This window comes from Bradyrhizobium ferriligni (assembly GCF_056837965.1).
In genome coordinates this window covers 109,958-155,342 of sequence record NZ_JBXEJO010000008.1, presented here as the reverse complement: position 1 = coordinate 155,342, position 45,385 = coordinate 109,958, and the positions used below count along the sequence as shown (strand labels likewise).

The following is a 45,385-nucleotide window of genomic DNA, read 5'->3' as shown; positions in this document are numbered from 1 at the left end:
CAATATGACCGTGCCGGCGCCTGGCTGCGCCGGCAGCATGCCAGCGGCCGCTTGATCGGCGCGTTCTGCAGCGGCGTGCTGCTGCTCGCCAATGCCGGCCTGCTCGACGGCCGCCGCGCCACCATCACCTGGTGGCTGCAGAGTGAGCTTCGCCGCCGCCATCCCAAGGTCGATCTCGCCGGCGATGCCGTGATCACGCAGGCCGATCGCCTGGTCTGCGCCGCCGGCCCGATGTCGTGGGTCGATCTGTTGCTGCGGCTGATCGAGCTTGTCGAAGGCGCGGAGGTCGCAAAGGTTTGCGCCGACTATGCGGTGATCGACACCGCGCAGCGCACCCAGGCGATCTTCATGCCGCTCGGCTACATGCTCGGCCAGGATCCGCTGCTGATCAAGGCGGACATGCTGGTACGCCGCACCGGCAAGACCCCGATCACGGTGCGCGGCCTCGCACACGCGCTCGACCTCAGCGAACGCACGCTGAACCGCCGCTTCCGCGAACTGACCCACGAGCCGCCGCAGGCCTTCATCATGCGCCGCCGCGTCGAGCACGCCCGCACGCTGCTGGAGACCACGGCGCAGCCGATCAAGGCGATCGCCCGCGCCACCGGCTATGAGGACGAGAGCAGCTTTCGAAAGGCTTTCCGCAAGCTCACGCTGACATCGCCGCAGGCCTATCGCGCGCAGCGATCGATGCGCGCGGCCTGATCCCAGAAAGCCCGGAAGACTACGGTCAGCAACGCTGACGAACCTGATGACGTGATGCGAACCGCACACAAGGTTGTGTTTCCGGGATCGACAACGCCTGGGCTCGGGTGTTCACTGCCGGCAAGGGCCCGAAAGCGGCTTCCGATAAAACACGCATTCATTTTTCCGCATGGGGAGAAACGAGATGTCTTTCGTCGCTCGACGAATGGCGGCGCTTTCGACCGCCATCACCATTCTCGCTGTCTGTGCTGGCAGCGCATTTGCCCAGAAGAAATACGACACCGGCGCAACCGATACTGAAATCAAGATCGGCAACATCATGCCCTATAGCGGGCCGGCATCGGCCTATGGCACCAGCGGACGGGCCCAGGCGGCCTATTTCCGCAAGATCAACGCCGAGGGCGGCATCAACGGCCGCAAGATCAACTTCATCTCCTACGACGACAGCTACAGTCCGCCGAAGACGGTCGAGCAGGCGCGCAAGCTGGTCGAAGGCGACGAGGTCCTGCTGATCTTCGCCTCTCTCGGCACGGCATCCAACGGCGCGATTCAGAAATACATGAACGTGAAGAAAGTACCGCAGCTGTTCATTCAAACCGGTGCCACCAAGTGGAACGATCCGCAGAACTTCCCGTGGACCATGGGCTGGCAGCCCAGCTATCAGAGCGAGGGACGGATCTACGCCAAGCACATATTGAAGGAAAAGCCGAACGGCAGGATCGCGGTCCTCTACCAGAACGACGATTATGGAAAGGACTATCTCAAGGGCCTGAAGGACGGCCTCGGCGACAAGGCGGCGTCGATGATCGTCATCGAGGATGCCTATGAGGTGGCCGAGCCGACCATCGACACGCACATCGTCAAGATGAAATCGATGAATGCCGATGTATTCGTCGACATAGCCACACCGAAATTCGCGGCGCAGGCCATCAAGAAGACGGCGGAGATCGGCTGGAAACCTCTGCACATCCTCAACTCGGTCGGTTCCTCGCTCGGTGCCGTGATCCAGCCTGCCGGCTTCGAGAACGCACAAGGCATCATCTCGGTAGCCTACCTGATGGATCCGCTCGATCCGCAATGGAAGGACGACCCCGGCATGAAGGCGTTCGACGAATATCTCTCCAAATATTTCCCCGAAGGCAATCGGGCCGACAGCCTGATTATGACAGGGTACAATGCCGCCCAGACGCTGGTTCAGGTGTTGAAGCAGTGCGGCGACGATCTCACGCGCGCCAACGTGATGAAACAGGCCGCCAGCCTGAAGGCCTTCCGGACCACCAACCTGCTTCCCGGCATCACGATGAACACCAGCCCGATCGATTTCGCGCCGATCAAGCAGATGCAGCTCAGACGACTCAAGGGCGAGCGATGGGAGCTGTTCGGGCCGATGCTCAGCGCGGAAGTGGGAGGTTAGCGCGATCTGTAGGATGGGTAGAGCACAGCGAAACCCATCACCTCGCCCTTGCACAGGCGATGGGTTTCGCTTCGCTCTACCCATTCTACGGGGGACCGAACTACACCCGGAACAGTTTCGCGTACTTCGCCTTGATCTCCTCGGACTGCACCTGCACCTGGGCAGGATCGGCCTTGAGCATTTTCAGTTTGTCGAGCGGCACGTGCCCGGCCTTCTCCTTCACCTTGGCGTGGAACGAGCGGTGCGCGAATTCGTCGGCCAGCATCTGCTGGGTCTCGGCGCTGAAGAAATAGCTCTGGAACAGCCGCGCGGCATTCGGGTTCGGCGCGTTCTTGAAGATGCCGCTGGGGACGATGATCAGTGGCGCGCCTTCGGTTGGATAGACCACCTCGACCGGCTTGCCCTGATCCTTGGCCAGCACGAGGTTATAGTCGTTGCCGTCGGCCATCACCGCGCGCTCGCCGAGCAGGATCTTTTTCGGTGGATCGGCCGCCGACTGCACCTGCATCACCCGCTGCTGCGAAAGCTTCTCCAGATACGGCCAGCCGAGATCGCGCGCCAGCACGAAGGTCGCGGTCATGATCGCGCCGGAATAGCTCGGGTGGCCCTTGACGATCTTGCCGCGCCACTTGGGATCGAGCAAATCGGCGTAGCTCTTCGGCGCCTCCTCGCGCTTCACCTGCTCGGTGTTGTAGCCGATCACCTCGAACCAGGCGCAGGATGTCGCCGAGGTGCCGTCGGGATCGATCTGGTCGGCCGGAAAATGCCTGGCGACGTCTTCCGGGACATAGGCCGCGAGCCAGTCGTTCTTCTTCCAGTCGAGGTAATGCGCGGGATCGGTGGAATTGGCGACGTCGACGGCATTGATGCCGCTGCCCTGCTCCTGCGCGATGCGCTGGAAAATGCGCTCCGCGCCGGAGCGCTCGACGCGGACGCTGATCCCGGGATATCTCTGCTCGAAGTCACGCGCGAGACGCTCGGCCGTGTTCAGTTCCAGCGCGCTGTAGAACGAGATCTTGCCTTCCTTCTTCGCTGCTGCGATCAGCTCCGGCGTCACCGCTTCCGCCGGCGGCGGCGCCGCGCGCAGCGGCTCCGCGAATACCATGCCGGCGGCGGTGGCCGCCGTCGCCTTGAGCCAGTCGCGCCTCGACCATTTGCGGTCCTGCATTCCATACTCCCTGAAATCGGGCCGTTGACCGGCCGCGCCTTGTCGCGGGAGCTTAGCGCGTAGGTTGGGTCGAGCGAAGCGAAACCCAGCGGCCGCATCAAGGATGACGGATTTCGTGCAGTTTATCATCGGGCCGTGCGTTGCGGACCCGGTGGCATCCAGGCCACGCCGCGGTCTACGTCTTCCCCGGCGGATTCTCGCGCAGGAAGCGCTCGAGATCGGGCTGTACCGAGTAAGGCTGTGGAACCGGATCGCCCTGAAAGTCGACCTGAAGATCAAGGCAGCGCCGCAGCATCCGCGCCAGCTCGCCGCGCCGATAGGGCTTGGTGAGCAGCGGAATGCCGTGGCCGCCGCGCCCCTGTTGTGCGGGCAGCACGCCGTCGCTGTAGCCCGAGGTGAACAGCACCCGCAGTGCCGGGCGCCCCGCCATCAGTGTCTCCGCCAATTGCCGGCCGTTCATGCTGCCGGGCATCACGATATCGGTGAACAGAAGGTCGAACGCGGTGCCGCGTTTGACGATTTCGAGCGCGGCGTCCGCGTTCGCCGCGACAAGCACGTGGTAGCCGAGGCTTTCGAGCTGGCTCGTGACATAGTCCCGGATCGTAGGGTCGTCCTCGACGCACAGGATCGTCTCGTCGCCGCCCCTGACGGGCAGATCGTCCTCCTCCGTCGCGCGCTGTGCGGTGCCGTCGGCCTTCGGCAGATAGATCCTGAAGATGGTGCCGCGCCCCTGCTCGCTCTTGACCTCGATGCCGCCGCCGCTTTGCTTGACGAAGCCGAACACCATGCTGAGCCCGAGCCCGGCGCCCTGCCCGACCTCCTTGGTGGAAAAGAAGGGATCGAAGATCTTCTCCAGATGCGTCGGCGAAATGCCGGTGCCGGTATCGGTCACCTCGATCACGAGATGATCGCCGGCGCGCTCGACGCCGCACGCCACGGCGTCGGGAATCCCGAGCTGGATGTTGCGGGTCGCAAAGCTCAACGTGCCGCCGTCAGGCATGGCATCGCGCGCATTGATGGCGAGATTGACCAGCGCGGCACCAAGCTGGCTGCGGTCGACGAAGGCGAGCCAGGCGTTGCGGCCGAGCTCCGTCCTGATCTCGGTCTGCGAGCCCAACGTCTGCGACAGCAGCCGGACCACCTCGCCGATCAGGTCGTTGACGTCGGTCTCGGCGGGCTGCAGCGGTTGCTTGCGCGCGAATGCCAGGAGGCTCGAGGTGAGCTGCGCGCCGCGATCGGCGGCATCGCTGATCAGCTTGGCGATCGCGGCAAGTTGCGGGTTGTCCTTGACGCCGTCGGCGAGGATCTCGATCGTGCCGGTGATCACGGTCAGCATGTTGTTGAAGTCGTGCGCGATGCCGCCAGTCAGCCGCCCCAGCGATTCCGACTTCTGCGCCTGGATCAACTGCTCCTCGGCGATCCGGCGCTGGCTGACGTCCCTGACAAAGGAATTGATGATCCAGCCATCGCCGCGGCGCAGCGCGTTGAGCGACACCTCGACATAGAACCGGTGACCGTCGCGGTGCAGGCACGCCGTTTCATAGCGCATGCCCATGCCGCCGGCTGCGGTTTCCTGCAGGAAGCGGATGATCCGCTGCCGGTGCGCAAGGCGCAGCTCCTCCGGAAACACCAGTTCGACCACCCGATAACCGACCGCCTCGGACCGCGTCCAGCCGGTCAGCGCCTCGGCCTGCGGGCTCCAGTCGAGAATGAAGCCGTCCTGGTCGGTCTGGACGAAGGCGTCGAGCGCGGTCCTGACGATGGCCTGCGCCATCTGCTCGCTCTCGACCAGCGCCTGGTGTGCCCGCCGCTGCGCGGTGACGTCGTGCAGCACGGCGACCGCACCCCGCAGATTGCCGGTATCGTCGCGCAGCGGCCGCGCGTTAACGACAAGACAGACGGCCGGTTGCGGCGGTTGCGGTTTGACGATCAGCTCGAAATCGTCGACGTCATCGCCGCGCAGCGCACGCGCCATCGGCGTGTCCGGGATCGGCATCACGGTGGCGCCGTCGGCATAATAGTTCTGGAAGGTGCGAACGCCGGTCAGGGTATCAAAACCGGGTTCGACACTGTACAGCCGCCGCGCCGCGGCGTTGACGATCACGATCATCCCGTGCTCGTCGGCGACCACCACCGGATCGCGGATGCTCTCGACGGTCTTCTCCAGCAGGTGCTGCCTGCTGCCCAATTGGGCCGACAATTCGGCAAGCGTCGCCGCGAGCTGAGCGGTCTCGCCGTCATCGCTTGAGCCGAGCGAGACCTGCTGGCCTCGCGACAGCGCCTCCGCGGCCCGCACCAGTTGGGCGGGCGTCCTGGACAGCGATCTCGCAATCACCTCAGCCGTCATCAATACCACCGCAACCGCGCCACCCGCGAGCAGAATGCCCGGACAGGTCACGCCATGGATGAAGCCCAGCGCGAGCAGGAGCGCGGCGACGGGAAACATCATCCCCATCGCCAGACGGCCCGACAAATTCATCCCGACCAACCCCTCGTGTCGGCTGCACCGAAAATGGAAAAGGAAAAGCAGTATTCGGAAAGGGTCGTCGGCGCCGGAGCAAATATCCCTGTTGCTTAGCCGAGTCCGGCGCTGCAATCCGCCACTTTCGTATCCGTATTAGTACGGAGAAAGACCGATTCCGGCGCGCGCTCGATACCGGAAGAACAGCTGCGACCTGTCGACCAGCGGGACTTTCTCGCCAGCAGCGCAACTCAACATACCGAGAATGCGCGTGAGGGCCCCGGGGTACATGTCTGGCGCCACAGTCGGGCACCGGCCGAAGGCGCCTTGCAGGATGCCGACATGGTCGCTTGCCGAACATGGAACGCTCCGCATCCCCGCGTTTCAGGGTCCAGCCCGCCCTCTCCGGCGCTTGGTGACGCTCTCAACGCCGACCAACGATACCTCGACGCAATTTGCCTCAGCTCCGAGAGGCATCCGATGTTCGCGCTCGATAGCGTGAGGCGGCCGAACAGCACCCCGGTCCACGAGCTCGAGCGCTCCATGGCAAGCGGTGTTCCCGATTGCGGACGAACGATATCTCGGTCAAAATCGCCAGGACAGTTCAGGAAGGGTGAGCTGATAAAAGAAAGACGATGTGACGTACAGGCCGCATCCTCATCCCTGGGAAGCTTAAGCTGCAAATACCCATCCGGGTCCCGTTGAATGTTAGCGCGCCGAGGAGCGGATCTGCTCTCAAGGCGGGTGACCTTGCATTTGATACGGAGCACACAATGCATTCCATGCTGGATGACAGGGGCGCGGAAGGGCGGCTCGCGAGCTTGGAAGAGCAGCTTTCGAACCTCGCGCGCGAAGCGGGAGTCACTCCTTCCGACCCGCCGACCACCATGAAGGCGTTTCGCGCGCCGCTAGCAACGATTCATCGATTGGCGGATTGGCGCCACCTGGCTCTTGTCGGTACGGTGTTGGCAGCATGCATTGGTGGCGCTGTTTGGTGGTGGTCGTCACCCGTTGATAAGGCGATGGTGGCCCCCTCCGGGCACTCCTCACCTCCTGCGCAAACCCCACCGAAAGACGCCGCGCCGAAAGACGTTGCGCCGACTGCCGCCGCGCTTTCTTCCGACTTGGCGCAGCAGCTTCAACCGATGGCGCGCGATCTCGCTGCCTTAAGGCAAGCGGTCGAACAGCTTGAGGTGAGGCAGGACCAATTGGTCCGCGACCACAAAAACGTCGTAAGCCAACTCGAGGCGAGCCAAGCAGAAATGGCGCGCAGCAAAGATATCATCGACCAGATCAAGGCGACCCAGAATCAGCTGGCGCGCGAAAGCGAGACGGTCACCGAGCGGCTCAACGCAAGCCAGGAACAGCTGGCCGGTGTCATCGCCAACGCCGCCGAGCCAAAGGTGAGCCCCGAACAGCCAACGGTAACCCCGGAAATACCACTGCCGCGCCCGCGGCCGTCGGCCAATGTTGCCCAAACGCGCAAGCCGGCGCCACCCCCGGCGCGGCCGCACGCCACCGCCAAACCGCAACCGTCGGCATGGCCATGGTCAGTGCGCTAATGCCATAACGTGCTGCTTCCTGCGCGCCATCGACGCGGCGACGGCCCCTACCTGCATTTGCGATCAATGAAGCAACACGAAGAGGCCGCTGGCGCTGGTCAGCGGCCTCCTGAACCTGATCTCAAATGAACGTCTTGGTGGTAAAATCTTTGCCTCAGGTCCGCCATTATTAGACTGGGAATTCGCAGCACAGTGAAGTCCCAACAGGTGCGATGCTCAACGGAACTCTTGCGACGTTGCGGGGACAACACACTTTGCGTTCGTGACGCCCTGATTTGGGGACGATCTACTCGCCTGCCGCTCGGCTCGCGCGGATTGGCCAAGGAACGCCCCGCGTCTCTCATGGCTTCCCAAACCGGCGAGACTGGGCTTGTTTGTCACCGTCTTCACAGACGACGCCACACATTCGGTGTCGTCCCTGCCTAGTGCGCAATTGCGCACGGGAGCAGGGACCCATAACCACCGATGGCCATTGTTGAGCAGTGCTGCAATGACGAGTCCCGTTCACAACAACCGCCGCGGAGTATGGGTCCCTGCTTTCGCAGGGACGACAGGGCATTTTCCGGAGACGACGTCGTGATTAGACGCGCAGGGACGACAGCGCGCTTTTTGAAGACGACGTCGCGACTAGACGCGCAGGGACGATGGCGGTGAAGCCGTCCTACGCCGCCCGCCGCCGCTCACGCAGCGCGTCGCCGAAGGCCTCGAACAGGGCGCGGTTGATCGGATTGCGCTGCGGATCGTATTCGGCGTGCCACTGCACACCCAGCGCAAAACCCGGCGCATCGGCGATGCGGATCGCCTCGATGGTGCCGTCCTCGGCGATGCCCTCGATCACGACGCGCTTGCCGGGCTCGAGGATGCCCTGGCCATGCAGCGAATTGACCCGAATGGTCTCCCGGCCGAGGATTCTTGCGAACGCGCCGCCCGGCGTCAGTGCGACGTCGTGACGGTCGGCGAACACAACGGTCGGGTCAGGATGGATTTCGCCGTTCTCCAGCCGCGGCATCCGGTGGTTCATGCGGCCCGGAATCTCACGGATCTCCGGATGCAGCGAGCCGCCGAAGGCGACGTTCATCTCCTGCAGGCCGCGGCAGATGCCGAAGATCGGCACGCCGCGCGCGACGCACGCTTCCGACAGCGCCAGCGCGACGTCGTCGCGATGGATGTCGTAAGGCTCGTGCGCGGCACACGGTTCGGTGTTGAAGCGCGTCGGATGAACATTGGCGCGGGCTCCGGTCAGCACCACGCCGTCAACCACGTCGAGCAAGGCGCCGACCTCGGTGATTTCGGGGCTGCCCGCGAACATCAGCGGCACCGCGCCCGACACCTCGGCAACCGCGCGAAGGTTGCGCTCCCCGACCATCTGGACTGTGAAACGATTTTCGATGCGATGGGCGTTTCCGATCACGCCGACCACGGGCCGTCTCATTATTGAAGTCTCGCGCAATGATTCTTCTAAGTTTGCGACGTTGCGGAGACGATCATGCCTTCGAGTTCCCGCCGGATCAACTGTCTATATCTGCACAGGGGGCCTTGCAGTCCTGCACAGATTCGCGCCCCTCGGGACCCAGAGCCGGCCAGATGCCCACCAATCGCGCCCGGCGCCGCGGCGCGTCAGCGGCAAACCGGCACGCTCACGCCAGCTTGATCCCGGCGGGGTTTTCGCCAAAGACTGCTTCGGACCGTCGCGAAGGGGGAATCACCCGTGACAGACTCGGCTGACAATCGCCTGCAGGCCCGCAACGACTTGGCATGGGCGATCGCCGTCGGCGGCATCGGCGTGGTGCTGTTCGCAGCCCTGCTGACCTTCGCCTGGCATTTCGCCGCGACCCTGTTCCTGCTGTTCGCGGGCATGCTGCTCGGGGTCGCCCTCAATGCCATGACCACCCTGCTCGGCCGGCTGACCAAGCTGCCCCACGCGTTGCGGCTCGCGATCGTCTGCCTGGCGATGGCCGGGCTGCTGTCCGGCATCGTGTTCCTTGGCGGCACCACGATCGCGCAGCAGGCCACGGTGCTGAGCAACACGATCAAATCACAGCTCGGCAGCGTCAAGGACTTCCTCGAGCAGCACGGGGTCGACACCAGCTATCTCGATTTCACCAATGCCGCCGGCGAGGCGAAGGGCGAAGGCAGCGCCCTGACGACAACGACGACGACACCCGCGCCGTCCCAGTCCCACGGCATCCCCGGCGCCGGCGCGCTGGCCTCCAGCGGCGGCGCCATCATCAGCCAGACGCTGAAGGTGCTGCTCGGCACCGTCAGCGTCGTCGGCAACTTCTTCATCGTGCTGTTTCTCGGGCTCGCCTTTGCGGCTCAGCCAAGCATCTACCGCGCCGGACTGTTGTTCATCGCGCCGGCGAAGTACCGCGCGCAGGCGACCGTCATCGTCGACCGCATCGGCGAGACGCTGGAGCGCTGGCTGATCGCTCAGATCATCACGATGACGGCGGTGTTCCTCGTCACTTGGATCGGGCTTGCCATCATCGGCATTCCGAGCTCGTTCATCCTCGGCATCCAGGCCGGCCTGCTCGCCTTCATTCCGACGGTCGGCGCGATCCTCGGCGGGCTGATCGTGGTGCTGGCGAGCCTGGCGACCGGGTGGATCGCGGCGCTGTCGGCCTTCATCCTGTTCCTCGGCGTCCACGCGCTGGAAAGCTACGTGTTGACGCCGATCATCCAGCGCCAGGCGCTCGACATCCCGCCGGCCACGCTGTTCGCGTTCCAGATCCTGCTCGGCGTCGTGTTCGGCATCTGGGGGCTGGCGCTGGCGCTGCCGCTGATGGCGATCGCCAAGGTGATGATCGACCACTTCAAGACGGAGGATGCGGCCCGGGCCGCGTGACCGTACGTCAGGAGAGCAGCAGCACCGTTCCCGCGACCATCAGCATCACGCCGGCCAGCATCACCACCGGCCAGCGACTCTTCGGCGGCTGGTATCGCTCCTGGGCGCGCCGTTCGGCGATCAGCGCGGTCTCGTATTCATTGGAGTCCGAGAACAGGCAGGCGAAACCGCTGCGCGCCGAAACCGCGTCGGCTTCGAGCGACATCAGGGCTGACTGCGGATTACGGGTGCGGATCGACTCCATGCCCGAAAGCATGGGATTGAATGGTTAACCGCTCGTTACCGCGCTCATGCCCGGACGCTCGCCGGCTTTTGTCGCGCCGAAGCCGGCAGGCCCGCGGTCTTGCGCCGCCAGTTCTCCAGCGAGAGCGGCAATTCCTCCGCCGCCTCGACGCGGTTGCGGCCGCCGCGCTTGGCCTGGTAGAGCGCGGTGTCGGCCGAGGCCAACAGCACCTCGAGCTCGGTCCCGGCGGGGCCGCCGGCGACGCCGATGCTGACCGTGGTGTCGACCGCGCCTTCCTCGCAGGTGATGTTGCTGTTCTCGAAGGCTTCGCGCACGCGCTCGGCGACCAGCACACCCTCCTCCAGCGAGCACGGCAGCAGCGCCGCGAATTCCTCGCCGCCGATCCGGCCCGACAGATCGCTGATCCTGAGACTGTTGACCACGACAGCGGAGAACAGCTTCAGGATCTCGTCACCGGCGGGATGGCCGAAGCGGTCGTTGATCGACTTGAAGTGATCGATGTCGAAGATCATCACGGTGACCGGCCGGCCGGCAATGGACTCGCGCTCGATCACCCGGGCGCAGGCCTCGGTGAAGCCGCGGCGGTTGAGCATGCCGCTCAGGGGATCGATCGACGCAGCCGTCTTGTGCACGGCCACCGCGCGGTCCGACACCATCATGAAGATCACGAACACCGTGCCGATCGCGTACAGCACGAGTTCGATCGAAAACAGCGTGACCCAAAAGCTGGAGACGAAATTCTGGCCGTTCAATCGCAGCAGGTCGCCGACCAGGATCGGCAGCATCAGGACGCAACCGTGCGCGACCGGGATGACGATCGCAAGCCAGCGCCGCTGCATCGCGCGGCGGCGCTCGCTCCACAGTTCGGAGGCGGTCAGCGCGGCGTAGATCGCGACGATCCCGGCGCCGATCGTCAGGCGCATCGCGGGATCCTCAACCGTCGTCACCGCCCCGATCCATGCGATCGGGCCGAGCACGAGACCCAGCAGGTTGGCCTTGCGGCCGTGGAAAATGCGCGCGGCATTCCAGACCAGGCCGCAGGCGGCAAAGCCGATCGCATTAAGGCCTAGCAGAACCATCGGATCGAGCGTCGAACTGCCGACCGTCCAGACCGCGACCGAGGCCGCGCCGAGCAGATAGGCGGTGCCCCACCATTTCAGCGCGGAAATGTTCTCCTGCCTGCCGAACAACCACAGCATGGCGCCGAGCATGCCCGCGACCATGGTGGCGAACAAATAAAGTGTCGATGGATCGAACGACATAAACTCACCCCAGCCCGGTGTGATGCAACGTTCGCAGGCGCAAATAAATACGGTGATGCAGCGCCACTGCGAGCCCGCAAGCTAGAAGGTGCGAGTTCCAATTTCGTTTGCACGCACACGCAAGTTTTCATGAAAAACTGCGCTAATTCGCGCCGAAGCACGGCCGGTCGGACGCAGCAAAAAGGGCGCCTCGCGGCGCCCTCTGCAACTCGATGCTTGCGGCAATTGCCGCGAATTTTAGAACTCGAATTAGCGCTTCGAGAACTGGAAGGACTTGCGGGCCTTCGCCTTGCCGTACTTCTTGCGCTCGACCGAGCGGCTGTCGCGGGTCAGGAAGCCGCCCTTCTTGAGGACGCCGCGCAGCTCGGGCTCGAAGTTGGTCAGCGCCTTCGAGATGCCGTGCCGAACAGCACCGGCCTGGCCGGAGAGACCGCCGCCGGCGACGGTGCAGATCACGTCGTACTGGCCGTTACGGGCCGCAGCGACCAGCGGCTGCTGGATCATCATACGCAGCACCGGGCGGGCGAAGTAGACTTCGAACTCGCGGGTGTTGACCGAGATCTTGCCGGAGCCGGGCTTGACCCAGACGCGGGCGACCGCGTCCTTGCGCTTGCCGGTGGCGTAAGCGCGGTTGTACTTGTCGACCTTCTTGACGTATTTCGGCGCGTCGGGCGCGGCCGGCTTGACCTGCGAGAGCTGGTCGAGGGACTGCAACGTATCGGACATTATGCGGCCCTCGTGTTCTTGCGATTCAGGGAAGCGATATCGACCTTCTCGGGGCTCTGCGCTTCATGCGGATGATCGGCACCCGGATAGACGCGCAGATTGCCCATCTGCATGCGGCCGAGCGGACCGCGCGGGATCATGCGCTCGATCGCCTTCTCGACGACGCGCTCGGGGAAGCGACCCTCGAGGATCTGCTTCGCGGTGCGCTCCTTGATGCCACCGATGAAGCCGGTGTGCTTGTAGTAGGTCTTCTGGTCGCGCTTGCGACCGGTCAGCACCACATGCGCGGCGTTGACGATGATGACGTTGTCGCCGCAATCGACGTGCGGCGTGTAGGTGGGCAGGTGTTTGCCGCGCAGGCGCATCGCGACGAGCGTGGCGAGACGACCGACGACCAGACCCTTGGCGTCGATCACGACCCACTTCTTCGTCACTTCGGCGGGCTTGGCCGAGAACGTGCTCATGTGTGAAATCCGTGAAAAGGAAATCGGCGCCGTATGCGCCGAACTGGGCGGCTTTCTAGAGAAGCCGCGATCGCGCGTCAACGCCCACGCGATCAAATTACACCAGCGAAAACAATGGCTTGTAAATATGGTGCAATAATACCGCAGAAAAGCCTATTGATTCGGAATGGAATAGGTCGCCGTGACATGGGCAATGGGATCGGGAGACGAGCCGGACAGCAGGTTGACCTCGCCGACCGCGAGCCGCTTGCCGAGCTTGAGCAGCCTCGCCACCGCGAGCACGTCCTGCCCCGGCTGGCCCTTGCGCAGGAAGTTGATGTTGAGGTTGGTGGTCACGGCAAGGCCAACCGGCCCGATTGCCGACAGCAGCACCACGTACATCGCGAAATCCGCCAGGCCCATCAGGGTCGGCCCGGACACCGTACCGCCCGGCCGCAGCATGCGCTCGCTGAAACGCTGGCGCAGCAGGGCCGTCTCGCCGTCGGCGCTTTCGATCCGGACATCGTCGTGGACGAACGCCTGCGGGAATTCCCTCCGCAGGAACTCCTCCACGTCAGCCACGCTCATTTTCGCAGTCGCCATGCCGTCCCTGCCCTCGCTTCAGCCTGCCTGTTACATTAAGTTGTCACAGAGACCAAAGTGGAATTTCACCATGTCCGCCCAAGCCGCCCGCGCCGAAGCGCCGCAACACCAGCCGATCCTGCTGCGCGAGACCGTCGGCAGTATCGCGCTACTGACGCTCAATCGCCCCGGAGCGCGCAACAGCCTCTCCGAGGGCCTGATCGCCGAGCTGCACGCCGACCTGAACGATGTCGGCGGCGACAAGCGCATCCGCGCCGTCGTGCTCGCCGCCAACGGCCCGGCGTTCTGTGCCGGCCACGACCTCAAGGAGCTTACCGCGCGCCGCAGCGACGCCGACCGCGGCCGCGCCTATTTCGCGCAAATCATGAACGCCTGCAGCGCGATGATGCAGGCCATCGTGCGCCTGCCGAAGCCGGTAGTCGCATCCGTCCAGGGCATCGCCACCGCGGCCGGCTGCCAGCTCGTCGCAAGCTGCGACCTCGCGGTCGCCTCCGAGGCGGCGGCGTTCGCGACGCCGGGCGTCGACATCGGACTATTCTGCTCGACGCCGATGGTGGCGCTGTCGCGCAACGTGCCGCGCAAACAGGCGATGGAGATGCTGCTGACCGGAGAGCCGGTCTCGGCGGCAACGGCGCAGAGCATCGGCCTCGTCAACCGCGTGGTATCCGCGGGCACCGAACGCGACGCCGCGATCGCGCTGGCCGAGAAGGTCGCGCTGAAATCGGCCTACACCGTCAAGCTCGGCAAGGAAGCGTTCTATCGCCAGGCCGAGATGAACCTCGCTGACGCCTATCGCTTCGCCGCCGAGGTGATGACCGAAAACATGATGGCGCGCGACGCCGAAGAAGGCATCGGCGCCTTCATCGAGAAGCGCGATCCGAAGTGGCAAGACAAGTAAGATCGAAATGAATCACGACGCCTACGACGACAATTACATCCGCAGCATCCTGAACAACGTCAAGACGATCGCGATGGTCGGCGCCTCGCCGGTCAATGTGCGGCCGAGCTATTTCGCCTTCAAATATCTGGCGCAGCGCGGCTACGACATGATCCCGGTCAACCCCGGCCACGTCGGCAAGGCGCTGATGGGCAAGCCGTTCGTCGCCTCGCTTGCGGACATCGATCGGCCGATCGACATGATCGACATCTTCCGCAATTCGAGCCACATCATGCCCGTGGTCGAGGAGGCGCTGAAATTGTCGACGCCGCCGAAGGTGATCTGGATGCAGCTTGGCGCGCGCGACGACGCCGCGGCCGAGAAGGCGGAAGCCGCGGGCCTCAAGGTGGTGATGAACCGCTGCCCGAAGATCGAGTATGGCCGGCTGTCGTCGGAGATCTCTTGGATGGGCGTCAACTCGCGCACGCTGAGTTCCAAGCGTGCGCCGATCCCGACGCAGGGCATGCGGCTGTCGCTCAATCGCACGAGCTTCGGCGGCGGACAGACCGCGGCATCCGACCGCGCGGCAAAGAACAAGACCGAGACGACCTGACATCGCTGCGGAATAATCGCTGCGATCATCCGGTATAGCGCGGGATGCCCCTCCAAAAGCTGGCGATGTGCCCAACTCGCTTGACGGCGGGCGCAGCCGCCATCAGCATGCCGCGCGTTTCGACCAGGCCACAACAGGATACTAAAGAATGACCGATCGCCTTCCGGGATTTTCCACCCTCGCCGTGCACGCCGGCGCGCAGCCTGATCCCACCACCGGCGCGCGGGCGACGCCGATCTACCAGACCACGTCATTCGTCTTCAACGACGCCGACCATGCGGCCTCGCTGTTCGGCCTGCAGGCTTTCGGCAACATCTATACCCGCATCGGCAACCCGACCAATGCCGTGCTCGAGGAACGTGTCGCAGCCCTCGAAGGCGGCACCGCGGCGCTCGCCGTCGCTTCCGGTCACGCGGCACAGGTCGTCGTGCTGCAGCAGCTGTTGAAGCCCGGCGATGAGATCATCGCGGCACGCAAGCTCTATGGCGGCTCGATCAACCAGTTCACCCACGCCTTCAAGGCGTTTGGCTGGAATGTGGCCTGGGCCGACCCCGATGAGATCGAAAGCTTCGAGCGCGCGGTGACGCCGCACACCAAGGCGATCTTCATCGAGTCGATCGCCAACCCGGCCGGCAGCATCACCGATATCGAGGCGATCGCGGCCGTTGCGCGCAAGGCCGGCGTGCCGCTGATCGTCGACAACACGCTGGCCTCGCCCTATCTGATCAAGCCGATCGATCACGGCGCCGACATCGTCGTGCACTCCCTGACCAAGTTCCTCGGCGGTCACGGCAATTCGCTCGGCGGCATCATCGTCGATGCCGGCACCTTCGACTGGTCGAAGGACAACAAATATCCGATGCTGAGCGAGCCGCGCCCGGAATATCACGGCATCCGGATCCAGGAGACCTTTGGCAACTTCGCCTTCGCGATCGCGTGCCGCGTGCTCGGTCTGCGCGACCTTGGCCCGGCGCTGTCGCCGTTCAACGCCTTCATGATCCTGACCGGCATCGAGACGCTGCCGCTGCGCATGCAGAAGCACTGCGACAACGCCAAGGCGGTGGCGGAATTCCTCTCCACCCACCCCGCGGTCTCAGCGGTGAATTATGCCGGCCTGCCCGGCGACAGGTACAACGCCTTGCAGCGCAAATACGCGCCGAAAGGCGCCGGCGCGGTGTTCACCTTCAGCCTGAAGGGCGGCTATGACGCGGGCGTCAATCTGGTGTCGAACCTGCAGCTGTTCTCGCATCTCGCCAATGTCGGCGACACACGCTCGCTGGTGATCCATCCGGCCTCCACCACCCACAGCCAGCTCGACGACGCCGCCAAGGTGAGGTCGGGCGCGGCGCCCGAGGTGGTGCGGCTTTCGATCGGCATCGAGGATAAGGAGGACCTGATCGCCGACCTCGACCAGGCCCTGCGCGCCTGATCCCGCAATTGTTCCGGAGCGGTGCGCCGCATCGCTCCGGAAGCTTGCCCAAGGCGACGGACATCCCGTTAACGCTTAATACCGACGGGCCTCTCGTTAACGTTCAATCCGGCTTAAAGTGGCAGTGATAGGCTCCGGATGATTCGGGAGACCATTGATGCTGCGCTGGACATTGCCGCTCGCGATCGCATTGTTTGCGATCCCGCCTGCTGACGCCGCCGACGGCCCGGCCGTCGCCAAGAGCGCGACCGTCAAGGCCGCGCGCCAGCTGCCGGCGGGCCTACCGCACCGGCATTACGCCTACCGCACCACCATCACATCGCCGACCTATGTGCGGCGCGGACGCCAGCTCGTGGTCGTCGAGCAGCCCGTGGTGATCCCGCTCAATTCCGAGCCGTACATCCCGTTCGTGCCCGGCGAACCGCTGCTGCCGGGATCGTCGTCGCTGCCCGGCTATTACGGCAACTGGCACTCCTACAACTATTTCGGCCCGTACTACGGCGGCGCCTATGTGACCTATTGGGACCGCCTGCCCTACGCCTGCGGCGTCTACGGCTACTGCTAGCGCGGAACGATCGGGTGGCCAGATCGCCGCAGAAATCCAGCGCACCGGCTTCGGGGAACGCGGTGACCGCCGATCTCGTCGCGGTGCTGGTCGCCGTCACCGAGGGCACGCCCAAGATCATGACCATCGCCGGCGGCTCCGCGCTGCCGAGCGGCCCGTTCGAGTTCACCCATCGCTCGCTGCAGACCGCGCTGCGGGCCTGGGTCGAAGCGCAGACCGGCCACCCGCTCGGCTATGTCGAGCAGCTCTACACCTTTGCCGACCGCGGCCGCTCCGGCGACACCAAGGCGCCGCACAGCGTCTCGATCAGCTATCTCGGCCTGACCCGCGAGGATCGTGTCGGCGAAGGCTTCGAGGCGCACTGGTCCGGCTGGTACGACTACTTCCCCTGGGAGGATCATCGCGCCGGCGCGCCGGCCTTCCTGGCGAAGACGATCGCGCCGAAGCTGAAAACGTGGGCGAAGGCGGCGCCGTCACCGACGCTGCAGCGCGAGCGCTGGCAGCGCTGCGCCATCACCTTCGGCCTCGACGATCGCGACTGGAACGAGGAGCTGGTGCTGCAGCGCTATGAGCTGCTCTACGAGGCCGCGTTGATCCCGGAAGCCGGGCGCGCGCATGGCCGCGAGGCGCCGGTCGTGCCGGGCAAGCCGATGACGGCGGATCACCGCCGCATTCTCGCGACCGGGATCGCGCGGCTGCGCGCCAAGATCAAATACCGTCCGGTGGTATTCGAGCTGATGCCAGCCGAGTTCACCCTGCTGCAACTGCAACGCAGTGTTGAGGCGCTCGCAGGCCGGCTGGTCCACAAACAGAACTTCCGCCGACTGATCGAGCAGCAGGAACTCGTTGAAGAAGCTGGCGCAATGGCCGCCGATACCGTCGGCCGGCCGGCCAAGCTATTCCGCTTCCGCCATGCCGTGCTGGCCGAGCGGGCCGTCGCCGGCACCAAGCTCCCGCTTTCGCGCACTTGACACGCCTTATGCTCAGGATAAGTATAAGCCATCTTATGCTCACGGAGAGTATAAATGGTTGCACTGGATACCGATCTGCTCACCCGCACCGCGCCGCTCTATGAGCGCGTCAAGCGCGTCATCCCGCCGTTCGAATGGGCCACATTCGCCGAGGACGTCGATGCGATCCTCGCGCTGAAACGCCGCCGCAATGCGGTGGTGCTGGCGCACAATTACCAGACGCCGGAGATCTTCCACGGCGTCGCCGATATCGTCGGCGACAGCCTGTTGCTCGCGCGCGAAGCAACCAAGGTCGATGCCGATGTCATCGTGCTCGCGGGCGTGCATTTCATGGCCGAGACCGCGAAGCTGCTCAATCCGGCCAAGACCGTGCTGATCCCCGACCTCAAGGCCGGCTGCTCGCTGGCGGATTCCATCACGGCGCAGGACGTGCGGCTGATGCGCGCGCGCTACCCGGACGCCCCGGTCGTTGCCTATGTCAACACCTCGACCGCGGTGAAGGCCGAGTCCGACATCTGCTGCACGTCAGGCAATGCGGTGAAGGTGGTTGAATCGCTCGGCGCCGAGCGCGTCATCATGCTCCCTGATGAATATCTTGCGCAGAACATCGCCAAGCAAACCAGCAAGAAGATCATCGCCTGGAAGGGCCACTGCGAGGTGCACGAGCTGTTCACCGCCGACGACGTGCGTCAGCTGCGCGAGGATCATCCCGATATCACCATCCTGGCGCATCCGGAATGCCCGCCCGAGGTGGTCGCCGAAGCGGACTTCGCCGGGTCGACGGCTGCGATGCAGTCGTTCGTCGAGAGCAAACGTCCGCCGCGTGTCGTGCTGCTGACGGAATGCTCGATGAGCGACAACATCGCAGCACGAAACCCCGATGTCGACTTCGTCCGCCCCTGCAATCTCTGTCCGCACATGAAGCGGATCACGCTGAAGAACATCCGTCACGCGCTGGAGACCAACCAGCACGAGGTCACCATCGACCCTGCGATCGCCGATCGCGCGCGCAAGAGCGTCGAAAGGATGCTGGCGATATGAGCACCGATATCTCCGATCTCAACGGCCGCCCGGTGATCATCGGCGGCGGCGCCGCCGGGCTGATGACCGCGCTTCAGCTCGCGCCCGAGCCGGTCGTCCTGCTGTCGAAATCGCCGCTCGGCGCGGAAGCTTCCAGCATGTGGGCACAGGGCGGCCTTGCCGCACCGGTCGGCGCCGATGACAGCCCTGCCCTGCATCTCGCCGATACGCTCGCGGCCGGCGCCGGCCTTTGCGACGCGGCCGCCGCGAGCCGGATTGTCCACGCCGCGCCCGCCGCCGTCGAACAGCTGGCGAGGCTCGGCGTCGCCTTCGACCGGCACGCCGACGGCAGCTGGCGCCTCGGGCTCGAGGCCGCACATCGCCGCAACCGCATCGTGCACGCCACCGGCGACGGCACCGGTCGCGAGATCATGCGCGCGCTGATCGCGGCGGTCCGCCAGACGCCGTCGATCACGCTGCTGGAAGGCGTCGAGGCGCGCCGGCTGATCGTCGAGGACAATGCGGTGAGGGGCGTGCTTGCAGCCAGCGCAAGTGGCGCGCTGACGATCGCGAGCAACCGCGTGGTGATCGCGACCGGCGGCATCGGCGGGCTGTTCGCCGACAGCACCAATCCCGGCGGTTGTTTCGGCCAGGGGCTCGCGCTTGCCGCACATGCCGGCGCGAAACTGTCGGACATCGAGTTCGTCCAGTTTCATCCGACCGCGTTCGACGGGCCGTCGCGCCCGATGCCGCTGTTGACCGAGGCGATCCGCGGCGATGGGGCGGTCTTGATCGACGAGACCGGCCAGCGCTTCATGGCCGATCAGCCCGGCGCCGAGCTTGCGCCACGCGACATCGTCGCGCGCGCCGTGTGGCGCCACCGCGCCGCGGGGCATCGCACCTTCCTCGACGCGCGCCAACATCCGGGCGCGGAGTTTGCGCAGCGCTATCCCGTGATCAGCGCGTTCTGCAAGATGGCCGGCATCGATCCCGCCCATGATCCGATCCCGATCCGGCCGGCGGTTCACTACCACATGGGCGGCATCGCGGTTGACGGTTTTGGCCGCAGCACGGTGCAGGGCTTGTGGGCCTGCGGCGAGGCCGCGCGCACCGGGTTGCACGGCGCAAACCGGCTCGCCAGCAACTCGCTGATGGAAGCGATCGTCTGCGCGCGCTGGGTCGCCGAGAGCATCGAGAGCGTGAGCGCAGGCCCGCGCGCCATGCTGCGCGACGACGCGGTGCCACAGGCTTCCGATCCCTCCGCCGTGCGACAGGTCCTCACCCAGGGGCTCGGCGTCCTGCGCGACCGCGACGGGATCGCCCGCGCGATCCGCAGCCTCTATCCACTCGCAGGCGGCCACAGTGCCGCATCCGACGCCGCATTGATCGGATTGATGGTCGCGGTTGCCGCAATCAGGCGTGAGGAAACCTGCGGCGGCCACTTCCGCAGCGATTTCCCGCACACCGCTGCGTCGGCCGTTCCGTCGTCCCTTACCCGCGCCGATGCACTCGCCGCCGCGCGCGACATCGTCGAATCCACGCCATTTGCCAGGAGTGCCCTGTCATGACCCTCAATCCCCTCTTGCCCCTGATCTATGAGCCGATCGTGCAGACTGCGCTGCGCGAGGATCTCGGCCGCGCCGGCGATATCACCGCAGACGCCATCGTGCCGTCCGCCCAGCAGGCGCGGCTGGTGATGCGGGCGCGGCAGCCCGGCGTGATTGCCGGGCTCGACGTCGCGCGGTCGGCCTTCCAGACGGTGTCGCCGGCCATCACACTGCGCGCCGAGCGGCCCGACGGCAGCGCGGTCGAACCCGACCAGGTCATCGCGATCATCGACGGCCCGGCCCGCAGCCTGCTCACCGCCGAACGAACCGCACTCAACTTCCTCTGCCATCTGAGCGGCGTCGCCACCGCAACCGCCACGTTGGTCAAGGCCGTGGCCGGCACCCGCGCGCAGATCGTCTGCACCCGCAAGACCACGCCGGGACTGCGTGCGCTGGAGAAATATGCGGTGCGCGCCGGCGGCGGCGGCAATCATCGCTTCGGCCTCGACGATGCCGTGCTGATCAAGGACAACCACATCGCGCTCGCCGGCGGCATCCGCACCGCGATCGAGCGCGCCAAGGCCAATGCCGGCCATCTCGTCAAGATCGAGGTCGAGGTCGACACGCTGTCGCAGCTTGAGGAGGCGCTGGCGCTCGGCGTCGACGCTGTCCTGCTCGACAACATGACGACCGAGCAGCTCAGCCAGGCGGTGGACATGGCGCGCGGCAAGGCGCTCACCGAAGCCTCCGGCCGCATCACCGCGGCGACGGCCGCAGCGATTGCCGGAACTGGCGTCGACCTGATCTCGGTCGGCTGGGTGACCCATAGCTCGGCCGCGCTTGATATCGGGCTCGACTATCTGTCCTGATCGATCAAAGAGGTTGATGGATCAACCGGGTTGATGGATCAACCGGGTTGATGGATCAACCGAGCTGGCCGACCGGAACGAGGGTCGGCTGGTCCCGTTCGGTCCGGCGCGCCGCGAAGCGCTCGGCCTGCAGCACCGCGAGCGTCAGCACGACGATGGCGGCGGCCTGGTGCGTCAGCGCCAGATCGATCGGCACCTGATGCAGCAGCGTCAGGATGCCGAGCGTCGCCTGCAACGTGATCGCCGCCACCAGCCACCAGGCGCCCGCGATCACCGCGCTGCCGGCGCGCGCGCGCATGGCATCGATCGCATGCGCGATCGCCAGCACGAACAGCAGATAGGCGGTCATGCGATGTTCGAACTGCACGGTCAGCGTGTTGTCGAACAGATTGCGCCACCACGGCGTCTCGAACCAGAGACGGTCAGCCGACGGAATGAAGCCGCCGTCGATGTCGGGCCAGGTATTATAAACCCTGCCCGCGCGCAGCCCCGCGACCAGCGCGCCGAAATAGAGCTGCACGAAGGTCAGCACGAGCAGCACCGCGCTCGTGATCTTCAGCCTGAGCGGCGCGATCACGGAAGGACGGTCCGTCAGGCGCCGCAGCGTCCAGACGATCGCCGCGAAGATCAAGAGCGCCAGCACCAGATGCGTCGCCAGCCGATACTGCGACACCTCGACGCGTTCCGAGAGGCCGGACGCGACCATCCACCAGCCGACGCCGCCCTGCAGCGCGCCGAGGCCGAAAATCACCCAGAGCCGCCGTCCGAGCTCGCCGCTCACCGCGCCGCGCCACAGGAAATACAGGAACGGCAGCAGATAGGCCGCGCCGATCACCCGGCCGAGCAGCCGGTGGCTCCACTCCCACCAGAAAATCGTCTTGAAGTCCGCGAGCGTCATCCCGGCGTTGAGCTCGCGATATTGCGGGATCCTCTTGTAGCCCTCGAAGGCCTGGGTCCACTGCGCCTCGGTCAGCGGCGGCAGCGTGCCGGTCACCGGCTTCCATTCGACGATCGACAGGCCGGACTCGGTCAGCCGCGTGGCGCCGCCGACCAAGACCATCAGCGCGATCAGGGCAGCGACCGCGACGAGCCATACCCTGACGGCGCGGAGCTGCGATGTCTTTGCGGAAATACCGGCCATTTCGCCCTGACTTGATTGGATTTTCGGGCCCCTTATAGTCCGCCGCGCCCGCAGCGCAAGATCACGAGTTACCCATATCAGCCATGGCCATACGCACCCGCAAATTGCTCGGAACCATTTTCCTGCTCATCTTGGTGGTGGTGTGGTCGCTGCTCGGCATGACGGTCGCGCAGACGCCGTGGCTCGCCAATTCCGGATTGTTGCAAGCGATCTTCTACGTCGTCGCAGGCCTCGGCTGGGTGCTGCCGGCGATGCCGATCGTCGCCTGGATGTCGCGGCCCGATCGCGCCTAAATAACGCTCTGGTTGCGCGCACTCCGTGTCGGCCGCACCGGCGCGAACATCACGCCCGACAGCAGCACCCGCATCATCCGCAGCGAGCGCACCCGGCCGTCCCACGCGATCCGCGGCAGCGCGTAAAGATTTGTGCGGCCCTGCGCCTCGACAACCCCGGAGATGGTCGACACCGCGCTGGCAAAGCCGGCCTCCTCGGCCATCACGACATGCGGGCGGCCGAACGCTTCGCGGTCCCCGAAGGGGAATGCGAAATGCCCGACCGGCCGCCGCAGCGCGCTCTCAGCCACCGCCTTGCCCATCGCCAGCTCGCGCTGTGCGTCGGCATCCCTGAGACTCGACAGAGCGGAATAGTTCACCGTGGCGCTGCCGAACGTCACGTTCGGATCGGCGGCAAGCTTCGCCAGATCCTGCCAGTCGAGTGACGCATTGCGTGACAATTGGGCCGCGTCGGCCGAATAGCGCGTGGCGAGATCATTGAGCGCGTAGGACAGGTCCAACGGCGGCAGCTTGCGCAGCCAACCGGACAGGAAATCGAACAGCTCGTACTTGTCCGACGGCGTCGAGATCGCAAAGTGCTGCTCCCTGCCGTCGACCATCATGCTGATGCGGCTCTCGCGGGCGATGATATCCTCGAGCGCCAGCCACCACGCGACGCCCACGCCATCCGGGAAGGCCGTCGGCAAATACAGGGTGAAGGGCACGCCGTGCCTGGCGAGCACCGGCCAGGCATGGGTGACGATGTCCTTGCTGGCGCCGTCAAAGGTCAGGCAGGCAAAGCGTCGGCGCTCCGGCAAGGTCACCGCGCGGCGGCAAGCCTCGTCGATCCCGACGATGTCATACTGCCAGCGCTTCAGCGCGCGGATCATGCGATCGAGGAATGCCGGCGTGATCTCCTGGGACTTCAGCGGCTGAAACCGGCCGCGTCGCGCGGGACGAACGCGGACGAAACGCAGGATCACCCCAGCGCCGCCGGTCTCGCGTTTCCGCAGCCTGAACGCGCCACTGAAATACGCGAGCTCCATTCGGGCCCGTCGTAAAATCCCGCTGTCCGGCGCCAAGGTCCCTCTACCCGTCCCTGCCTGGCGGTTCCCGCACGCCGCCGCGGCATTGTTCTTACACTTTGTTGACATTTCCCTGCGAAGGTCGGCCCCAGCCGAGAACTGTAAATTAATACCTAAAAATTTCGAGTTCCGAGATGACCATGGCGGCGGCAATCGAAGGCCAGACGGCCGAGGCACGAGCGTGGCCGAACGCAATCCGCGTCGCCGGCGTCGACATCTTTCATGATCTCACCGCGGCAGAGCCCACCTGGCGCGGCTTCGAGACATCGCAGCACAGCTACACGCCCTATCAGCGGTTCGATTTCCTCGCCGCTTGGCAGCGCCAGGTCGGCGAGCGCGAGGGCCTGCGGCCTTTCATCGTCGTCGCTCATGACAGCGAACGCCGGCCGCTGCTGCTGCTGCCGCTCGCAATCGAGTCCCGCCTCGGCGCGAACTGCGCGAGCTTCATGGGCGGCAAGCATACAACCTTCAACATGGCGCTGTGCGCGAAGGATTTCGCCGCCAACGCAACGGAAGCAGACATCGCGGCTCTGATCGGATCGATCGCCGAACGCTCCCGCGCCGATGCGCTCGTGCTCTGCCAGCAGCCGCTGCGCTGGCAGGACCTGCCGAATCCGCTGGCGCTGCTGCCGCATCAGCCTTCGGTCAACGATTGCCCGGTGCTAGCAATCGAGCCCGGCGCGGCACCGGCGACGCTGGTCAGCAACTCGTTCCGCCGCCGCCTCAAGGGCAAGGAGCGCAAGCTGCAGGCGCTGCCGGGCTACCGCTATTACGTCGCGAGCGAGAGCGCCGATGTCTGCCGCCTGCTCGACTGGTTCTTCCGCGTCAAGCCGCAGCGCATGGCCGAGCAGAAGCTGCCGAACGTGTTCGCCGAGCCGGGTATCGAGCAATTTGTTCGTGCCGCCTGCCTCGCGCCGCGCGCCGACGGCGAGGGCTATGCGATCGACATCCACGCGCTGGAGTGCGACGAGGAAGTGATCGCAATCTTCGCCGGCGTGTCCGACGGCCATCGCTTCTCGATGATGTTCAACACCTACACGATGTCGGCCAATTCCAAGTTCAGCCCCGGCCTGATCCTGATGCGCGATATCATTGACCGCCATGCCGGCCTGAACTACCGCGCTCTGGATCTCGGCATCGGCTCGGACGAGTACAAGCGGCTGTTCTGCAAGGACGATGAAGCCGTCGTCGACAGCTTCGTTCCGCTCAGTCTGCGCGGCAAGCCGGCGGCGAGCGCGCTGTCGGCCATCAATCGCGCCAAGCGCGCTGTGAAGCAAAATCCGGCGCTGTTCGAGATTGCGCAGAACCTGCGCAGCATGTTCCGCTGAGCATTCAGCTCGCCGCGTCGCCCTGCTCTGCGCCGCCACCCGGTACGCCGAGCCGTTTCATCGCGTCGAACAGCAGTGCCGCGGCGGGTGACAGCGCACGCTTGCGTAGCTTGATCAGGCCGTAATTCTCCAACAACAGCCTGTCCCGCAGGCGCAGCACCTTGAACCGCTGCGGATCGACCAGATCGAACACCAGCATGGGGACCGGCACGATCGCGTCGATGCCCGCGGCAATTCCGACCGAGGCGAAAAACGACTCGGTGTTGATGACCCGGCGCGGCGGCGTCACGCCGCGGCTCATGAACAGCCTCTCGAGCGCCTGGCGCATGAAGGATTCGCGCGGCTGGCAGATCCATTGCTGGTCGGCCATGTCCTCCAGCTCGACCGTCCCGCGGCCGGCCAACGGATGCTCCGCACGAACGAGCAGCACCGCCTCCTCCGCGCCGATCTCGTAATAGTCGAATTGCCGGGGATCGATGCCGGCGGGAATCCTGGCGACGACGAAATCGAACTCGAGCGCCAGTAGTCGCGTGATCAATGGCGGGCTGGTGCTGACATCGAGCGAGATGTTCACCCGATTCAGCTTCTCGCCGAGATACTGGATGACGTCGACGACGAGGTCGATGCTCGGCTTGGCGACTGTTCCAACGGAGACGGTGCCGAGCTCACCGGATTTGTAGCCCGCGAACTCGTCGGTGACCTGGTCGAGATCGGCCAGCACGCTCTTGCCGCCACGGATCAGAATCGATCCATAGGCCGTCGGTTCGACGCCGCGCGCCGTGCGCTCGAACAAGGGAACCCGCGCCAGCGCCTCGATTTCGGCGAGCATCTTCGATGCGGCGGATTGGGTGATGTTCAACCGCTCGGCGGCGAGCTGCAACTTGCGCTCATTGTCGAGAGCGACCAGCAGGCGCAGCTGGCGCAGTTTCAGATTATTGATCACGGCCCGCCACCATCCTGCCCGGCAAGAGCCTGTTCCGTTCCGATTAAACCGGAACAGGGCTCCAGATTCTGCTTTGAGGCGTTTTCTTGGCGCGAACGAGCAGCCACTTCGCTGGAAAACGCTCCAAGGTTCCCGCGCTTATACCGCGGTGCATCATGACAGTTTCGCCGTGGCTCCATTCCCAAATGCCATTAGTCACGCGGCAGTCGATTACACAACAATGAAGAAGACTTGCAAGAGCAACGCGACGAACCGCTGGGGGTGCGCCAGGTGCCGCCCCGAAACAGCGCAGTGATCGTCCGCCGAATCGAAAACAGGAAGGGATGGGAACGATGAGCGACGATGTCGAGAAGCGCGCGATCGGAAAGATGATGCGGCGGCTGATTCCGTTCCTCATCCTGTGTTACTTCGTGGCCTATCTCGATCGCGTCAACGTCGGCTTCGCCAAGCTGCACATGAACGCAGCGCTCGGCCTCAGCGAGGCCGCCTACGGGCTCGGCGCCGGCCTGTTCTTCATCGGCTACTTCTTCTTCGAGGTGCCCTCCAACATCCTTCTGGAGCGGTTCGGTGCGCGGCGCTGGATCGCCCGCATCATGATCAGCTGGGGCATCGTCTCGGCCGCATTTGCCTTCATCCCGCAGATGTCCGCGGCGAGCGGCCTGTCGAGCGAGTGGATCTTCTACTTCCTGCGCCTTCTGCTCGGCGCCTGCGAAGCCGGCTTCTTCCCCGGCATCATCTTCTATCTGACGCTCTGGTTCCCGTCGGTGTATCGCGCGCGCGTCATCAGCCTGTTCATGCTGGCGATCCCGATCTCGAGCATCATCGGGGCACCGATCTCGGGATTGCTGCTCAACCTGTCGGGCGCCGGCCTGACCGGATGGCAGTGGCTGTTCGTTTGCGAGGCATTGCCGTCGGTCCTGGTCGGCTTCGCTGTCCTGACCTTCCTTCCCGACTTTCCGCGCCAGGCGAGCTGGCTGCAGCCTGACGAGATCAAGTGGATCCAGACCACGCTTGAACGCGAGCGGCAGCAAACCGAGGCCGTGGAGCATATTTCCGTTCTGCAGTCGCTCACCGACTCGCGGGTCCTTGCCTGCGCGTTCGTGTATTTCTGCCTCAACGCGGCGAGCTACGGCGTCGCCTTCTTCCTGCCTACCATCATCAAGGCGTTTGGCGTCACCGACACCCAGACCGGCTTGATCGCGGCCCTGCCCTTCGTGTTCGGCGCGGTCGGCATGGTGCTGCTCGGCCGCCATTCCGACAAAACCGGCGAGCGGCGATACCATGTCGCCGGCGCACTGACGCTCGCCGCCGTCGGCATCGGCCTTGCCGGGCTGATGTCGAATCCGGTGCTGATCGTCGCCCTGCTCTGCCTTGCGCAGATCGGCGTGTCGGCGGTGCCGCCGATGTTCTGGCCGATGCCGGCCGGCATCCTGACCGGCGCCTCGGCGGCGGCAGGCATTGCCGCGATCAACTCGCTCGGCAACCTGTCAGGCTTCGCCGGCCCGTTCGCCGTCGGCTACCTGAAGGACCTGACCGGTAGCTTCACGGCGGGCCTGCTGCTGCTCGCCGTGATGGGACTGATCGGCGCGCTCGTCACGATCAGGCTGCGGATCGATCCGGTGCTCGAGCGAACCGCGCGCCAGCCGATGATGGCGCATTAGAGGTCAGGCGCCCGCACCGGAAGGGAACGGGCGCCTGCAATGCCGTCACTTGCCAGCGGCCGCCTTGCTCGCGGCCGCCTTGGCGACCTCGCGGATGCAGGCGATGAATATCTCGGCGGTCGGGCCCAACGTGCGGCCTTTCAACGTGACGATCGCGGCCGAGACGGCGGCCGCGCGCGGAAGCTGAACCGGAAGCACCTTCAGGCCGAGATCGCCGCCGGCAAACCGCGCGACCGAGCCCGGCAGCACGGTGATGAAGCGGCCGGTCGCGGCGAGCCGGCAGCACAAATGAAGCGACAGCGTCATGACCGGCGCGCTAGGCATCCGCATTCCGGCTTCGCGAAACATCTCCGCCACCGCGGAGCCCGGAAAGGTGTCCGGCGGCGGCAACACCCAGCGCTCGTCTGCGAGGTCGGCCAATTCGAGCCTGGATGCACGCGCCCATTTGCTTCGCCTTCCCGCGACCACGACGCGCCGGTCATCGAGCAAGGGCTCGACCGCCAGGTCTTTCTCGTCAAACGGCGTCGGCGTCCATCCAAGCAACAGATCGATGTTGCGCTCGCGCAGTTCGCGGTAACGCAGATCGCTGAGAACGGTCTGCGCGACATTGAAGCGGATGCCTGGATGCTGCCGCGTGAAGCGGTCGATCGCCACCGGAAGCAAGCCCGCTGCGATGCTCTCCGTACTGCCGATGCGCAACTCTCCGATGCTCGGATCGGCCAGAAACTCGAGCTCCTGCAAGCCCTGGGTAAGCTCGTCGAAGATCGAGACCCCGCGTCGCACCAGCGCATGGCCATAGGCCGTCAGTTCGATGCCGTTACGGCAACGATCGAATAGCCGAAGTCCGAGCGCGTGCTCCATGTCACTGACCGCCCGCGATATCGCCGGCTGCGACACCGCGAGCTCCGCGGCAGCCTTCGCCATGGTGCCACGCTGCGCGATGACGAGCAGGATGTGCAGGTCGCGCAGCTTGATCCGGCGTCGGGCACGCTCGATGTCCTGCCTCAGCGATCCTTACCAAAACGCTTATGGACGCCTCAGACACTAGCATTGGACGTTTATCCCCGCCTCACGCATCCTCCGCGTGCGATGACGCAGATCGTCGCGCCCCGGACGGGCGCGGCTCGACGACCATGGAGGCATGCATGTTGACCCGTCGCGACGTCCTGACCGCGTCAGCGGCCGGTGCCGCGCTCGCCGCCGCGGGCCGGCCAGGCGCCACCCAGTCCCGCCTGAAGACCGCCCATATCCTGACCGGCTACACGCCCGGATTGCCGGACGCCGTCGCAAGGCTCGTTGCCGGGCAGATGAAGGTTTATGCCGACACCATCGTCATCGAGACCCGGCCCGGCGCGAGCGGCCGGATTGCGATCGAGGCCGTAAAGAATGCCGAGGCCGATGGATCAGTCATGCTGCTCGCGCCGCTTGGGTTCATCGCGCTGTTTCCGCACACCTACAAATCGCTCGCATACGCACCGCAGGACTTCACGCCGGTATCGACCGTCGGCTCATTCGCGACGTTGCTGGCGGTCGGCCCGAAAGTCCCGAACGACGTCAGGAGCCTCGCCGACTTCGTCGCCTGGTGCCGCGCCAACCCGACACAGGCGACCTACGGCACACCGGGCGTCGGCACCACGCTGCATTTCATCGGCGCGATGCTCGGCCGGACCGCGGGCTTCGACTATCTCCACGTGCCCTATCAAGGCAGAGGGGCAGTCCAGGATCTCCTGAAAGGCGAGATCGCGTCGGCCGTAATGCCGATCGACAGCCTGCTGGGCCAGGTCCAGTCCGGACAGCTTCGCGCTCTGGCGACGACCGGTCCCAGCCGTCTCAAATCTCTCCCCGATGTGCCGACGGTGGCGGAAGCCGGTTACCCCGCGCTTCAGGACGTGACCTGGTTCGGCATCTTCCTGCCGGCGAAGACGCCTGCGGCCGTCGTCGCGCAACTCAACAGCGCGATCCAGGCGTCACTGCGCACCGACGAGGTCAAGTCCGGCATGACAAAACTGTCGGTCGACGTCGACGCAATCGCGATGAATGACTTTGCCCGACTGCTCGCCACCGAATCCGATCGCTGGAAAGGGATCGTGCGGGCGACCGGATTTACCCCGACGGGCTGACGGTGGCGCTCAGGCGGCCACCACCCGCGGGCCCCTCGCGACCGCTTCCGACGCCGCGCAGGGCTTGCTCAGCATCGTCACTTCGGCGAAGCCGACCGCCCTGAGTTGCTCGACCATCGAGCGGCGGGCATCCTGCGCCATGGCGGCGTCCGGCACGACGACCGCCTGCGCCTTCGCGGTCAGCAGTTCGGCCGGCAGGTCGACGGCCGAACCGGCGTCGAGCAGCACGTGATCGTAAACCCTGAGCAGCGCGTCGATCGCAAGTGCGAGCCGCGGCGACTGCAGATGCGAGCGATCGAAGCCCGGACGGCCGGCGCTGACGATCTGAACGCGCGACTGCCGATCCTTGGTGATGATCTGCGCGAAGGTCGCCTCGCCCTGCATCAATTCGGCAAGTCCGGGCGCCGCGGGATCGACGGTCGCCGACGTCAACACCGACGAGGACGCGACGAGATCGATGACGACGACCTTGGCTTGGCGCGCCATCAGACGCGCCAGCGTCAGGGCGGTCAGCGTGACGCTCTCAACCGCGGCGGGGCCGAGCACGGTGACCTTGTGGGCGGCGGGACCGGCGGCGACGAGGCGCTCGGCGAGCTCATCGATCTCGTCGGCGGTCTGGGCGGACGCAGGCTGCGGCTCGCTGGGCGCAGGTTCATAGGGAGCCGCAGGCTCCAGCGGCAGTTCGGGCTCCACCGCCGGCCTCGGCGCGACCGGCGATGCGAGTACCGGTTCAGGCGGCAGCGCCGGCGCGGGCTGGTCCACGGTTGCGGCATCCATGACCGGCTCGCGGCGCCTGATCACGGCGGCCGCCGGCGCGAAGGCGCGGCCAACCGCACCGGGCGCGGAGATGCGCAGCAGCTCGCCGGTGATGATGATGCCGGACGACAACAGCAGCGTCGCCAACGTCGCGATCAGCACAATCGGCAGCTTCTTCGGATAGGCCGGCGTATTCGAAACCGAGGCGCGCGAGATGATACGGCCGTCGGTCGGCGCGGCCTCGATGTTCTCGCGCGCCGTCGCCTCGCGATACTTGGCGAGATAGGCCTCCAGCAGGTCGCGCTGCGCCTTGGCCTCACGCTCCAGCCCGCGCAGCTGCACGTCCTGGCTATTGCTCGACGACGCCTGCTTCTTCGACTGGTCGAGGCTCGCCTGCAGCGCCATGACGCGGCCATCGGCGACGCGGGCGTCATTGTCCAGCGAGCGCGAAACCTTGCCGGCTTCCTCGCGCAATTGCCGGTCGAGATCGGCGATCTGCGCCTTCAATTCCTTGATGCGCGGATGGTTGTCGAGCAGCGTCGAGGACTGCTCGGCGAGCTGCGCGCGCAGCGTGCCGCGCTGTTCGGCGAGCCGGCGGATCAGCTCGGAGTTGAGCACCTCCGACGCCTCGATCGGCTTGCCGCCCTGAAGCATCTCGCGGATCAGCCGCGCCTTGGTCTCGGCATCCGCCTTCAGCGCGCGGGCATTGTTGAGCTGCGTGTTCAGCTCACCCATCTGCTGGTTCGACAGCGGGATGTTGTTGGTGCCGACGAACAGGCTCGACTTCGAGCGGAATTCCTCGACGCGCGAATCCGCGTCCGCGACCTTGGTGCGCAGCTTGTCGATCTCGCCGAGCAGCCAGGCGCTGGCGGATTTGGCCTGGTCCTGCCGCGCGGCCTGCTGCAGCACGAGATAGCCGTCCGCGATCGAGTTGGCGACGCGCGCCGCAAGCTCGGGATCCTCGGACTGGAACTCGATCACCATGACGCGCGACTTGTCGACCGCAAAGGCCTGGAAGCGCTCGTAGTAGGAATCAAGCACCCGCTCTTCCGGCGTCAGGCTGAACGGGTCACGGCCGATGCCGAACAGCGCCAGCAGCGACTTCAGCGGCGAAAAGCCCCGCAGCACCGGATCGAACTCCGGACGCTCGGCCAGCTTGTTCTTCTTGATGATGTCGCGCGCGAGATCGCGCGACAGCAACAACTGCACCTGGCTCGTCACCGCTTCGGCGTCGAGCGATGTGCGCTCAAGGTCGCGCTCGCCGTTCGGACGCAGGAAGGCGTTCTCGCGATTGTCGATCAGGATTCGCGCTTCCGACTTGTAGCGCGGCGTCACGACGTTGACCGCGGCGAGCGACAACGCGAACACCAGCACCGTCGGCACGATGATCCAGCCGCGCTTGCGCGCCAGCGCGCGGCCGAGCACGTGCAGGTCGAGATCGGCCGCCTCCGCCGGACGCGCCGGCTTGTCAGGCGCAGGCTTGTCTGAAGCAGGCTTGGGCGCAGCCGGCTTCACGGCAGCTTCGTCGGCGACGGGCGCAGACTTCGGCAACGCCCGTTGCACGACGGCCTTATCCTTGCCTCTACGCCAGAATGCAAAACGCATAACGAACTCCCGCGGACGCCGCGACTCCATCGCAATGGGGCGATTACAGTCCATTAAGGTTGCCGCTGGGTTAATCGGCGGGGTTGACGGACATCGCGGCCACCACCCTTCCCGTCATTCTTTGTTAACCACGAGTGCCGTTAATCGAGGCCGATATTGTCGCGGGATTCCTCACATGCGCGATCTGCGCGCTCCCCTTATTTGCCTGGTCGCTGCGCTCGCGCTGTCGGGCTGCATGGGCCGAACGTCGCCGGTCGCCGGTGACCCCAGCCTCGATTCGATGGCGTATGCTGCGCCCGTTGCCTATTCCGAGCCCGCACCGACGCGCGAGGGCTATAATCTCGGCCCCGGCGACAAGCTCCGGGTCGTGGTCTATGGCCAGGAAGGGCTCACCAACGCCTATGCGATCGACGCCGCCGGCGCGATCACCATGCCGCTGATTGGCTCGGTGCCGGCGCGCGGCCGCACCCCTGCCCGGCTCGCCGCCGAGATCACCGCACGGCTGCGCAACGGCTTCATCCGCGAGCCGTCCGTGGCGGTCGAGATCGAGGCCTACCGGCCGTTCTTCATCCTCGGCGAAGTCCAGGCCCCCGGCCAATATCCCTATGTGCCCAACATGACGGTCGAAAGCGCGGTTGCGATCGCCGGCGGCTTCTCGCCGCGCGCCAGGCGCGACGAGGTCACCCTCACCCACACCGATACATCCGGCGCGGGCCGCTTCGTCGCTCCGCTGGGCACGCCGATCGGCCCCGGCGACACCGTGTTCGTCGGCGAGCGCTGGTTCTGACCGATGGCGCAGGATCAAAATCAGCAACCGCCGCTCCGCATCCTGCATGTCGTCCGTGCCCCGGTCGGCGGCATCATTCGTCATATCCTCGATGTCGCCAACGGCCAGATCGAACGCGGCCATCATGTCGGAATCGTCGCCGACAGCCTGACCGGCGGCGCGCGGGCCGACGCGGCGCTTGCCGAGATCGAGCCGCGGCTCAAGCTCGGCGTCCACCGGGTGGCGATACGCCGCGAGCCGCGCTTCGCCGACTTCATGGTCTGGGCCCACATCGCCGGCCTGATCCGCAAACTGAAACCCGATGTCGTGCACGGCCATGGCGCCAAGGCCGGCGCATATGTCCGGCTTCGGCGGCGGTCGAGCAAGGTGATCCGGGTCTACACGCCGCATGGCGGCTCGCTGCACTACCCGCTCGACACCTGGAAGGGCCGCTTCTACAGCCAGCTCGAGCGCACCCTGATGAACAGCACCGACCTGTTCCTGTTCGAGAGCGCGTTTGCACGTGACACCTATCAGCGCACCGTCGGCAAGCCGGCAGGCCTCGTGCGCTGCGTGTTCAACGGCGTCACCGCGGAGGAATTCGAACCGGTCCCCGGCGCCGACGACGCCACCGATGTGGCCTATGTCGGCGAGTTCCGGCGCATCAAGGGCGCCGATCTCCTGATCGACGCGGTGGCCAAGCTGCGCGCCGAGGGCAAGCCGGTGACGCTGACGCTCGGCGGCGACGGCGAGGAATTCGAGCGCCTCAAGGAGCAGGTGAAGCGACTGTCGCTCGGTGAGGCCGTCCGCTTCATCGGTCACGTCAAGGCGCGCTACGGTTTCTCCAAGGGCAGCCTGCTGGTGGTGCCCTCGCGCGGCGATTCGATGCCCTATGTGGTGATCGAGGCCGCAGCCGCCGGCGTTCCGATGATCGCCGCCGATGTCGGCGGCATCCCCGAGATCTTCGATACCCACACCGACGCCCTGTTCGCGCCGAGCAATGCCGGGGCGATGGCCGACGCGATCAAGGCCGCGCTGGACAATCCCGCCGCGACCGCGGCGCGCGCCGCCAGACTGCGCGAGCGGATTTCGGAACATTTCTCGCAGGACGCGATGGTCGAAGGTGTGCTGGCCGGCTACCGCGACGCATTTGCCAAACGTTAACCACTTCTTGCACACGTAACCGTTTCTTCCGATTTGTCCCCTTAAGTCACGTCCGGGGGAATTTTCGTGCTGCGCGCGGATGCCCATCTGCATGCGCAGGAATGGACGTGGACTTGTGGAACCGTTTAACGCACGCTCGATGCTGGATGCCGCTGCGTCTGCGCCGGCCGCTCAGCCGCAGATCGAACGGCGCCGGCGCCTTTCGCCGGCCGCGCTCGCCGTTACCAACCAGAAGGTTCGCGGCGCTTACTCGCCGGTCGTGATCGCCGGCGTGGTTCGCCTCGCCGACTTCGTGCTGCTCAGCCTGGTCGGCGTCGGGCTTTATCTCGCCTATGTCAGGCCGCTCGCCGGCGGGAGCATTCACTGGGGATACATCGCATCGATCCTCGGCATGTCGGCTGCCGCCGTGGTCTGCTTCCAGGCCGCCGACATCTACCAGGTGCAGATCTTCCGCGGCCAGCTTCGCCAGATGACGCGCATGATCTCGTCATGGGCCTTCGTATTCCTGCTGTTCATCGGCATCTCCTTCCTGGTCAAGCTCGGCGGCGAAGTCTCGCGGGTCTGGCTGTCGTCGTTCTTCTGCGTCGGCCTTGCGGTCCTGATCGCCGAACGGCTGCTGCTGCGATCGATGGTGCGCGCCTGGGCGCATGACGGCCGGCTCGACCGCCGCACCATCATCGTCGGAGCCGACCATAACGGCGAGCAGCTGATCGAGGCGCTGAACGCCGAGGATGATTCCGACATCCATTTGCTCGGCGTGTTCGACGACCGCAATGACGATCGCGCCACCAATACCTGCGCCGGCTCACCGAAACTCGGCAAGATCGACGACATCGTCGAATTCGCCCGCCGCACCCGCGTCGACCTCGTGCTGTTCGCGCTGCCGATCTCGGCGGAGACCCGCATCCTGGAAATGCTGAAGAAGCTCTGGGTGCTGCCGGTCGACATCCGCCTGTCGGCCCATACCAACAAGCTGCGCTTCCACCCCCGTTCCTATTCCTATATCGGCAAGGTGCCGACGCTCGATATGTTCGAGGCGCCGATCACCGACTGGGATCTGGTGCTGAAATGGCTGTTCGACCGCGTGGTCGGCGGCATGGCCCTGCTTGCCGCGCTGCCGGTGTTGGGACTGGTGGCGCTCGCGGTGAAACTCGACAGCCCCGGCCCGGTGCTGTTCCGCCAGAAGCGCTTCGGCTTCAACAATGAGCGGATCGACGTCTACAAATTCCGCTCGCTCTACCACCACCAGGCCGATCCCACCGCTTCCAAGGTGGTGACCAAGAACGATCCGCGCGTCACCCGCGTCGGCCGCTTCATCCGCAAGACCTCGCTCGACGAACTGCCGCAGCTGTTCAACGTCGTGCTGAAGGGCAATCTCTCGCTGGTCGGCCCGCGGCCGCACGCCGTGCAGAGCAAACTGGAGAACCGCCTGTTCGATGAGGCGGTCGACGGCTACTTCGCCCGCCACCGCGTCAAGCCCGGCATCACCGGCTGGGCGCAGATCAACGGCTGGCGCGGCGAAGTCGACACCGACGAGAAGATCCAGAAGCGCGTCGAATATGACCTCTACTACATCGAAAACTGGTCGGTGCTGTTCGACCTCTACATCCTGCTCAAGACCCCGTTCTCGCTGCTGACCAAGAGCGAGAACGCGTACTGAGAATTCAGCCAATTGCCGTCGTTGCGCGGGCAATGACAAACGTATGTATCTGTTGCGTTGCGTGAGTATCCCATGGCCTATGCGGCGACAGCCGGGACGTCCCATTCGCTGACATCGGCACCAACGGGCGTGCTGGCGCTGCAGCGGGCGCTGGTGTGGCTGGCCGGCGCGTCCGGCGCCATCGTGTTCATCGAGCCGAGCCCGTATGAGCTCGTCACGCTGACCGCCTGCGTGCTGTTCTTCGCCACGGGCCTGCGCATGCGGCTCGTGTTCATGCCGCTGCTGTTCACATTGATCGTGCTCAATGTCGGCTACAGCATCGGCGCGATACCGTTCCTCGACAAGCCGGAGGTGGTGAACTGGGTGCTCACCTCCTGGTACATGGCCGTCACCGTCATCTTCTTCGCGATGGTGATGTCGGAGGACACCGAAGCCCGCCTCGACATGCTGCGCCGCGGCCTGATCGTCGGCGCGATGATCGCCTCGCTCGCGGGCATCGCCGGCTACTTCCGTCTGGTGCCCGGCGGCTACGACCTGCTGACGCTGTACGATCGCGCCCGCGGCACCTTCAAGGATCCGAACGTGCTCGGCGCCTTCCTGATCCTGCCGGCGCTGTTCACGCTGCAGAGCGTCGTCTCCGACCGCTTCGGCAAGGCGTTCCGCAACGCGATCGCCTTCGGCATCATCTCGCTCGCGATCCTGCTGTCGTTCTCGCGCGCCGCCTGGGGCGGCCTCGTGATCACCGCGGCCTTCATGCTGGCGCTGATGGTGTTCACCAGCCGCTCGCAGGCGCAGCGCTCGCGCATCATCGTGATGACCTTGATCGCCGCGATCCTGGCCGTGGCGCTGATCGCGGTGCTGCTCTCGATCGGCTCGGTCGCCGACATGTTCAAGCAGCGCGCCAGCTTCGACCAGAGCTATGACGAAGGCCGCTTCGGCCGGTTCGGCCGCCACATCCTCGGCGCCCAGATGGCGCTCGAGCTGCCGTTTGGCATCGGGCCGCTGCAATTCCACACCTACTTCCCCGAGGACACCCACAATTCCTATCTCAACGCCTTCATGTCGGGCGGCTGGATCTCCGGCATCTGTTATCCGGCGCTGGTGCTCGTCACCGCGATCATCGGCTTCCGCTACGTCTATCTGCAGGTGCCGTGGCAGCGCGGCTATCTCGCGGTCTTCTCGGCGTTCCTCGGCTTCGTCGGCGAAAGCTTCATCATCGATACCGACCATTGGCGGCACTTCTGGATGATGCTGGGTACGATGTGGGGCATGTATGCGGCCGCAGAGCGCTATCGCGCGACGTCGGCACGGATCATCGACGAGTCTTCGGCGGCATCTTGAGGCTGGCGCGCTGCTCCGGCGGCATGTCGATCACCGCCTTCAATGCTCCGGTCGCTTCCAGCACGCCCTTGTAGCCGTCGTTGGCGAAGCGCAGTAGCAAGCGCAGCTCGTCGTCGGTGTAGCCGCTCCACAGCTTGAGCATCGCCTCCTGCATCGGCACGTAGAACTTGCCGATCTCCGCCGCCTTTTCCTCCACCACCGAGATGAAGACCTTGCGGCGGTCGCTCTCGTCCCGCTCGCGGCGCACGTAACCCGCCTTCTCCAGACGATCGACCACGCCGGTAATCGCGCCGGTGGTCAGGCCGGTGACTTCGGCGAGACGGCCGGCGGTCACGCGCCCCTCCAGATGCAGGATGTCCATGCATTCCATGTCGGAGTTGGAAATTCCGGCCATGTTCGCAACGGCTTGGCCGTACATCACGCCCTGCGCGGATGACCGGCGCATCGCCTCCTCGAGTTCCTGCATCAGCGCTGCACGCGACTTCGCACTTGACAAAGCGGCTCCTGTATCTTACTCGCCTTATATCTTAGATACTAAGATAGTTAGCAACTGACTTTTCCTACCCCGCACGGATGCATGGAGCAAGGCATGACCTCTCGTCCCCGTAAAGCTCTGATCATCGGCGCCGGCATCGCAGGTCCCGTGAGCGCGATGTTCCTGACCCGCGCCGGCATCGAGGCTGAGCTCTATGAAGCCTGGCCCTACTCCACCGGAATCGGTGGCGGACTGCAGATCGCGCCGAACGGCATGCATGTGCTGGCGGAGCTCGGCCTCGCCGACGAGTTGATCCGCAACGGCTCGATCGCGGAGTCCTTCGACTTCTATTCGCAGGGCGGCAAGAGGCTCGGCTCGCTCAACCAGAACATGCAGCAGCGCTTCGGCCAGCCCGCGGTGAACATGTGCCGCGCGACGTTGAACGAGACGCTGATCGACAAGGCCTGGGCTTCCAACGTCTCGGTGTTCTTTGAGAAGAAACTGGTCAAGATCGAGGACCGCGGCGACCAGCCCGTGATCGCCTATTTCAACGACGGAACCACCGCCGAGGGCGATTTCGTGATCGGCGCCGACGGCGTGCACTCGGCGGTACGGCGCCACGTGATCCCGGATGGGCCGACGCCGTTCGACACCGGGCTGATCGGCTTCGGCGGATTCGTGCCCCGCGCGGTGATCGAGAAGCTGCCGATCGGCCAACGGGTGGCGACCACGTTCGGGCAGAGCGGCTTCTTCGGCTATGGGATGTGCAGCCCCGATCCGGACACGGGCGCGATGTGGTGGAGCACGCAGCCGTCGCACGGCATGACCGCGGCGGCCTACCGGTTGCAGAGCCAGGACGCGATCAGGCAGCATCTGCGCGATTTCCACGCCGGCTGGCACGCGCCGATCCCCGAGATCATCGAGGCCGCCGAGAATATCGTGGTGACCGATACGCTCGACGTCGCGACGCTGCCGACCTGGTCGCGCAAGCGCACGCTGTTGATCGGCGACGCCGCGCACGCCACCAGCCCGCATGCCGGCCAGGGCGCATCGCTGGCGCTGGAGGACGCGCTGCGGCTCGGGATCCTGATGCGCGAGGGCCAGGAGCTCGGCATGACGTTCCAGGCCTTCGAGCACGAGCGGCGTCCACGCGCCGAGAAGATCGTGGCGATCGCCCGCCGCAACGGCAACAGCAAGCGCGAGTTCAGCCCGACCGGCGCCTGGCTGCGCGATCATATCCTGAAGCTGCTGCTGCCGGTGTCGTCCAAAGGCATGGACTTCATGTACGCGTATGATCCGCGGGCGGCGGCGTAGCCGTTACTGTCATGCCCCGCGAAAGCGGGGCATCCAGTACGCCGCGGCGTATCCGCTCAGGCACAACGGTCTCTGGAATACTGGATCGCCCGGTTCGAGCCGGGCGATGACATCGAGCAAGATTGCGAGACGCTACTTCTCGACCTCGAATGTCAGCCCGGCGTGATCGACCAGGCGCTTGATGAGCTTGTGCTGCATCGCGGCTCCCGGCGTCCAGAAGCCGGGCGCAACGTCGGGCGTGTCGCGCGACAGGCAGATTGCGCATTCCGAGATCATCTTCGAGGTCGAGCCATAGCCGGGATCGCGATCGCCCTTGACGCCGGCGCGGACCATGCGCCCGTCGGGCGCGACCGCGAGATAGAGCAGATCGTAGCGGCCGTTCTCGCGCTCTTCCTTTGACGGGCCCTCGCCCGGCTTCGGCGCGCTTGGGCCGGTCTTCTCGGCATTCAGCGCCATCACACGCTTGGCGTTGACCTCGCCCTTCTCGCCCGGGCCGGTCAGGACCATCTCGTCGTAGACGAAGTCCCGTCCGTAGGGAAAGCCCATCAGCATGTTGGAGCGGTGGACGTTGCGCGTATTGATCAGCGCCATCATGAACGGCGCGGTCCAGGAGTGCAGATCCTCCTCATAGGCCGGCTTGCTGCCGCGCGGCTGCTTCGGACCCTCGAAGCCCGGCGTCAGCGCGAACGGGTTGTTGAGGATCGCAACCAGGCTGAGGTCCTTGGCGACCGCATCGAACGTCGCCTTGGCGCTCGCGGCGGTGCCGCCGGACAGCGTACCGCGCATGTCGCGCACGCGGCCCTTGACGCGCGGCGCCGGCGCGCCGAACACGCGCCTCGCTTCCTCCTGCACGAAGAACGCGCCGAGCTCGAACGGCACCGAGTCGAAGCCGCAGGAGAATACGATGCGCGCGCCGCTCGTCTTCGCGGCGGCTTCGTATTTGTCGATCATCTGCCGCATCCAGATCGGCTCGCCGCAGAGATCGAAATAGTCGGTGCCGCTTTCGACGCAGGCCGCGATCAGCTCGTTGCCATAGAGCTGATACGGTCCGACCGTCGAGATCACAGACTTGGTTTGCGCCAGCATCGCCTTCAGCGAGGCGGCATCGCCGGCATCGGCGACGATCAGCGGCGTGTCGGCGGGCGCGCCGATCGCGTCGCGTACCGAGGCGAGCTTGTCCTTGCTGCGCCCGGCCATCGCCCATTTCAGGCTGCCGTCGCGATAATGCGCCGCGAGATATTCGGCGACGAGCTGGCCGGTGAAGCCGGTCGCACCGTAGACGACGATGTCGAGTTTCGACGAGGACATGGATCAGGCTCCCTGCGCAGCGAATTGGGCGCCCTTTTGTCATCGCGGGCGCGGCAACGCAATGCGCTATTTCTTGTACGATACGCCCATGCCGGCGCGCACGTCGGCCTGGATGCCGTAGGGCGCGATCGGGTAGCGCAAACCGTTCTTGGCAAGCTGCTTCATGCCCGCGATCGCCTTCACCAGATAGGCCGGCGGCAGTGCCATCAGCATCTCCTCGTCGGGCACGCCGCCGTAGCGGCGCTCGGCGAAGCATGGCAGCGACAGGCTCGGCTCGCCGGTCTTCAGCGCCCGCCCCCACGAATCCGCGCAGGCGGTCTCGCCGACCACGCCCCACTCGAACTTCTTGTAGCCGGTATACTGAAGCCCGTTGATCAGGATGATCATCTGTCCCGGCGTCGCATAGACGAGGCAGATGTCGGGCGGATTGAGGCGGCCGCTGGTCAGCGGGCTCACCGCCATCGCCTGGTACTGGCCGTAAGGCACCACATCGAGCGCCTCCTGGCGCTTTCGCGCGTCTTCGGCGGTGCCATGCCAGACGCCGACATAGTTCTCGCCGGCAAGCCACTTCTCGTCCTGCGGCGCGAGCCCGATCACCGCGCGGCATTGCGCGCCGACCAGATCGTCGCCGGTGATGCCGACGGTCCAGCCGAGCCGCGAGGCCATGCTGACGATCTGGTCTGTGGTGTGGACCGCCGACGGACGGCGGATCTTCGGGATCGCCTCCATCTCCTCGACGCGCGCGAACATCTTGATGCCGATGACCGTGGTCTTCAGCCGCAGCAGATTGTTCAGATCAGTGACGATTGCGCCGAGGTCGAACTGTTCCGGCGGTGTCTGCTGTTGCATGGCGTGAACTCCCGTGATCGGCGGCTTGGCGCCGCCCGTTGCGTAGATGTTAGGATTGGCCGTTGGAGGCGACAAGTGCCTGCGGCTCAGCGCGCGGCCGGTCCCGGCAGCAAATCATCGGTTCGGCCGGCCAGATGATAGGCCAGAAGCCCGATCCACTCCCGTGTGCCGAGATCGGTGCGCGACAGGCCCTCGATCGCAAGCGTCGCGAAGCTGAAGACATTGCCGACGCGCCAGTCGACCGGATAGGCCTCGACGTTGAATCCCGCCTTGCGGAACAGTCCGACCGAACGCGGCATGTGGTAGGCCGAGGTGACGAGCAGCCAGCGCTCGCCCGGCTTGGGATCGACCAGTGCCTTGGAGAACTCGGCGTTCTCCACCGTGTTGCGGGAGCGGCGCTCGATGATCAATCGCGACCTGGCAATGCCGAGACCCTCGAACATCTCGGCGGCATAGTCGGCTTCGCGCGCATCGTTCGAGATCAGGTTCGCGCTGCCGCCGGTGAACACAAGGCGCGCATTCGGATATCTGCGCGCGAGCGCCGCCGCCGCGACGACGCGATCGGCCGCGCTGCGCACCACCGGCGTGCCATGCGCCACCGACAGATCGGCATCGATCGAGCCACCGAGCACGATGATGCCGTCCGGCGCGCCGCGCGAGGCGTCCCATGGCGGGAAGCGCTGCTCCAATGTCGAGATCAGGACATTGCCGAGCGGCGAGAAGCCGCAGATCGCAAGCAGCAGCAGCGCGGCAACCATCAACCTGCGACCGAGGCGCGCAAACCGTGTCGACAACAGCACGGTGCCGATCACGCCGATACCGATCAGGAAGTTGATCGGCAGCAGCATGATGCCGAGCGTCTTGGAGAGCACAAAAAACAAGAGAAGCCCCTGCGAAGTTCTGCTACAGCGTCATACGCTGCTGGGAAACTAATCAAAAGCCGTCACATGACCCATCATCATCTGAAGTCGAGCCCCGAAACCTGCCATTGGGGCTTCTTTGAAGCCAAGCTGAAACCGGTTCTGACCGTCGCGAGCGGCGACGAGATCACGATCGAGACCGTCAGCGGCGGCCCGGACGTGGTGCCCGACCGCGGCAAATTCTTCGTTCCGCCGGAGCTCGACGACATCCATGCCAAGTGCGAGCGGATGGTACCCGGACATATTCTGACCGGCCCGATCGCCGTTGCCGGCGCCGAACCCGGCGACGTACTCGAGGTCGATATTCTCGACGTTCAGCTGCGACAGGACTGGGGTTACAATCTGATCAAGCCATTGTCCGGTACCCTGCCCGACGATTTCCACGAGACACGCGTCCTCAACATCCCGCTCGATCGCGGGCGCATGGTCGGCCGCATGCCCTGGGGGCTCGATCTGCCGCTCAAGCCGTTCTTCGGCGTGATGGGCGTGTCGCCGCCGCCGGCCTGGGGCCGCATCTCCTCGCTGATCCCGCGCGCGATGGGCGGCAATCTCGACAACAAGGAGCTCGGCGCCGGCGCCAAGCTCTATCTGCCGGTGTTCGTTCCGGGCGCGCTGTTCTCCTGCGGCGACGGCCATGGCGTGCAGGGCGACGGCGAGGTCTGCGTCACCGCGATCGAGACCGCGCTGACCGGCCGCTTCCGCCTCACACTGCGCAAGGATATCAAGCTCGCCTATCCGCGCGCAGAGACCGTGGACCATTACATGACCATGGCGATGGATCCCGATCTCGACCAGTGCGTGGTGCGGGCGCTGCGCGACATGATCGTGCTGCTCGGCGAGAAGCGCAATCTGTCGCGTGAGGACGCCTACACGCTGTGCAGTCTGGCCGCCGACCTGCGCGTGACGCAGACGGTCAACGGCTCCAAGGGCATCCACTGCATGATAGCCAAATCCGTGGTCCACGGCTGATGGGCGGTCGATAAGCCGCACTTGTGTTCCGCGAGCACGGCTCGATACAATCCCCATCCCAACGAACAAGAATGGACGGGGACGGATATGCTGAAGGACAGGCTTTCGCCGGCCGACGAGGCTGCGCGCGACCGGGAGATGCAGGAGACGCTCGCCGCCTGCCCGCGCATCCTCGACCTCATTGCCCGCGGCCCGCAGGGCGCGCCGGACGCCGAAGCCGCGATCTATCTGCGCTCGCCGCTCGATCCCGACCCGGCCGTGATCTCGAACGATCATTTGATGGGCTGCATCAAGGCCGCTGAAACCTATTTCCGCAAGCAGGGCATCGGCAAGGACGATGCGGTGGCCGTCCTGCTCCCGGCGTGCCCCGCGACCATCGTCGCGATCTTCGGCGCTGCCGCCTGCGGTGTCGCCGAGCCGCTCAACCTGCTGTTCACGCGCGAGGCGATCGTCGCCCAGCTCAACGCGATCAACGCAAAGCTGTTGCTGGCGCCGCCGCCGGGCATGCCGGGCGGGCTCTATGAGAGGGTCGAGGGCCTGCAGCGCGAGGTGCCGTCCCTGAAGCGCATCGTGATCGTACCGCTCGACGGCAGCATCGCTTTCGACGGCGAGGTGCTGCGGCCTGATCCCGCCTGGCGCGACGACTACGGCAGGTCCAGGGACATGAGCGAGGCCGACCGCGTCGCCGTGATGCTGCCGACCGGCGGCACCACCGGCCATCCCAAGGTGGCGCGGCTCACCAATCGCGCGATGGTCGCCTCCACGGTATCCTCGCGGATGGCGCTCGATTTCCATCGCGGCGAGCGCGCGATGATCACGATGCCCCTGTTCCATGTCGGCGGCCTGTTCTGCACCACGGCCAATTCCCTGGCGGCCGGCACGACGATGGTCATCCCCGGCCCCGCCGGCGCGCGCGATCCGGCGCTGGTCCGGCACTTCTGGCAGATCATCGAGAAGTACCGCATCAACATCGCCGGCAACGTGCCGACGATACTCGGCGCCCTCGCCGATATCCCGGTCGCGGACAGCGACATCTCGACCCTGCGTGTCACGGCCACCGGCGCCTCGATCTGCCCACCGGAGATCGAGCGGCGTTATCTTGCGACCTGGGGCGGCCCCTGCATCCAGCAGCTCTACGGCATGACCGAGCTCGCCGGCGCCATCACTCACGATGTGCACGGCGTGAAGCCGCGCGCCGAAAGCGTCGGCACCCGCAATCCGCTGGTCGAGCTTGCGATCCTCGACGGCGGCAAGCTCCACACCGGGCCGTGGCCCTCGCCGGTCGGCGAACTGCTGACCAGGGGCCCGCAGGTGTTCGCCGGCTATGTCGACAAGAAGCAGACCGAGGAGGCGTTCCGCGACGGCTGGCTGCGCACCGGCGACATCTGCCGGATCGATGCCGACGGCTTCGTCTACATCATGGGCCGTGCCAAGGACGTCATCATCCGCGGCGGCCACAACATCGATCCGCGCGCCATCGAGGACGCCGCGCTGGCCTTCCCGGGCGTGGCGCTTGCCGCGGCCGTCGGACGTCCCGACACCTACGCCGGCGAAGTGCCGATGCTGTTCGTCTCGGCGCAGCCCGGCTCGCATATCGATCCGAACGCGCTCGCAGCCTTCGTGCAGGACAACATCCTGGAGCCGCCGGCGCGCCCGCGCGTGGTGTCGGTGATTCCTGAGATGCCGGTCACGCCTGTCGGCAAGATCTTCAAGCCGAAGCTGCGCGAGATCGCCGCCGGCGAGGCCGCGCGCGAGCTGCTGGCGCTGGAAGGATTGTCCGGCGCGGTCAGTGTCGAGGCGGTCACCGATCCGTCCCGCGGGCTGTACCTGAGCGTGAGCGCGCCTCCGGACAAGGCCGAGACCGCTGAGCGGCTTCTCAAGAAGTTCCCGGTCAAGGTCGAGTTACGGTCCTAACACCCTCATTATTCAAGATAATCTGACTACAATACCGCGCCGGAACTGGCCTCCGGCGCGGCGGGGCGCGGCCGCCCGTATTTTACAGTCCATGGCTTGACGGACCGTCATATTCCTAAATAGACTCTAAATAGATACTTTTCAGTACAGGCGTTCAGGGTTAAGCGTTTCACCATGGCTACGGAAAAGGCCGAAACCGACCGCGTCCCGGTCACGCTGGCGCTCTCGACCATCGGATACCTCGAGAAGCTGGTGAGACAGGGCACCCACGGCACGAGCGTCCCGGGCGTCGCACGGACATTGATCGAGGAAGGCATTCGGCTCGCCATCAAGGACGGGTTGCTTGCAATCCGCGACAACAACCGCACGCCCTAGAGCATGATCCGGAAAAGTGGAGACCGGTTTTCCGAAGAGATCATGCTCAAAAGGGGATGAGATCACAGCGCGATCGCTTGTCATCGCGTGGTGAG

41 protein-coding genes are annotated in these 45,385 nt (G+C 65.5%); 24 read left to right on the top strand and 17 right to left on the bottom strand.

The annotated features are described in order from the left end of the window. Positions 1-705: GlxA family transcriptional regulator (locus tag AC1VNY_RS06915; RefSeq protein WP_482404608.1), on the top strand; the 705-nt coding region annotated here is incomplete at its 5' end. 184 nt (positions 706-889) lie between these two features. Next, positions 890-2,119, top strand: coding sequence for an ABC transporter substrate-binding protein (locus tag AC1VNY_RS06910; protein WP_482404607.1), 1,230 nt, complete (start codon positions 890-892; stop codon positions 2,117-2,119). 100 nt (positions 2,120-2,219) lie between these two features. Here AC1VNY_RS06910 and AC1VNY_RS06905 read toward each other — a convergent pair whose 3' ends face one another. Further along, the gene (locus AC1VNY_RS06905; RefSeq protein WP_482404606.1) at positions 2,220-3,287 is read right to left on the bottom strand and encodes an ABC transporter substrate-binding protein; all 1,068 of its coding nucleotides are present in this window, start codon (positions 3,285-3,287) and stop codon (positions 2,220-2,222) included. A 175-nt stretch (positions 3,288-3,462) separates the two neighbouring features. Further along, positions 3,463-5,766: a PAS domain S-box protein gene (locus AC1VNY_RS06900; protein WP_482404605.1), complete on the bottom strand. Its 2,304-nt coding sequence runs from the start codon at positions 5,764-5,766 to the stop codon at positions 3,463-3,465. Between the two features lie 755 nt (positions 5,767-6,521). Between AC1VNY_RS06900 and AC1VNY_RS06895 the strand changes: the two genes are divergently transcribed. Next, positions 6,522-7,310, top strand: a complete 789-nt coding sequence (locus AC1VNY_RS06895) for a hypothetical protein (RefSeq protein ID WP_482404604.1) — start codon at positions 6,522-6,524, stop codon at positions 7,308-7,310. Positions 7,311-7,971: 661 nt separating this feature from the next. Here AC1VNY_RS06895 and AC1VNY_RS06890 read toward each other — a convergent pair. Beyond that, a complete protein-coding gene (locus AC1VNY_RS06890; protein WP_411780337.1) occupies positions 7,972-8,742 on the bottom strand; it encodes a gamma-glutamyl-gamma-aminobutyrate hydrolase family protein in 771 nt (256 codons plus the stop codon). Between the two features lie 276 nt (positions 8,743-9,018). On the opposite strand from AC1VNY_RS06890, the gene AC1VNY_RS06885 reads away from it, so the two are divergent. Next, a complete protein-coding gene (locus AC1VNY_RS06885) occupies positions 9,019-10,155 on the top strand; it encodes an AI-2E family transporter (RefSeq protein ID WP_482404603.1) in 1,137 nt (378 codons plus the stop codon). A 7-nt stretch (positions 10,156-10,162) separates the two neighbouring features. Here the strand turns inward: AC1VNY_RS06885 and AC1VNY_RS06880 are convergent, their stop codons facing one another. The 5 genes from AC1VNY_RS06880 to AC1VNY_RS06860 form a co-directional block, all read right to left on the bottom strand. Beyond that, complete coding sequence (locus tag AC1VNY_RS06880; RefSeq protein ID WP_482404613.1) at positions 10,163-10,399, bottom strand: hypothetical protein; 237 nt, start codon at positions 10,397-10,399, stop codon at positions 10,163-10,165. 44 nt (positions 10,400-10,443) lie between these two features. Then, on the bottom strand, positions 10,444-11,661 hold the full coding sequence (locus tag AC1VNY_RS06875) for a GGDEF domain-containing protein (protein ID WP_057020653.1): 1,218 nt from the start codon (positions 11,659-11,661) through the stop codon (positions 10,444-10,446). A 249-nt stretch (positions 11,662-11,910) separates the two neighbouring features. Next, on the bottom strand, positions 11,911-12,387 hold the full coding sequence (gene rpsI / locus AC1VNY_RS06870) for a 30S ribosomal protein S9 (protein WP_028333930.1): 477 nt from the start codon (positions 12,385-12,387) through the stop codon (positions 11,911-11,913). After that, positions 12,387-12,851 carry a 50S ribosomal protein L13 gene (gene rplM / locus AC1VNY_RS06865; RefSeq protein ID WP_016840522.1) on the bottom strand — a complete coding sequence of 155 codons (465 nt, stop codon included), beginning with the start codon at positions 12,849-12,851 and terminating at the stop codon, positions 12,387-12,389. The genes rpsI and rplM overlap by 1 nt, the downstream gene beginning before the upstream one ends. A 153-nt stretch (positions 12,852-13,004) precedes the next feature. Next, positions 13,005-13,433: a PaaI family thioesterase gene (locus tag AC1VNY_RS06860; RefSeq protein ID WP_028340177.1), complete on the bottom strand. Its 429-nt coding sequence runs from the start codon at positions 13,431-13,433 to the stop codon at positions 13,005-13,007. A gap of 70 nt (positions 13,434-13,503) precedes the next feature. Here AC1VNY_RS06860 and AC1VNY_RS06855 point away from each other — a divergent pair, with 70 nt between their 5' ends. The 8 genes from AC1VNY_RS06855 to nadC all read left to right on the top strand — a co-directional run bounded on the left by AC1VNY_RS06855 (position 13,504) and on the right by nadC (position 21,324). Beyond that, complete coding sequence (locus tag AC1VNY_RS06855; RefSeq protein WP_482404602.1) at positions 13,504-14,331, top strand: enoyl-CoA hydratase; 828 nt, start codon at positions 13,504-13,506, stop codon at positions 14,329-14,331. A gap of 7 nt (positions 14,332-14,338) precedes the next feature. Continuing rightward, a complete protein-coding gene (locus AC1VNY_RS06850) occupies positions 14,339-14,923 on the top strand; it encodes a CoA-binding protein (protein WP_028340179.1) in 585 nt (194 codons plus the stop codon). A 148-nt stretch (positions 14,924-15,071) separates the two neighbouring features. Next, positions 15,072-16,352, top strand: coding sequence for an O-acetylhomoserine aminocarboxypropyltransferase (locus tag AC1VNY_RS06845; RefSeq protein WP_141342882.1), 1,281 nt, complete (start codon positions 15,072-15,074; stop codon positions 16,350-16,352). A 157-nt stretch (positions 16,353-16,509) separates the two neighbouring features. After that, positions 16,510-16,917: a hypothetical protein gene (locus AC1VNY_RS06840; protein WP_018271884.1), complete on the top strand. Its 408-nt coding sequence runs from the start codon at positions 16,510-16,512 to the stop codon at positions 16,915-16,917. 119 nt (positions 16,918-17,036) lie between these two features. Further along, positions 17,037-17,888, top strand: coding sequence for an NUDIX hydrolase (locus AC1VNY_RS06835; protein WP_482404612.1), 852 nt, complete (start codon positions 17,037-17,039; stop codon positions 17,886-17,888). Positions 17,889-17,942: 54 nt separating this feature from the next. Beyond that, positions 17,943-18,929 carry a quinolinate synthase NadA gene (nadA, locus tag AC1VNY_RS06830; RefSeq protein ID WP_482404601.1) on the top strand — a complete coding sequence of 329 codons (987 nt, stop codon included), beginning with the start codon at positions 17,943-17,945 and terminating at the stop codon, positions 18,927-18,929. Beyond that, entirely contained in the window at positions 18,926-20,476 is a 1,551-nt protein-coding gene (locus tag AC1VNY_RS06825) for an L-aspartate oxidase (protein ID WP_482404600.1), read from the top strand. The genes nadA and AC1VNY_RS06825 overlap by 4 nt, the downstream gene beginning before the upstream one ends. Next, on the top strand, positions 20,473-21,324 hold the full coding sequence (nadC, locus tag AC1VNY_RS06820) for a carboxylating nicotinate-nucleotide diphosphorylase (protein WP_482404599.1): 852 nt from the start codon (positions 20,473-20,475) through the stop codon (positions 21,322-21,324). Before AC1VNY_RS06825 ends, nadC begins: the two co-directional genes overlap by 4 nt. Positions 21,325-21,379: 55 nt before the next feature. Here the strand turns inward: nadC and AC1VNY_RS06815 are convergent, their stop codons facing one another. Then, the gene (locus tag AC1VNY_RS06815) at positions 21,380-22,465 is read right to left on the bottom strand and encodes a COX15/CtaA family protein (RefSeq protein ID WP_482404598.1); all 1,086 of its coding nucleotides are present in this window, start codon (positions 22,463-22,465) and stop codon (positions 21,380-21,382) included. 83 nt (positions 22,466-22,548) lie between these two features. Here AC1VNY_RS06815 and AC1VNY_RS06810 point away from each other — a divergent pair, with 83 nt between their 5' ends. Next, a complete protein-coding gene (locus AC1VNY_RS06810; RefSeq protein WP_016844954.1) occupies positions 22,549-22,758 on the top strand; it encodes a DUF2842 domain-containing protein in 210 nt (69 codons plus the stop codon). Here AC1VNY_RS06810 and AC1VNY_RS06805 read toward each other — a convergent pair. Further along, positions 22,755-23,783 carry a polysaccharide deacetylase family protein gene (locus AC1VNY_RS06805; protein ID WP_482404597.1) on the bottom strand — a complete coding sequence of 343 codons (1,029 nt, stop codon included), beginning with the start codon at positions 23,781-23,783 and terminating at the stop codon, positions 22,755-22,757. The genes AC1VNY_RS06810 and AC1VNY_RS06805 overlap by 4 nt on opposite strands. A gap of 173 nt (positions 23,784-23,956) precedes the next feature. On the opposite strand from AC1VNY_RS06805, the gene AC1VNY_RS06800 reads away from it, so the two are divergent. Next, positions 23,957-25,150, top strand: a complete 1,194-nt coding sequence (locus AC1VNY_RS06800; protein ID WP_482404596.1) for a GNAT family N-acetyltransferase — start codon at positions 23,957-23,959, stop codon at positions 25,148-25,150. 4 nt (positions 25,151-25,154) lie between these two features. On the opposite strand, the gene AC1VNY_RS06795 is transcribed toward AC1VNY_RS06800, so the two are convergent. Next, positions 25,155-26,093, bottom strand: a complete 939-nt coding sequence (locus tag AC1VNY_RS06795; RefSeq protein WP_482404595.1) for a LysR family transcriptional regulator — start codon at positions 26,091-26,093, stop codon at positions 25,155-25,157. 323 nt (positions 26,094-26,416) lie between these two features. On the opposite strand from AC1VNY_RS06795, the gene AC1VNY_RS06790 reads away from it, so the two are divergent. Continuing rightward, entirely contained in the window at positions 26,417-27,754 is a 1,338-nt protein-coding gene (locus tag AC1VNY_RS06790; RefSeq protein WP_482404594.1) for an MFS transporter, read from the top strand. 45 nt (positions 27,755-27,799) lie between these two features. Here the strand turns inward: AC1VNY_RS06790 and AC1VNY_RS06785 are convergent, their stop codons facing one another. Next, a complete protein-coding gene (locus tag AC1VNY_RS06785; RefSeq protein ID WP_482404611.1) occupies positions 27,800-28,714 on the bottom strand; it encodes a LysR family transcriptional regulator in 915 nt (304 codons plus the stop codon). A gap of 185 nt (positions 28,715-28,899) precedes the next feature. Here AC1VNY_RS06785 and AC1VNY_RS06780 point away from each other — a divergent pair, with 185 nt between their 5' ends. Next, a complete protein-coding gene (locus AC1VNY_RS06780; protein ID WP_482404593.1) occupies positions 28,900-29,874 on the top strand; it encodes a tripartite tricarboxylate transporter substrate-binding protein in 975 nt (324 codons plus the stop codon). 9 nt (positions 29,875-29,883) lie between these two features. On the opposite strand, the gene AC1VNY_RS06775 is transcribed toward AC1VNY_RS06780, so the two are convergent. Continuing rightward, entirely contained in the window at positions 29,884-32,235 is a 2,352-nt protein-coding gene (locus tag AC1VNY_RS06775; protein ID WP_482404592.1) for a GumC family protein, read from the bottom strand. 175 nt (positions 32,236-32,410) lie between these two features. On the opposite strand from AC1VNY_RS06775, the gene AC1VNY_RS06770 reads away from it, so the two are divergent. From AC1VNY_RS06770 to AC1VNY_RS06755, 4 genes are all read left to right on the top strand, one after another. Beyond that, entirely contained in the window at positions 32,411-33,022 is a 612-nt protein-coding gene (locus AC1VNY_RS06770; protein ID WP_482404591.1) for a polysaccharide biosynthesis/export family protein, read from the top strand. A 3-nt stretch (positions 33,023-33,025) separates the two neighbouring features. After that, on the top strand, positions 33,026-34,165 hold the full coding sequence (locus AC1VNY_RS06765; RefSeq protein WP_482404590.1) for a glycosyltransferase family 4 protein: 1,140 nt from the start codon (positions 33,026-33,028) through the stop codon (positions 34,163-34,165). Between the two features lie 115 nt (positions 34,166-34,280). Beyond that, a complete protein-coding gene (locus AC1VNY_RS06760) occupies positions 34,281-35,825 on the top strand; it encodes an undecaprenyl-phosphate glucose phosphotransferase (protein WP_482404589.1) in 1,545 nt (514 codons plus the stop codon). A gap of 72 nt (positions 35,826-35,897) precedes the next feature. Then, on the top strand, positions 35,898-37,166 hold the full coding sequence (locus AC1VNY_RS06755) for an O-antigen ligase family protein (protein ID WP_482404588.1): 1,269 nt from the start codon (positions 35,898-35,900) through the stop codon (positions 37,164-37,166). Here the strand turns inward: AC1VNY_RS06755 and AC1VNY_RS06750 are convergent. Then, on the bottom strand, positions 37,138-37,632 hold the full coding sequence (locus AC1VNY_RS06750) for a MarR family transcriptional regulator (protein ID WP_155258446.1): 495 nt from the start codon (positions 37,630-37,632) through the stop codon (positions 37,138-37,140). The genes AC1VNY_RS06755 and AC1VNY_RS06750 overlap by 29 nt on opposite strands. A 123-nt stretch (positions 37,633-37,755) precedes the next feature. Here AC1VNY_RS06750 and AC1VNY_RS06745 point away from each other — a divergent pair, with 123 nt between their 5' ends. Continuing rightward, positions 37,756-38,955: an FAD-dependent oxidoreductase gene (locus AC1VNY_RS06745; protein ID WP_482404587.1), complete on the top strand. Its 1,200-nt coding sequence runs from the start codon at positions 37,756-37,758 to the stop codon at positions 38,953-38,955. 132 nt (positions 38,956-39,087) lie between these two features. On the opposite strand, the gene AC1VNY_RS06740 is transcribed toward AC1VNY_RS06745, so the two are convergent. From AC1VNY_RS06740 to AC1VNY_RS06730, 3 genes are all read right to left on the bottom strand, one after another. Further along, a complete protein-coding gene (locus AC1VNY_RS06740) occupies positions 39,088-40,263 on the bottom strand; it encodes a saccharopine dehydrogenase family protein (protein WP_482404586.1) in 1,176 nt (391 codons plus the stop codon). Positions 40,264-40,329: 66 nt separating this feature from the next. Further along, positions 40,330-41,112, bottom strand: coding sequence for a DUF169 domain-containing protein (locus AC1VNY_RS06735; RefSeq protein WP_038385424.1), 783 nt, complete (start codon positions 41,110-41,112; stop codon positions 40,330-40,332). Positions 41,113-41,198: 86 nt separating this feature from the next. After that, positions 41,199-41,993, bottom strand: coding sequence for a YdcF family protein (locus AC1VNY_RS06730; RefSeq protein ID WP_482404585.1), 795 nt, complete (start codon positions 41,991-41,993; stop codon positions 41,199-41,201). Between the two features lie 66 nt (positions 41,994-42,059). On the opposite strand from AC1VNY_RS06730, the gene AC1VNY_RS06725 reads away from it, so the two are divergent. The 3 genes from AC1VNY_RS06725 to AC1VNY_RS06715 all read left to right on the top strand — a co-directional run bounded on the left by AC1VNY_RS06725 (position 42,060) and on the right by AC1VNY_RS06715 (position 45,290). Next, the gene (locus tag AC1VNY_RS06725) at positions 42,060-43,001 is read left to right on the top strand and encodes an acetamidase/formamidase family protein (RefSeq protein ID WP_482404584.1); all 942 of its coding nucleotides are present in this window, start codon (positions 42,060-42,062) and stop codon (positions 42,999-43,001) included. Positions 43,002-43,088: 87 nt separating this feature from the next. Beyond that, positions 43,089-44,915 (top strand): AMP-binding protein, encoded by a 1,827-nt coding sequence (locus AC1VNY_RS06720; RefSeq protein ID WP_482404583.1) that lies wholly within the window; start codon positions 43,089-43,091, stop codon positions 44,913-44,915. A 174-nt stretch (positions 44,916-45,089) separates the two neighbouring features. After that, positions 45,090-45,290 (top strand): hypothetical protein, encoded by a 201-nt coding sequence (locus AC1VNY_RS06715; RefSeq protein WP_482404582.1) that lies wholly within the window; start codon positions 45,090-45,092, stop codon positions 45,288-45,290. Positions 45,291-45,385: the final 95 nt, after the last annotated feature.

What these genes read in the sequence shown, in the direction of transcription:
- AC1VNY_RS06910 (WP_482404607.1), top strand. Translation starts at nt 890, where the DNA reads ATGTCTTTCGTCGCTCGACGAATGGCGGCGCTTTCGACCGCCATCACC.
- AC1VNY_RS06905 (WP_482404606.1), bottom strand. Translation starts at nt 3,287, where the DNA reads ATGCAGGACCGCAAATGGTCGAGGCGCGACTGGCTCAAGGCGACGGCG.
- AC1VNY_RS06900 (WP_482404605.1), bottom strand. Translation starts at nt 5,766, where the DNA reads ATGAATTTGTCGGGCCGTCTGGCGATGGGGATGATGTTTCCCGTCGCC.
- AC1VNY_RS06895 (WP_482404604.1), top strand. Translation starts at nt 6,522, where the DNA reads ATGCATTCCATGCTGGATGACAGGGGCGCGGAAGGGCGGCTCGCGAGC.
- AC1VNY_RS06890 (WP_411780337.1), bottom strand. Translation starts at nt 8,742, where the DNA reads ATGAGACGGCCCGTGGTCGGCGTGATCGGAAACGCCCATCGCATCGAA.
- AC1VNY_RS06880 (WP_482404613.1), bottom strand. Translation starts at nt 10,399, where the DNA reads ATGGAGTCGATCCGCACCCGTAATCCGCAGTCAGCCCTGATGTCGCTC.
- AC1VNY_RS06875 (WP_057020653.1), bottom strand. Translation starts at nt 11,661, where the DNA reads ATGTCGTTCGATCCATCGACACTTTATTTGTTCGCCACCATGGTCGCG.
- rpsI (WP_028333930.1), bottom strand. Translation starts at nt 12,387, where the DNA reads ATGTCCGATACGTTGCAGTCCCTCGACCAGCTCTCGCAGGTCAAGCCG.
- rplM (WP_016840522.1), bottom strand. Translation starts at nt 12,851, where the DNA reads ATGAGCACGTTCTCGGCCAAGCCCGCCGAAGTGACGAAGAAGTGGGTC.
- AC1VNY_RS06860 (WP_028340177.1), bottom strand. Translation starts at nt 13,433, where the DNA reads ATGGCGACTGCGAAAATGAGCGTGGCTGACGTGGAGGAGTTCCTGCGG.
- AC1VNY_RS06855 (WP_482404602.1), top strand. Translation starts at nt 13,504, where the DNA reads ATGTCCGCCCAAGCCGCCCGCGCCGAAGCGCCGCAACACCAGCCGATC.
- AC1VNY_RS06850 (WP_028340179.1), top strand. Translation starts at nt 14,339, where the DNA reads ATGAATCACGACGCCTACGACGACAATTACATCCGCAGCATCCTGAAC.
- AC1VNY_RS06845 (WP_141342882.1), top strand. Translation starts at nt 15,072, where the DNA reads ATGACCGATCGCCTTCCGGGATTTTCCACCCTCGCCGTGCACGCCGGC.
- AC1VNY_RS06840 (WP_018271884.1), top strand. Translation starts at nt 16,510, where the DNA reads ATGCTGCGCTGGACATTGCCGCTCGCGATCGCATTGTTTGCGATCCCG.
- AC1VNY_RS06835 (WP_482404612.1), top strand. Translation starts at nt 17,037, where the DNA reads ATGACCATCGCCGGCGGCTCCGCGCTGCCGAGCGGCCCGTTCGAGTTC.
- nadA (WP_482404601.1), top strand. Translation starts at nt 17,943, where the DNA reads ATGGTTGCACTGGATACCGATCTGCTCACCCGCACCGCGCCGCTCTAT.
- AC1VNY_RS06825 (WP_482404600.1), top strand. Translation starts at nt 18,926, where the DNA reads ATGAGCACCGATATCTCCGATCTCAACGGCCGCCCGGTGATCATCGGC.
- nadC (WP_482404599.1), top strand. Translation starts at nt 20,473, where the DNA reads ATGACCCTCAATCCCCTCTTGCCCCTGATCTATGAGCCGATCGTGCAG.
- AC1VNY_RS06815 (WP_482404598.1), bottom strand. Translation starts at nt 22,465, where the DNA reads ATGGCCGGTATTTCCGCAAAGACATCGCAGCTCCGCGCCGTCAGGGTA.
- AC1VNY_RS06810 (WP_016844954.1), top strand. Translation starts at nt 22,549, where the DNA reads ATGGCCATACGCACCCGCAAATTGCTCGGAACCATTTTCCTGCTCATC.
- AC1VNY_RS06805 (WP_482404597.1), bottom strand. Translation starts at nt 23,783, where the DNA reads ATGGAGCTCGCGTATTTCAGTGGCGCGTTCAGGCTGCGGAAACGCGAG.
- AC1VNY_RS06800 (WP_482404596.1), top strand. Translation starts at nt 23,957, where the DNA reads ATGACCATGGCGGCGGCAATCGAAGGCCAGACGGCCGAGGCACGAGCG.
- AC1VNY_RS06790 (WP_482404594.1), top strand. Translation starts at nt 26,417, where the DNA reads ATGGGAACGATGAGCGACGATGTCGAGAAGCGCGCGATCGGAAAGATG.
- AC1VNY_RS06780 (WP_482404593.1), top strand. Translation starts at nt 28,900, where the DNA reads ATGTTGACCCGTCGCGACGTCCTGACCGCGTCAGCGGCCGGTGCCGCG.
- AC1VNY_RS06775 (WP_482404592.1), bottom strand. Translation starts at nt 32,235, where the DNA reads ATGCGTTTTGCATTCTGGCGTAGAGGCAAGGATAAGGCCGTCGTGCAA.
- AC1VNY_RS06770 (WP_482404591.1), top strand. Translation starts at nt 32,411, where the DNA reads ATGCGCGATCTGCGCGCTCCCCTTATTTGCCTGGTCGCTGCGCTCGCG.
- AC1VNY_RS06765 (WP_482404590.1), top strand. Translation starts at nt 33,026, where the DNA reads ATGGCGCAGGATCAAAATCAGCAACCGCCGCTCCGCATCCTGCATGTC.
- AC1VNY_RS06755 (WP_482404588.1), top strand. Translation starts at nt 35,898, where the DNA reads ATGGCCTATGCGGCGACAGCCGGGACGTCCCATTCGCTGACATCGGCA.
- AC1VNY_RS06750 (WP_155258446.1), bottom strand. Translation starts at nt 37,632, where the DNA reads ATGCAGGAACTCGAGGAGGCGATGCGCCGGTCATCCGCGCAGGGCGTG.
- AC1VNY_RS06745 (WP_482404587.1), top strand. Translation starts at nt 37,756, where the DNA reads ATGACCTCTCGTCCCCGTAAAGCTCTGATCATCGGCGCCGGCATCGCA.
- AC1VNY_RS06740 (WP_482404586.1), bottom strand. Translation starts at nt 40,263, where the DNA reads ATGTCCTCGTCGAAACTCGACATCGTCGTCTACGGTGCGACCGGCTTC.
- AC1VNY_RS06735 (WP_038385424.1), bottom strand. Translation starts at nt 41,112, where the DNA reads ATGCAACAGCAGACACCGCCGGAACAGTTCGACCTCGGCGCAATCGTC.
- AC1VNY_RS06725 (WP_482404584.1), top strand. Translation starts at nt 42,060, where the DNA reads ATGACCCATCATCATCTGAAGTCGAGCCCCGAAACCTGCCATTGGGGC.
- AC1VNY_RS06720 (WP_482404583.1), top strand. Translation starts at nt 43,089, where the DNA reads ATGCTGAAGGACAGGCTTTCGCCGGCCGACGAGGCTGCGCGCGACCGG.
- AC1VNY_RS06715 (WP_482404582.1), top strand. Translation starts at nt 45,090, where the DNA reads ATGGCTACGGAAAAGGCCGAAACCGACCGCGTCCCGGTCACGCTGGCG.